Here is a 53249-nt window from a genome sequence, read left to right as displayed (position 1 = left end):
CCCCGGCCCGCGTCGGCGGCGACGGCTTCCTGGACGTAGAGCAGCCAGCCGTCCACCGGCCCGGGCCGGTGGAACCACATGGCGTGGTCGAGGCTCGCGGTGACCAGTCCGGGCCTGGCCCAGGGCAGGTCGAGCACCCGCAGTACGGGTTCGAGGATCGTGTAGTCGCAGACATACGCCAGGGCGGCCAGGTCCCGCTGGGCGTCGGTCAGTCCGTCGACCGGGCGGAGGGTGTCGAAGGGCTTGAGCCAGACCGCCTGGTGCGGAAGGCGTGCTCCCTCGACGGTGAGGTAGACCGGGCCGGGGACGTGCCGCATGTCGAAGCTCCGGCCGCCGGACCAGTACGCCTTGGACTCCTCGGTCATGGAGCCGCCACCGCGCTCGGCGAGGTACTCCGCGGAGCTGGGCAGGTCCTCCGGGTCGGGCACGTCCTCGCCGAAGTCGGTGTGGAAGGCCGCACCGGCCTCGCCCGCCGCGAATCCGGCCAGGCAGACGTACAGCGGCTTGCCGTTCTGGTAGCCGCGCACCTGCCGGGTGCTGTAGCCGCGGCCGTCGCGCACCACCTCCACCTCGTAGCGCACCTCGGCGCCGATGTCGGCGGGGCGCAGGAAGTAGCTGTGCATCGAGTGCGGCGACTTGCCGTCGGTCACCGACCGCATGGCCGCCGCCGCGGCCTGGGCCACCAGATCGCCGCCGTACGCCTTGGGCCAGGGGCAGGGCTGGGTGGTGGCGGTGAAGGCGAGGTCGAAGTGTTCGGGCTGGGTGGGCTTGAGGGTGATGGCGGCGGTGAAGACGGCGGAGGTGGGGGGCGTCGGGGTCATCGGCGGTCCAGCCAGTCGCGCAGTTCGGTGTCGGCGATGTCGGGCAGGTTGACCACGATGTTCTCCGGCGTCCGGGTGGTCATCCAGGTCAGCGGCTTGGTGCGGGAGAGATTGCACTCCACGTGGGGCATGAACGGTGGCACGAAGACCCAGTCGCCCTCCTCCATGTCGACGTAGTCCCGGAGCTCCTCGCCGAAGTAGATGCGGGCCCGGCCGGACAGGACGTAGCCGCCGGTCTCGGCCTCGCCGTGGTGATGGGTCACCGAGCGGTAGCCGGGTTCGTTGCTGACCTTGCCGAACCACAGGCGGGTGGCCGGGGTGTGCTGGATGCTCACGCCCGAGACACGGACGGCACCGCCCGAGTCGGCGGTGTCGGCGCTCTCGAGGCCGCCGCGCGTCACCACGGGGGCGACGATGCCGCTGGGCAGCCGGTACATCGAATTGTCGCCCTCGAGGCGGTACTTGCTCAGATCGGGCTCCATGGGGTCGGCTCCGTTCAGTCGGATGAGAAGAGGTGCCGCCTGGCAAGTCCGCTGATCGCGAGGCCCGCCACGGGGAGATTGCCGCCGGCGAGCCATCGTGGCGCCGACAGGACCAGAACTGATGTCTCGTATTTTTCACGGTCGTCATCTAAAGTCAATACACCTGCCCGGCCTTGGGACAGGACGGAACGCAACCGAGCCGGAGGCCCCATGACCCCCGCCCCCGTGAACCCGCCCGCTCTGCCGAAGCCCAGCGGCTACTCGCACGGAACACTCGCCGGAAACACGCTCCACCTGGGAGGGCAGACCGCCCTCGACGCCGACATGAAGATCGTTCCGGGGGGCATCGTCGCGCAGTTCCGGCAGGCGTTCGGCAATCTGCTCACCACGCTGCGCGAGGCCGGTGGCCGGCCCGAAGACCTGGTGAGTGTCACCCTCTACCTCACCGACATCCCCGACTACCAGGCCCACGGCAAGGAGATCGGCAAGGTCTGGCGCGAACTCGCCGGGCCCGTCTACCCGGCCATGGCGGGCATCGGCTGCACGGCGCTGTGGCAGCCCGAAGCCATGATCGAGATCCTCGGTGTGGCCGTGATACCCGAGGAACGACTCGTGGTGCCGCGCCCGTAGGAAAGGCATCGCTGCACCGCTTCGAGCGCGACATCCGCAGATCTTCCTGGACGACGGGGACCTGGTCGTCACCCGGGTCGGCGGGCTCGGCGAACCGCGCAACAGGGTGAGGCGGACCCGTCTCACGCGGCCTCGGCGGGAGCAGGTGATCATCTACGAGGCGCCAGGCGTTAGGGTGGCGGGACATGACGGCGCAGACGGCATCGGCCACCACGGCGACAGGCGAGCGGGAGTCCCGCCACGCCCCGCTCATCCTCACGCTCTTCGGCCTCTACGCCCGGGGCGAGCACAACTGGCTCTCGGTCGCCTCGCTGATCGGCCTGATGGGGGACCTCGGTGTGGAGAGCCGGGCCGTGCGGTCCTCGGTCTCCCGGATGAAACGCCGCGATGTGCTGCGCGGCGAGCGCCGCGAGGGCGTCGCCGGGTACTCGCTCGCCGACTCGACCCTGCAGACGCTCGCCGAGGGGGACGTACGCATCTTCCACCGGGCCAGGGCGTCCCGCGAGGATGGCTGGGTCCTCGTCGTGTTCTCCGTGCCCGAGTCCGAGCGCGAGAAGCGGCACGAACTGCGGACCGCCCTGACCCGGCTCGGCCTCGGCACCGTCGCGTCGGGCGTCTGGGTGGCCCCCGGACACCTGGCGGACGAGGCGCGGCGGACCCTGGAGCGCCGGGGCTTGTCCGGGTATGTCGACCTCTTCACCGGTGACCACTTCGCCTCCGGGGATCTGGGTGCGAAGGTCCGGTCGTGGTGGGACCTGGACGAACTCACCGCCATGTACGCGGATTTCCTGGACCGGTACCGCCCCGTCCTGGAGGCGGTGACACGGCGCGAGCCACAGCCGCTGGAGGCGTTCCGGACCTACGTGCCGATGCTGACCGCGTGGCGGCGCATGCCCTACCGCGACCCGGGACTGCCCCTGGAACTGCTGCCGCCGGAGTGGAACGGCGTGGCCGCCGGCGAACTGTTCGACCAACTCAACACCGCGCTGAGCACCCCCGCGGCAGCCCACGCCGCCGCGGTGCTCCACGGGCCGCGCTGACTCAAGGACGTCACAGGGCGAAGAACGATCGGGCCGTCGGTTTCCCTCAGCCGGCTCGCGCCCCTTCGTACAGGGCCGGGTCGTGGGCGCAGATGATCGTCAGGTCGGGGTCCGCGCGCCGGTGCAGCTCGCCGAGGCGGGCATGGTTGGCGCGGACCTGTTTCAGGTCGTACGCGACAGCCGCTTCCATGGCGCGGAGTGCCGCGGGCACGGGGGTGCGGCCGTCGAGGGTGCCGGGGTGGTAGAAGGCGTCGCCGGCGTGCAGGATCCAGCGGGTGCCGGTGTCGACCGCGACGCAGGCGTGGCCGCGGGTGTGGCCGGGGAGGGAGACCAGGACGATGCCGGGCGCGACGGAGTCGAGCTCCTTGGCGGCCGCGAACCCGCGCCACGCCTCGCCGTCCGGGCTGTGTTCGACGAGGCTCGGGCCGTGGGCCCACTGGGCGGGGCGGAAGCGGAGGCGTTCGCGCCAGGAGGGGGCGTGGATCGCGCCCCGTGCCTCGGCCGCGGTGACGTGGACGGTGGCGTGCGGAAAGTCGGCGAGGCCGCCGATGTGGTCGGCGTCGAAGTGGGTGAGGACGATGTGGCGGACGTCGTCGCGGTGGAAGCCGAGCCGTTCGACCTGGCGGGCGGCGGTTTCTTCGGGGTCCAGGACCGGTTTGATGTAGTGGCGGGCCGGACCCACGCGGCGGCCATGGGTGGCGATGTCCATGAGGCCGAAGCCGGAGTCGATCAGCACGAGCCCCTGTGCGTCCGTCTCGAGGAGGAGGACATGGCAGACCAGCCGCGGTCCGCCGCGCAGGTGCATGGTGCCGCAATTGAGGTGGTGGACCTTCACGACAGGTCCGCTTTCGGTGTGTTGACGAGGGCGGGGTGTGGGGCGCCGCCGGCTTCCTTGAGGAGTCCGCGCAGGCAGCGGACGGCCAGCGGCCAGTTGCGCGGGTTGCGCAGGTTCAGGCCGCCGATCAGCTGTTTCAGCAGCGTGAGGCTGTCGAAGTAGATCCGCTCGCAGACGAGGTTTTCGCCGCCGTTTCCGTCGTCGTCGAAGATGAAGTACGCGGTCATGCGCACGCGGAAGCGGTTGCCGGTGGGCGGGATCGCGCCCAGCGGACCGAGGTGCGTGCCCAGCAGCCAGAATTCCACGATCACGGCGTCGCCGCTGTGGCGCAGGGCGATGATCTCGTGGTCCTGGTCGGGGAAGGCGCGGCGGCTGTCGCGGTAGTAGCCGCGTACGGCCGTGTCGCCGTCGTGGACCGTCATGGTGGGGATCAGTTCGTAGCGCGGATGCGGGAACGTGGCCAGAACGTCGTCCCACTCCTGGCGGACCTCGTCGTGGAAGTGGTCCAGGACCAGCTTCTGGCGGGACGCGAGGATCTCGTCGTTGATCACGGTGGTCATGGGTGGGTCACTGCCTTGTGGGTGAAGGTGGGCCTGGTGCCGGGGTTGGTCCAGGCGGCGGTCAGCTCGCTGGAGGGGAAGAACTGCGGGAAGCGGGGGTCGGCCTGGGCGCGGTCGACGAGCGCCTTTTCGATGATGAGCGAGTTGTACTGCTCGGCGGTCGTCTCGATGGTGTTGGCGTTCAGCACGACCTCCTGCTGCCACGCGCGCGCCCAGCGGGCGATGCCGGGCATGCGGGAGTGCTCGGGGGTCAGGCACTCGGCGGCGATGGCGTTCTCGCTGGACGCCCAGATGCCGCTGGAGGTGTTCAGCAGGAGGGTCTGGTTGCCCAGCACGTGGCCGGGGGTCGAGATGACCGCGACACCCGGGCCGAGGAGCAACGAGCCGTCGACGGCGAGAAACGCTTCGGGCCGCACATCCCGATAGGCGTCGGGCTGGTACCAGGGCCGCTGAAGCGGGTGGAGCTCGGACATGGCCAGCAGTTCATGCCGCTGCACGATCACCTTGGCGTTGGGGAACACGGGCTCGACCGGACCGTCGCCGAGGTCCGGCTGGGGTGTGCTGGTGCCGATCCACCGGCGCAGGTCCTGGGTGTGCAGATGGTCGAAGAGGAGGTAGTCGACGTCCTCGGGCGCGATGCCGAGCCCGGCCAGATGCCCGAGGACGGTGCCGTGTTCGGTGACCATCAGGGACCGCACCGGGCCGGGCGTACGGCGGGCCAGCGCGGCGAAGTACGGGGTGTTGCGGCCGAGGTGGACATCGCTTGGCTCGAACAGGAGCACCCGCCGCCGCCCGTCGCTCTCGGTCCAGCGGATGACGAGCATGCGGTTGGTGATGGCGAGGAACGGGGCGATGGCCCGGGAGGCACGGAAGAGGCCGAACCTCGTCGGATAGGGCAGGGTCACCAGATCGCAGGTGGTGACGCTGTCCGGGGTACCGGTCGCCGCGAACTCGGTACGCAGCGCCTTCGCCCGCGTACGGGCCCACCCGAGCTGTGCGCCGTAGCCGCCGGGTATGTCCGCGAGTCCGTCGAGGGTGGTGATCGGGGTGCCGAGCGTGGGCATGTCGAGGACATCGGTGTCCTGCCAGGCGAGTTTCATCGATCGAGTCCTTCTTCCCTGGTCAGCTCGTGAGCCCAGTGCGATCGCGCACCGTGACACTTGCGCCGCAAGTCTGGTGGGCCGGAACGCTAGACTTGCGCCGCAAGTGATGTCAAGGGAAGGTGACGCATGACGGCGCGAGGAACCGGCCGTGGCAGGCGGCTCGGCCTGACCCGCGAAAAGGTGATCGCGGCAGCGGTGACGATGATCGACCGCGATGGCCCCGATGCCTTCTCCCTGCGCAAACTGGCCACGGAGCTCGACATCGAGAACATGTCGCTCTACAACCACGTACCGAACAAGGAGGCCCTTCTCGACGGCGTCGCCGAAGCGTTGCTGGCAGGCATCGTCTTTCCCGAGGAGGAGGGCGGAACATGGCAGAAGCGGATCCGGGCGCACGCCGCCGCCTTCCGCGCCGCCGCCAAGCAGCACCCGAAGGCGTTCCCCCTGGTGCTGACCCGGCCCACGCAGTCGCCCGCCGCCCTGGAGGCCATGCGCTCCACGCTGTCCTGCCTCGACGAACTCCGCCTCGCCCCCGAGGAGATGGTCCACGTCCTGCGCGGCTACACCGCCTTCATGGTCGGCTCGATCATGCGCGAACTGGGGTACGCCATCTATCTGGGCGCCATGGACAGCGACCAGATCCAGCAGCGCACCGAAGCCATCGCGGCATCCGGCGACCCGATTCTGACCGCGACCGCGCCCTATCTGGCTGACAGCGATCACGACGCGGAGTTCCAGTACGGCCTGGAGCTGATGATCTCCGGCCTGGCCGCCAAGGTCGGCGTTCCCTACGAGGCCCCGCCCCTCAACGCCCCGACGGGGGGATCGCGAGATCGGTGAGGGTCATCGTGAGCGGTCCATGAGTGGCGGCCATAGCCGCGCGTATCAGCTTGATGTGATGTGTCACGAGTCGGTATCCGTCTGGCAGTGGGGCGCCCACCTGGGGATGTGTGGCGACGCGGCTCGCTTAGAGTGCCGATCATGTCTCAGTCAAAGATCTTTGAGAACCTTGCTCAGCACCCTCAGACCACCCGGACGCCGTCCCGGCGAACGAAGAAGACCCTGATCGCGGCCGTCGGCATCGGCATGGCCGTCGCGTTGAGCGGATGCAACGAGGACACCGGCAGCGCCACGGACAAGGACACCGGCGCAGCGGAGTCGAAGGCGCCTTCCGCGGGGTCGTCCCCGTCCGCTGCCCCGGCGAGCCCCTCGGGCGATCAGCCGCTGTTCACGGGGTGGCAGACGCAGACCTCGCAGAAGCACCACTTCCGTTACGACGTGCCCGCCAAGGCCGAGAAGTGGAAGGTTCTCGACGAGGAGACGGCCCTCTCCTACACGGACAAGAACGGCCAGCCGATCGTCGTCATGACCGCGGCCGGCAACTATCGTGAGGGCGGCTGTACGTCGAGCCCCAACCCCAAGGCGTTCGGTGAGGCGGGCAAGGGACAGCTCGCCACCGTCGGCACCACGGGTGGCGGCAAGGACGGCACGCTCCAGGAGAACGCCCGCAACTGGGCGGGCAACTGGGGCTTCGCCGCGTACGGCGGTGCGGACCACAAGCCCAAGATCGAGGTCAGCGAGGCCAAGCCGTGGAAGCAGGGGGGCATTGACGGCTACACCGCGACCGCCCAGGTCACCGTCACCAACCGCCCCAGCGCATGCGTTCCGCCGAAGGCCGTCGTGCACAGCATCGCGCAGAAGCTCCCCGACGGGACGATGCACGGCTGGGTGATCTACGCGGACCAAGGAGTTCCGAAGGCGCTGACGGACGCCCAGATGAAGAAGATCATGAGCACCGTCCGGTCCACCGGCAGCTGACAAACGGCAGGCTGCCGGGCAGGGCGAGCCGTCAGGCCACGGAGCCGTACGGGGGTCGCCGGGTGTTCGGGTGCCGGACCCGGAAACGGGTCCGGCCGCGCCCGAGAGGGGTCCGGATGCGTCCAGGCGGTTCATGCGCCGGTCGTCGTCGGTCACCCTCGGCCGGGACGCCCCCGGATCGCGCCGTCCTCAGCGGTCAGTCCAGCTCCGCCTCCAGCCACCGCAGGACATCGGGGGTCACGGGGTCGGCGATGTCCCCGAACTCATCATGCTTCTCGAGGAACTTGGCCACGTACGAGCAGACGGGCACGATCCGCTTCCCGGAGTCGCTAACGTCGGCGAGTGCCCGCTGGACCAACAGCGCGGCCAGGCCCTGCCCGGCGAACGCGTCGCCGACCTCCGTGTGATGGAAGACGCGTTGCTCACCGCGGTCGCGGTACGCGGTCAGACCGGCGCGCTCGCCGTCGACCAGGATTTCGTACCGATGGCGGGCATCCACCCGCTCGACGATCGGACCGGCAGAAGACTGGCTCATGGGGTGCCTTTCGGATGGGGGCCAACGGGGCCAACGGGATCGATGGGGTCAGCGGCGCGGGGCCGCGCGGGGCGACGGTGGCATTCGGCAGGGCGGACGCGGGAAGGCGGTCCCCTGCGCCTCCCTCGACGCTACCGAAGCCCAGGCTCACTCGGTAACGCCGCCAAGGTCCTGGACACCATGGGGACGGAACAGGGTGGTCAGCGGCGGCGGTGGGACACGAGCCCCACCGCCGCGACGGCACCGCGCCGGTCAGGGAGCCGCGGGGCGCCCGATGGGGATGAGCTTCGGGAGGTGCCGCCTCCGTGGCGAGGGACCGGCTGCGGGGGCCTCTTCCGTGGCGGGCGGTGCTTCCGTGCCGATCCCGAGGGGGGTGTGCGGTTACCTACCCCCCACGGGTATATTGACGATCCGCTGGCAGAGAGCGTAGGTGGGAGCGATGACGGTGCGGAAGGTCCGGCTGGCCGGCACCCATGGTGGTGTGGCCCGCTGGCTTCGTGCCGCCGCCGTCGCTCTGCTCACGGTGATCGCCGTCCTGGTACACCACCAGGCGATCACGGTGATGACCTCTACTTCTCCGCATGCTTCACGCGCGATGGCCGCCATGGCCATGCCCATGGACACGACCGAGCACGACGCCCATGAGGGCGCCGCGTCAGCCACCCTCGACGATCCGGCGGCGGGCTCGGCGGCTCCGCGGCCGGTGCTCCAGGCCGATCCGGTCGTGTACGGGGGCGGGAAGATGGCCTGCGGCGGTGTGGGCGTGGAGCACTGTTCCGCCTTCAGCGTCGACACGCTGAAGCTCGCGGCGCCGCCCGCGATGTCGTACACCGAACGCGACACGGCCCCGCACGCAGCCGTTTCCCAGCGTGGTGCCTCCGGCACGGCGGAGCGCGCACCGCCCGACCTGCTCTCCGTCCTTTCTCGTTTGCGCATTTAGGCCGCGCCCCATGGCATCCCTGCCCCCGACGACGGGGCGAGGAGCCATGTCCGCATGTGACCTGAATGGCATATCGAGACAAGGACACCACCTCTGTGAACAGCATCAATCGCCGATCCGTCCTGCTGGCCGGCCTGGGAGTGGCCGGCGCCGGTGCGCTCGCCGCCTGCAACAGCGCCTCCGGCTCCGGCGGCGCCCCCGGTCTGGTCAGTCCCTCCGGCTCCGCGGTCACTCGCGTGGAGAAGAAGCGCTCGTCCACCGGCAAGGTGATGAAGCGAAGCCTGACCGCCACATCTGTCAGGCTCGACCTGGGCGGTGGCATCATGGCCAGGACCTGGGCCTTCGACGGACGGACCCCGGGTAAGGAGATCCGCCTCACGGCCGGGGACACCTTGGCCGCCGAGCTGACCAACCAGCTGCCGGACAAGACCACCACGTCCATCCACTGGCACGGCCTCGCCCTGCGCAACGACATGGACGGCGTGCCCCCGGCCACCCAACGGGCCGTCCGCGCCGGAGCGGCCTTCACCTACCGCTTCATCGCCGACGCACCCGGCACGTACTTCTTCCATCCCCACGTCGGCGTCCAGCTCGACCGCGGTCTGCACGCCCCGCTGATCGTCGAGGACCCGAAGGAACCGTTGTCCTATGACGATGAGTGGGTCGTCGTCCTCGACGACTGGCTCGATGGCGTCACCGGCACCCCGGATGAGGCATTCGCGGAGCTCAAGCAGGGCATGGGCGGGATGGACCACAGCGGTATGAGTGGTATGAGCGGTATGGGCGGCAGCAGCCCCAGCCCCGAAAGTTCGGGCGGCCACGATATGGGCGGCATGGACACGAGCTTCATGCTCATGGGTGCCGACAGCGAGCTCCTCGGTGGCGACGCGGGGGATGTGAAGTACCCGTACCACCTGGTCAACGGCAGGGTCCCGCAGGACCCGGACGTCTACACCGGTAAACCGGGCAAGCGGGTGCGGCTGCGGATCATCAACGCGGGCTCGGACACCGCGTACCGGGTGGCCCTGGGCGGCCACAAGCTGACCATCACCCACACCGACGGCTACCCCGTCGAGCACCGCCGGACCGACGCGCTGCTGATCGGCATGGGGGAGCGTTACGACGTCCTGGTCACCCTCGATGACGGTGTCTTCCCCCTGGTCGCGCTGGCCGAGGGGAAGAAGGCGAGCGGCATGGCGCTGATCCGCACCGGCTCGGGCGGCAAGCCGTCCCCGACCGTCCGCCCCGAGGAGCTGGACGGCATGATCACGAGCGCGTCCGAGCTGCGTGCCGCCGATGAGGTGCGGCTGGCGGCGAAGAGGGCGGACCGGGTCCACCGCATCGAGCTGACCGGCGGTATGGACACGTACAACTGGGCCATCAACGGCGAGAAGTTCGACATGAACAACCCGGATGCGAGTCCGCTGCGTGTCGAGGAAGGCCAGCGGGTGCGGCTGGACTTCGTCAACACCACCGACATGTGGCATCCCATGCATCTCCATGGCCACACCTACCAGCTCGGCAGCACGGGGCCGCGCAAGGACACCACCATCGTGCTGCCCAAGAAGAAGGTCTCCGTCGTCTTCGACGCGGACAACCCCGGCCAATGGCTGCTGCACTGCCACAACGCCTATCACGGCGAGGCGGGGATGATGGCCCTGGTGGCCTACACATCCTGATCGCACGCGCCTTACCCCGGGGACGGTTCCGCGAGAGGGCGGGTCCGTCCCTGGGGTCCATGCGAGGCAGGTGATCGGCGGCGCATCAGCGGCGCATCGGCAGCTCGTCGTTGTGGCCCTGAAGCGCTCCCTTCCCGTGAACACCGTTGCCCACCGAAACGTACTCAGCGCTATAGCAGTTAGCGGCCCACGGCGCGCCAATGAGCGCGCTGTACGGAGAGTCGGTGTACGACCGCGCGGGCCGCCGCGCTCGGACGTTCGGGAAGGTGAAAATGGGAACTCTGGCTCGGTTGGTCCGTGGCGGTGGTGTCCGAGCGCCTGCAGGGCGAAGGCCGTACGGTCGCGATGGTGGGCGACGGTGTCAACGACGCGGCCGCCCTCGCCACCGCAGACCTGGCCCTGGCCATGGGAACGGGCGCGGGCGCGGCGATCGAAGCGGCGACCTCGCCCTCGTCCGCGGTGACCTCCGGGTCGCCGCGGACGCGAGCCGGTTCTCCCGGAAAACCCTGGGCGTGCACAACCGGATGATCGCGGGCGCCGCGATGGCGTTCTCGCCGGTCTTCGCGGAGATCGTGCGTCAGCTCCAGGGGGGCACGAGACCCATCACGCCAGGAGGGCTCGCCAGCGGTCGGCCGACTCCATCGTGTCCAGGGTGACCCGCTCCAGGAACGCACCCGCCCTGGCCAGCCGCTGCCCCTCGGGCCTGTCGGGCCCAAGCGTCTCCGCCCCAGCCGTCGCGGCCCGCGCCGCCTCGAGCGTCTGCCGCGCGCTGATCATGACCGAGTGGTACCAGGCCCCGTCGTCGACCACGTAGATGTCGCGACGCCGCCGCGGATCGCGCTCGCGCCGGGCATAACCCGCCTGGACCAAGAAGTTCACGGCCACGGAGACGGAGGCCGGGCTGACCTTCAGCCTGCGGGTCAGCTCGGCCGCGGTGCGCCTGCCGTCCTCGGACAGCAACAGGTCGACGTGTACGCGCGCCGTCATCCTCGGCATTCCCGACCTGACCGCCAGTTCGATGATCTCCTCCTCCGCCGCGCCGCCCGGCGGCCCGGCCGCGCGCGGGGGTGCCGGCGTGTCACGCCGTGCCCGCTGGACCGTCGCCTGGTGCGCCTGCTGGGGCCGGTAGCCGCCGGGGCCGCCGTTGCGTGAGACCTCCCGGCTGATCGTCGAGGTCGGCCTCTCGAGCCGCCTGGCGATCTCGGCGTAGGAGAGTCCGTCGGCGAGTCCGGTCGCGATGCGCTGGCGGTCCTGCTGGGTCAACCGTCCTCCTGGCATGCCGCCAGTATTGCTTTCGTCGCCATTCATCGCAACGCGGCATTGCATTCGAGCCCAGCGTCATTGCATCAATTTGCCGTCATCTACCTGTGGAAACGCCTTTTGGTCGATTGACGCATTTCTGAACGCAACGTAGCTTTCGTGTCGCGCCAAACACGTACTATCGCGAAATGAGGAATGGCCATGGGTGAATCCGTCCACACCGTCACGACGCTGCCGACGACGCGTCGGCCCGGCTGCCCCTTCGACCCGCCGGCAGAGCTGATCGACGCCCGTCGGCACGGTCCCATCAGCCGCTTCACCCACCCCGGCGGAAAACCCGGCTGGCTGATCACCGGGTACGACCTGGTCAGGTCGGTCCTGGCCGACTCGCGGTTCAGCTCGCGCAAGGAGCTGATGAACGTGGTCGATTTCGAGATTCCTCCGGCGCCGCCCGGTGAGTTCCTGCTCATGGACGAGCCGCAGCACAGCCGCTACCGAAAACCGCTGGTGGGCAAGTTCACCGTGCGGCGGATGCGACTGCTCACCGAGCGCGTCGAGCAGATCACCGCCGACTGCCTGGATGCCATGGAGAAGGCCGGGCCGCCGGCGGATCTGGTGACCTCGTTCGCCAAGCCCATTCCCGCCATCATCATCTGTGAGCTGCTGGGGGTGCCGTACGAGGACCATGGCTCCTTCCAGGAGCAGATCGACAAGTTCATGAACGGGGAGACGAGCGACGAGGAGCTGATGGCGGCCTACACCGCGACCCAGGACTACCTCGCGCAGCTCGTGGCCGCCAAGCGCGCGAATCCCACCGACGACGTGCTCAGCGAACTCACCGACAGCGATCTGACCGATGAGGAGCTGAAGGGGATCGGCCTCATTCTGCTGGCGGCCGGGCTCGACACCACCGCGAACATGCTGTCCCTCGGCACCTTCGCGCTGCTGCGGAACCCGACGCAACTGGCCGCCCTGCGCGCCGATCCCGCGCTCACCGACGGGGCCGTGGAGGAGCTGCTGCGGTATCTGAGCGTCGCCAAGTCGTTCATGAGGACGGCGCTGGAGGACGTCGAGCTGGGTGGCCAGACCATCGAGGCCGGCACGACGGTCGTCCTGTCGTACCACACCGCCAACCACGACCCCGAGCGCTTCGCCGATCCCCACACGCTCGACATCCGCAGGCAGAGCGTCGGGCACCTGGCCTTCGGCCACGGCATCCACCAGTGCCTGGGCCAGCAATTGGCCCGCGTCGAGCTGCGGGTCGCGCTCCCCGCGCTGATTGAGCGCTTCCCCACGCTGCGTCTGGCCGTACCGGCTGAGGAGGTCGGCCTGCGCCCGGAGACCGCGGACATCTACGGGGTCAAGAGCCTCCCGGTCACCTGGGACGAGGAGGGGGCATGAGCACGATGTTCCTGCGCGTCGACCGTGAGCGCTGCATCGGCGCCGGGATGTGTGCTCTGACCGCCCCCGAGGTCTTCGACCAGGATCCCGACGACGGCCGCGTGCTCCTGCTGCACGCCGAGCCGCCCACCGCCCATCGCGCGGCCGCACAGACGGCCGCCGGTGTCTGCCCCTCCGGGGCGATCACCCTCCACGAGGCGGAATCCAGCGGCTCCTGACGCCTGGGCGACCGCACCGGGAGGAGAATTCGGCGCCGCGCGTCGGTGGGGCTCTCGCGCGTACGGCACGCCCCGGCGGCTGTCCGGTCTGTCAGGCGCCGACGGCTTCCAGCAGGAGATGGAGGTCGTGGGCGGCTTCGGCGGTGGACAGGGCAGCGGTGGCGAGGACCGTGGCTGTCGCGGCGGCGAGGAGGGGGTGGCGGCCGAAGGGGGGAGCGAGGAGGGCGGCGACGCGGCGGGGCACGGGCCCGGCGGCGGCGAGTGGGGTGCGGCGGCCGAGGATGGCCAGGGCGGCACCCGGGGTGCGGGCCGGGACGCGGTGGGCGGCGAGGGCCGCCTTGCCGACGGTGCGGGCGACCCGCTCGCGGTCGCCGGTGGCTCTGGCCGCGTTCTCGTCGGCCCACCGTTCGATGGTGTATGTCACGGCCGTGGCGAGGGGGCGTAGCAGGGGGTTGGCGGCGGCGCCGAGCTGGGTCAGGGCGACGAAGGCGTAATGATGCGCCGTCAGGTGGGCGCGTTCGTGGGCGAGCAGGATGCGGCGCTCGGTCTCGTCCAGGGTGTGCAGCATGCCGGTGGAGACGACGACGCGGCCGGGCAGGCCGGGGATCGCGAAGGCGTTGGGGGCCTCGTCATCGATGACGACCAGGCCGTCTTCGGCGGGCATGCAGGCCGCTTCCAGGGCGGCGGTGGCCAGGGTGTGGGCGCGCCGCCAGAGCATGCGGGCGGCCATGAGGACGGCGGCCCCGAGCAGCAGGCCGGCGATCAGGGCGACGGACAGTTCGTCGGGGTCGTCGCGCTGCGCGGCGTGGGCCGACCAGTGGCCGAGGCCGGCCAGCTGAGGGAAGCGGATCAGCCCGGTGATGGCCAGCAGACCCAGTGAGATGGTGGTCGCCGTGCCCAGCACGAGGGCCGAGGCGGTGAGCAGCCAGGTCGCCAGGCGGGGTTCGCATCGCTCCGCCAGGGGGCGTGCTCCGAGGGGGGCGAGCAGCGAGAGCAGCAGGGGGATGTAGACGGCGATGCGCATCTCGGCGGCCTCTTCCTACTGGTCGGGGTCGAGTCCTACTGGTCGGGGTCGAGCAGTTGGCGCAGCAGGTCCGCGTCGTCGGTGGACAGCTCGTCGGCGAAGCGGGCGAGGACGTCCTGGCGGTCGGCCCGCTCCTCGAGGACAGAGCGCATGCGGCGGGCGGCGAAGCCGGGGTCGTCGGTCACGGGGGCGTAGGCGTGGGCCCGGCCGCGCGGCGTGCGGGTGAGCAGTTGCTTGGTGTGCATGCGGGTGAGGATCGTCAACACGCTGTTGTAGGCCAGCCCGCTGCCGAGACGTTCGGTGACCTCGCGGGGGGTCAGCGCGCCGTCGGCCCGCTGGAGCAGTTCGAGGATCTCGGCCTCGCGTGCACCGTTGGGCCGCTTCGGGCCGTGTCCTGGCGTGCGGATGCCCATGGATTTGGCGTCCCTTCCCTCATCTCCTACACTCGTGTAGGACTCCTACACCGGTGTAATAGTCGCTGTCTCCCAAGTGTGCCATGCGCTCGTACCCGCCAGAGCTCTGGCCTGGGCGGCGCACGGCCGGAAAGGACCCGCGGTGCCTTTGGCCCTCGATCCGCTGGATGCCGCCGAACCGCTGACAGCGTTCGGCGCGGTGGGTGTCTTCCTGGTGCTGTTCGCCGAGACCGGGCCGCTGACCGGCTTCGCCCTGACCGGCTTCGCCCTGATCGGCCGCCGCGCCGGGCGGGCCTTGCTGGTCCGTACCCGTGGTCGGTCGGCCCCGGAAGCGCTCAGGTCCCGCCGGGCCCGCACCGCCGCGGAGCCGACCGTGGGGAGCGCCACGTGAAGATAACCTTCCTGATCCACAACGTGTACGCGATCGGCGGCACGATCCGCACCACGCTCAATCTCGCCGCCGCGCTCGCCGACCGGCACGAGGTGACGATCGTATCGATGCTCCGCCACCGCGCCCACCCGCGGTTCGTCATCGATCCACGGGTGACGGTGGTACCCCTGGTCGACCTACGGGAGAACAGCGCGGACGAGGGCGACCCGCTGCTGCACCGGCCGGCCGAGGTCTTCCCCACCGCCGAGAAGCGGTACAAGCAGTACAGCCGCCTCACCGACCAGCGGGCGCGGGAGTACCTGCCCGACTGCGACGCGGACGTGATCATCGGCACCCGGCCGGGCATCAACGTGTACCTGGCCCGCTTCGCCCCGCCCCGGGCGCTGCGCATCGCCCAGGAACACCTCACCCACGACACGCACACCAAGAAGTTGCGCGCCCAGCTCGCCCGGGACTACCGCGACCTGGACGCCGTGGTCACCACGACCGACGCCGACGCGGCCGTCTACCGGGCGAAGATGCGGCTGCCGGGGGTGCGGATCCTGGCCATCCCCAACGGCGTGCCCGACCCTGGCCTGCCGCCCACCGGCGGCGGCGCCCCCGTCATCGCAGCGGCCGGACGCCTGGTGCGCGCCAAGCGCTTCGACCTGCTCATCGAGGCATTCACCGAGGTCGCCGCCAAGCACCCCGACTGGTCGCTGCGCGTTTATGGCGCGGGCACCGACAAGGAACGGCTCCAGCGGCTGATCGAGGAGCAGGGCCTGAGCGGCCGGGCGGCGCTGATGGGCGCGGTGTCCCCGATCGAGGCCGAGTTCGCGAAGGCGTCGATCGTCGCCTCCGCCTCCGACGCGGAGTCCTTCGGCATGACGCTGGTCGAGGCGATGCGCTGTGGCATACCGGTGGTCGCCACCGACTGTCCGCTCGGCCCCGCCGAGATCATCAACGACGGCGTCGACGGCCGCCTGGTCCCCATGGGCGACCGGCAGGCGCTGGCCGCCGCGCTGAGCGACCTGATCACCGACGAGCCCGGCCGCCACCGCATGGGCGAGGCCGCCCGCGCCGCGGCCCGCCGCTTCGACCCGGCCCATGTGGCCCACGCCTACGAGGAACTGTTCGGCGACCTCGCCGCCACCCGTTCCGCCCGCGCCTGGCAGCGCCGCAAGGCCCGCTGGCGCAATCGTGCGGGCCGGGCCCTGCGCCGTCTGCGCCGCTGACCCCCGTCTCGCTGACCGCGGCCGCACCGCGCCCTTTTCCCAGCGGGCACGGCCCCTCTATCCACCACAGAAACGGATCCAGATGAGTGCCATCAGCATCGGCCAGGCGGCCATCCTCGGCATCGTCGAAGGCATCACGGAGTTCCTCCCCGTCTCCTCCACCGGCCACCTGAAGATCACCGAAGGGCTGATGGGCATCCCGGTCGACGACACCTCCGTGGTCGGCTTCACCGCCGTCATCCAGGTCGGCGCGATCGCCGCGGTGCTGGTGTACTTCTTCAAGGACATCGTGCGGATCGTCTCCGCCTGGGGCCGCGGACTCGCCCACCGCGAACAGCGGTACCACCACGACTACAAGTTCGCCTGGTGGGTCATCTACGCCACCATCCCGATCGTGATCGTGGGCCTGGCCGCGAAACCGCTCATCGAGGGATCGCTCGCATCCCTGTGGGTGGTCGCCGGCTCCCTCGTCGTCGGGTCCGGCGTGATGTGGGTGGCCGACCAGATGGGCCGCCACAAGCGCGGCGAGGACGACACGGGCTTCAAGGACGCCATGCTGGTCGGCTGCTCGCAGATCCTCGCGCTGCTCTTCCCCGGCTTCTCACGCTCCGGCGCCACCATGTCCACCGCGCTCATCCTCGACCTGGACCGGGTGGCCGCCACCCGCCTGTCCTTCTTCCTCGGCATCCCGGCGCTGACCGGCGCGGGCCTGTACGAGCTGAAGGACGCCGTCGGCGCCGGGGTCGGCGCCGCCCCCCTCGTGGTGGGCACCGCTGTCTCGTTCGTGGTCGCCTACGCCTCGATCGCCTGGCTGCTGAAGTTCGTCGCCAAGCACTCCTTCAACGCCTTCGTCGTCTACCGCGTCGCTATCGGCCTGCTGCTGTTCGGCCTGCTGGGTACCGGGGTGCTCACCGCATGATCGCTGTGCGTACGGTCATCCGCCCGCCACGCCGGGTACCGTGGCCGGCGCTGGTCGCCCTCGCCTACGCGGCGGCCCAACTCGCCCTGGTGGTACCGCATCTGGGGCTGGGCTGGGACGAAACGGTGTACCTCTCCCAGGTCGACCCGCACCGGCCGGCGGCGTACTTCAGCGCCCCTCGCTCGCGTGGCATCAGCCTTCTGGCCGCCCCCGTGCTCGCCGTCACCGACTCCACCACCGTGCTCCGGGGCGTCCTGGCGCTGCTGTCCGCCGCCGCCCTGTACGCGGCGTACCGCGTCTGGCAGCCGCTGCTCGGCCCCGGGCGGACCGCCCTGGCCGCGCTGCTGTTCGCCGGTCTGTGGACCACCGTGCTCTACGGGCCGCAGGCCATGCCCAACCTGTGGGTGGCGCTGTCCGCGGTGGCGGCCGTCGGCTGGTTCCTGCGCGCCGCACACCCCGCTGCGGGGCGGCGGACCCTGCTCGGCCTGGGCGCCATGGTGGCGGCCGCCACCTGCTTCCGCTTCTCCGACGGCATCTGGCTCGCCCTGCCCCTGCTCGCGGCGTGCGCGATCGTCCCGGCTTGGCGGCGCCCGGCGCCCGCGCTCGCCGTGGTCGGCGGGTTCGCCGTGGGCGGCGCCGAGTGGGTCGCGGAGGCGTACGCGCGCTGGGGCGGGGTCGGCGCCCGGCTGCACCTCTCCAGCACCACCGAGGGCGGCATGGGCGTGCGCTGGGCGGGCGGCATGGCATGGCGCAGCCTCAATGGCCCCCTGCTCTGTCGCCCCTGCCACGTCCCGCTCACCCATCCCGAGCTCACCCTGTGGTGGCTGGCCCTGCCCGTCCTCACCCTCACCGCCTGCGCCCTGGCCTGGCGCGCCCGGCGCGACGCGGTCGTCTTGCTCCCCATCGCCTGCGCCGCCACGCTGAGCATCCCCTACCTGCTGCTCATCGACTACTCCGCGCCGCGCTTCCTGCTGCCCGTCTACGCCCTGCTCTCCCTTCCGCTCGCCGCCCTGGCCGCACACTCGGCGCAGGCCATCCGCCCGCCCCGGGCCCGCGCCCTGGCCGCCGGGCTGGCGGCCGCGCTGCTCGCCCTGCACCTGTCCGCGCAGTACGAGGTCCTCGACCACAACACGGCCGACGCCCGCGCCACCGCCGACCGCTACCGCACCGCCGCCCACGACCTGCGCCGCCTCGGGCTCACCCCGCCCTGCCTCGTCAGCGGCAAACACGCCCCGCCCATCGGCTACGACGCCGGCTGCGCCTCGGCCAACGTCGGCGGCAACAACCGCGACTCCACCGCACACGCCCTGCTGCACCGCGCCGCCCGCGAACCCGCCGTCGTCCTCGCCAGGACCCGCTCCGGCCCTCCCCACTACGCCCGCACCTGGACCCCCCACCGCCTGCCGGGCACCGGACTCACCGCCTATGTCCACAGCCGAAGGGCAGCCCATCGCCAGCCGAAGGGCAGCCCATCGCCCTGAACGCCTCCGGGCGCGGTCCACAGGACGCCGCTCGCTTCCAGGCCCTGTTCACCGCGGCCCGGTCCGCGGGCTCTTCCTCCAACTCGGCCCGAGACCGAGACGTGACGGGAAAGGGACCCCGATGGCCGCGCCCATGACGTTGCACAGAGTGCTGCTATGGATACCGTGAGTATGTGATCGCATTGCGGGTCCGTCCCGCGTTCACCGGGTGTCCCGGCCGTGCTGCCCTGCTGCTCGGCCTTGTTGTGCTGATGGCGGTCCATCTCGCGGGCGCGGTGCACGGTGCCGCCTTCGAGGGGCCGCATGTCCGCCTCGCCGCCGTCGAGACCTCCCACACCGCGCGACACACCGCGCCCGCCGGCGGGCATCAGCACGAGCACGAGGCACACGGGCACATCGATCATGCCGTCGACCGGCCCCGGGGGTCCACGCACCCTGACGATCTGGGCACCGGCCCCGCCGATGACGGGCTGGAGCTGTTCCCCACCCTGTTGGCGAGGCCCGCGGCGTACCCGGCGAGCCGCTCCGCGGGGGCCGCCGCCCCACATGGGCGGTCCACTCTCGCGCTCCACTGCGTCTGGCGGGTGTAGGCGCTGCCCGCACGTCCTGACCGGGCCGCGCCTTCGATACGTCTCACAGGCGGCGGTCCGTGGTGAGGCGTGCCCGCATGCCCCTCGACCCGACTGCGCCGTGCCCCGCCCCGACGCGGGGCGCGTAGGAGCTGTACGACCATGGATCTCCCCCTGCTCGAACTCTTCTTCCCCGGGGTGCACACCACCGCCCCGGCGATCGCCGGACGCCCGGCCCAGCTCGTGGGCAACACCCCGGTGCTGTGGATCGACGAGCCGTTCGCCCCGCCCGGGCGCGGCTTCTTCGCCAAGCTGGAGGGCGCCAACCCCGGCGGCATCAAGGACCGGCCCGGTCTGTACATGGTGCGCGAGGCCCGGCGCCGTGGCGAGCTCGCGCCCGGTGCCCCCGTCGTCGAATCCTCCAGCGGCACCCTCGGCCTCGGCCTGGCGCTGGCCGGGCTGACCTACGGTCACCCGGTCACCGTCGTCTCGGACCCCGGTATGGAACCGCCCGTGGTGCGGCTGCTCACCTCCCTCGGCGCCCGGGTCGAACAGGTGGCCGCCCCGCACCCCGAAGGCGGCTGGCAGCAGGCCCGCCGAGAGAAGGTCGGCGAACTGCTGGACCGGGCCCCGGGCGCCTACTGCCCGGACCAGTACCACAACCCCGACAACGTCGCCGCCTACCGCCCGCTGGCCACCGAGCTGATCGCCCAACTGGACCGTATCGACGTCCTGGTGGCCGCCGTGGGTACCGGCGGACACTCCGCCGGTACCGCCGCCGTGCTGCGCGAGTTCTTCCCCGGCCTGACGGTGATCGGGGTGGACGCGGTCGGGTCGACCATCTTCGGCCAGCCCGCGGGGGCGCGGCTGATGCGGGGGCTCGGCTCCAGCATCTACCCGACCAACGTCGACTACACGGCCTTCGCCGAGGTCCACTGGGTGGGCCCGGCCGAAGCGGTGTGGGCCTGCCGCCGACTGGCCCGCCGTCACCGCGTCTCCGGAGGCTGGAGCGTGGGCGCGGTGGCACTGGTCGCGGGCTGGGCGGCGCGCATGGTGCCCGCCGGTGCCCGGATCGTGGCCATCTTCCCCGACGGACCGCACCGCTATCTGGAGACCGTGTACAACGACGCCTGGTGCCGCGAGCACGACCTGCTGGACCACGCGCCGCCCACCGAACCGGACGAGATCACCGAGCCGGATGAGCGTGTGGTCACCCGCTGGACCCGCTGCACCCGGGTCCGGGACCCGCTCGGCCGGGACCGTGCTCCCCTCGACGACCGGGCCGGGGCGGGTGCGCGATGAAGGGGCTGCGGGTCCAGGTGGCCTCGGCACCCTGGCCGACGCTTACGGCTGCAAACCGATGATCCTGGCCGGATGCGCCCTGCGCACGGTGGCGTTCGCCCTGCTCGGACTGGTCGACACGCTGCCCGCGCTGATCGTGGCCTCCGCCGCCACCGGCCTGGCCGGAGCCCTGTTCAACCCGGCGGTGCGCGCCTATCTGGCCGCCGAGGCGGGCGAGGAACGGCGGGTCGAGGCGTTCGCTGCCTTCAATGTCTTCTACCAGGCGGGCATCCTGGTCGGCCCCTTGGCCGGGCTGGCCCTGCTGAGCTGGGACTTCCGCGCGGTGTGCGCGGCGTCCGCGGCCATCTTCGGCCTCCTCGCCCTGCTTCAGGCCCGTGCCCTGCCCGCCCGTCCACTGGCCGGTCGCGGTACGGAACCGGCGTGGCGGGCGGTGGCCGACGACTGGCGCGCCATCGCGGCCAACCGGCCCTTCCTGCTGTTCGCCGCCGCGATGACCGGCTCGTATGTGCTGGCCTTCCAGGTCTACCTCGCCCTCCCGCTCAGAGCCCGGGAACTCTTCGGCACCCATACGGGGTCGGTCACCGGCGCGGTCTTCGCCGTCTCGGCCCTCGCGGCGCTCTCCGGGCAACTGAAGCTCACCGCCTGGGCCCAGCGGAACCTTCCCGGACCACGAGCCATTGTCTATGGACTGGCCCTGATGGGATCCGCCTTCGTACCGCCGCTGTTCGTACCCGACGGCGGCAGGACCGGACTGGTCGCGGGGGTCGCCGGCCTCACCGTGTGCGCGGCACTGCTGGCCTGGGGCGGGGCGCTGCTCTACCCGTTCGAGATGGACACCATCGTCCGCCTCGCGGGCGACCGGCTGGTCGCCACCTACTACGGCGCCTACAACACGGCCTCCGGTATCGCCATCTCGCTGGGCAACCTCGCCGTCGGCGCCCTCTTCGACACCGGTGTGCCATGGCTGCCGTGGGCGGCCATGGCAGCCACCGGTCTGGGGTGCGCGGCCGCGGTGGCGGGCCTGCACCGCTCCGGTCGCCTCGCCCCGGGCCCGGCCCCCGTGCCGGTACCGGGCTGACGGCGCCGGGCCGGACGGTGGGCTCGCGCGATCCGGACCCACCGCCCGGCCCGGGCGGCGACTCACGGACCTCAGCGGGCCGGTGTCCGTGGTCCCCTGTCCGGCCCCCCGCAGCCTTCCTCCCCGACACCGCGCACCTCGCCGCCCCGGGAGGCTGACGGCCCTACGCGTGGTCCCGGGCGCTCCGCCAGGCCGCGTCGCGCAGCAGGCGCAGGCCGTTGAGGCCGACGACGACGGTGGAGCCCTCGTGACCGGCGACACCAAGCGGAAGCGGCAGGGTGCCCACCAGGTCCCAGATGACCAAGCCGGTGATGAACACCCCGGCGATCACCAGGTTCTGCACGACCAGGCGGCGGGCGCGACGGGAGAGGGAGATGGCGGTGGGGATGGTGGCCAACTCGTCCCGGACGACGACGGCGTCGGCGGTCTCCAGGGCGAGGTCGGAGCCCGCTCGTCCCATGGCGACGGCCGTATGGGCGGCGGCCAGGGCGGGCGCGTCATTCACGCCGTCGCCGACGACCAGCACCTTGCGGCCCGCGCCCTCCAGCTCCTTGACCGCCGTGACCTTGTCCTGGGGCAGCAGTCCGGCGCGGACATCGGTGATGCCGACCTCGGCCGCCAGAAGGCGGGCGGCGCGCGGGTTGTCCCCGGTGAGCAGCACCGGGGCGGTGCCCGCCAGCGTGGTGAGCGCGGCGACGGTGGTGGTGGCGTCCTCGCGCAGGCGGTCGGCGATGCCGAGCACCCCGACCGCCGAGCCGTCGACCTCCACCAGGACCGCGGTGCGGCCGGCCTCTTCCAGCCGCGTCGCCAACGCGGTGGCGGGGTGGTCGGGGCGCGGTTCCCGCAGGCGGCCGGGGCTGCCCACCGCGACGGTGCGTCCGTCGACCGTCGCGGTCACGCCCGTCCCCGGGGTCGAGGCGAAGTCCCAGGCCGCCGGAAGCTCCAGACCACGCTTCCGGGCGGCATCGGCGACGGCCCGGGCCAGCGGGTGCTCGCTGGGGTGCTCGGCCGCCGCCGCCAGGGCCAGCAGGGCCTCCTCGGTCAGGCCCGAGTGGCTGAGCGGGCACACGTCGGTGACTCGAGGGGTCCCCTCGGTCAGAGTGCCCGTCTTGTCGAGGGCCACGGCGTCGACCTGGCCGAGCCGCTCCATGACCACGGCGGACTTGATGAGCACACCGTGGCGCCCGGCGTTGGCGATGGCGGACAGCAGGGGTGGCATGGTAGCCAGCACCACGGCGCACGGAGAGGCGACGATCATGAAGGTCATCGCCCGCAGCAGGGTCGGCTGCAGCGCCGCGCCGAGGAGCAGCGGCACCGCGAACAGTGCCAGGGTGGCGGCCACCATGCCCAGCGAATAGCGCTGTTCCACCTTCTCGATGAACAGCTGGGTGGGGGCCTTCGTCTCCGAGGCTTCCTCCACCATCCGCACGATCCGGGCGATCACCGAGTCCGACGGGTCGCGCTCGACCCGTACGGTCAGCGCGCCGGTGCCGTTGAGCGTGCCGGCGAACACTTCGTCACCGGCCGCCTTGGCCACCGGCAGCGGTTCCCCGGTGATCGTGGCCTGGTCGACCTCGCTCGCGCCCCCCTGTACCCGGCCGTCCGCGCCGACCCGCTCCCCGGGACGTACGAGGACCACATCGCCCACCGCCAGCCGCTCGGTGGGCACGGTCTCCTCGGCCCCGTCCTCGCACAGCCGGGTGGCGGTGGCCGGGGCGAGGTCGAGCAGACCGCGCACCGAGTCCGCGGTCCGCGCGGTGGCGATGGCCTCCAGCGCCCCTGAGGTGGCGAAGATGACGATCAGCAGCGCCCCGTCCAGCACCTGCCCGAGCGCGGCCGCGCCGAGCGCGGCGACCACCATCAGCAGGTCGACGTCCAGGGTCCTGACCTTGAGGGCCTGCAATCCGGCCCATCCCGGCTCCCAGCCGCCGGTGATGTAGGTGAGGGCGTAGAGGGGCCCCCACGCCCATGCCGGTGCGCCGAGCAGCTGGAGCGGCAGCGCGATCAGGAACAGCACCAGAGCGGCCGCCGCCCAGCGGGCCTCGGGCAGGGCGAAGATCCGCGTCCGGCGCCTGGGCGCCACCGGATCACGGACCGCCCCGGGCGGCGTAACCGTGCGGGTGAGGGTCGATGACATGGCAGTCGGCGTCCTTCGGGGGAGGCGGCAATGGGCTCGGCTCCTCCACAGTACAGGACTAGATGAACAGATCTTCATGTGTTCCTGAACGGGCCGGTAGGCTGGACACATGGGTCATGGAGCCGCACCCGCCGCTGACAACGCCGTGCCGCGCGCCCGCCTGGACGCCGGCAGCGCCCCGAGAGTCGCCGCCACACTGCAGGCGCTGGCGACGCCATCCCGCCTGCTGATCCTGGCCCGGCTGCGGGAGGGGCCCTTGCCGGCCACCGAACTGGCCGCCGCGGTCGGGATGGAGCAGTCCGCGTGCTCCCACCAGCTGAGGCTGCTACGCAACCTCGGCCTGGTCGTGGGCACCCGCGATGGCCGCTCGGTGGTGTACTCGCTGTACGACAACCATGTCGCCGAACTGCTGGACCAGGCCCTCTACCACGTTGAACACCTGCGGCTGGGGCTGAGCGACGCGTCGGCCGAGTCGGCCGGGGACGTGGACGAGATATCCGCACCGCTCTGAGAGCTGCCCGCGGCGCTCGCGGCGCCGTACCCGCGCGCTGCGGCGCTACGGCTACGACGGGGGTTGTCGGTGGCCTCTGCCACACTCCGTGGATGAGCGCCGATTCACTCGAACTTCACCAGGCCACCTGCCCCGACGATGTCGATCCCCGGCTCCGGCAGGCCCTGCTCAACTGTTGGGTCGACGTCACCAACGCCGGCGGGGCGGCCGGTTTTCCCTTTCCGCCCATCGACGCCCAGCAGGCGGCCCCCGCCCTTGACGCCATCATCGCCAACCTGGCCCCGGACACCTGCCGCCTGATCCTGGCCATGGAGGACGGGGAGTTGGCGGGCTGGCTGAACATGCGCCGTGACACCTTCGCCCTCATCGCGCACTGGGGAACGCTGCACCACGTCCAGACCCACCCCCGCGTCCGCGCACGCGGTATCGGCATCGCGCTGATGGAACGGGCCCGCCAGGTCGCCCGGGACGAGATGCGCCTGGAACACCTGCACCTGGCCGCACGTGGCGGAGTGGGGCTGGAAAGGTTCTACGGACGGCTCGGCTGGAAGGAGATCGGCCGCTGGCCCGACGCCCTCCGCCTCGCCCCCGGGGACGACCGTGACGAGATCCTCATGGTCCTCCAGCCCCTGTGAACCCCGGCCCGCCTTCATCGACAAGCCCTGGCGGACCGGCCTGTGCGATGACCTCCGAGGCCATGGGAAACGCGCTGTCGGTCACGAGGCCGCGCCGGTCAGGGCGAGGAATTCGCTGCGCGAGCGGGCGTCGGAACGCAGCAGCCCGAGCAGGGTGGAGGTCATGGTGCTCGATCCGGTGGCCTGGACGCCGCGCAGGGTCATACAGGAGTGCTCGGCCTCGATCACCACACCGACGCCCTTGGGCTCCAGATGGGTCTGAAGCCAGTCGGCGACCTGCTTGGTCAGGCGTTCCTGGACCTGCGGTCGGCAGGCGAAGTGCTCGACGACACGGGCCAGCTTCGACAGGCCCAGGATGCGGCCGCCGGGCAGATAGCCGACGTGCGCGGTGCCGACGAACGGCAGCAGATGGTGTTCGCACACCGACCGGACGGGGATGCGGCGGGCCAGGACGAGTTCGTCGTAGCCCTCGTCGTTGGGGAAGGTGGTCAGGTCGAAGGGGCGCGGGCTGAACAGTTCCGCGTACGCGCGGGCCATCCGGCCCGGTGTGCCGCGCAGACTCTCCGATGAGGTGGAGATGCCCAGGGCGTTGAGGAACTGGCCGGCCGCGGCTTCCGCGGCGGCCAGGTCGATGTCGCCGGACTCGTGGACCACCCGGAGGGCGGGGCCCGCGGGTGCCGGCTCCTCCTGGGCGTGCGGGCGTATCCGGGCGGTGGCGTGGGGCACGAGTTCGGTCATGTCAGCTGCCACCGATGTCCAGAGCCGTGAGCAGGACGAGGACGTTGTCCATGGGAACTCCCGAGATGAGCATGTCGAAGGCAGCCGGACGCCCCTGGCTCCCAAACGAGTTTCGCCAATGAATCTTGGTCTTATTGAGGTGGCGCGTCAAGCCGCGCAGTGCAGGGAGCCCTAAGAGTGCTTGTGCCTATGTGAGTGGGAGTTATCGTGCTCTGGTGGCTTCTGACTCGACTCCGCCTGTCGACGCGGTCAATACCGCCATCGACTCCGTCAGCGTCCTGAGCGAGGACTCGCGGCGGCGCATGTTCGTCTTCATCCGGCGTGCCGGCCGTGCCGTCACCCGTGACGAGGCCGCCGCGAGCGTCGGCATCTCCCGCAAGCTGGCCGCCTTCCACCTCGACAAGCTCGTCGATGCCGGCCTGCTGCACGCCCGCTATGAAACGCCCGGCGGGATGCGGAAGGTCGGCAGACGGCCGAAGGTGTACGAACCCACCGACGCACAGATCACGGTCAGCATCCCCGAGCGGCGCCATGAACTCTTGGCGGACCTTCTCCTGGACGCCGTCCTCACCGAGGGGGCCGGCGAAAACGCCGCGCAGGCGGCGGTGCGGGCCGCCGAGCAGCGCGGCCGGTGGATGGGCGAGACCGCGCGGGACGAGACCCGTCCGGGCCGCCTGGGCCCCGAGCGCGGGCTGACCGTCTGTGAGCGCCTACTGGATGAGTACGGCTACGAACCCGTCCGGGAAGCCCCCACCGAGCTCCGGCTGCGCAACTGCCCGTTCCACCCGCTGACGGCGAAGGCCCCCGACCTGGTGTGCGGCATGAACCATGCCTTCCTCGCCGGTTACCTCAATGGCCTCGAGGTCAACGGGGTCCGGGCCGTGCTGGCTCCCGAGCCCGGGGAATGCTGTGTGCGGCTGGGCCCCAGCGACACCGATCGTGATGACCGGATGGCCCGCGATCGCTGATTCGCGCCGCTCTGCCGGTCGCCGCACCGTCGCCGAAGGGCGGCCCACTGGCCCGTCGATGGACAGCGGGGCCGGGCGGCATCCGCGCTGAGCCTTGTCAGGGCACCTCCGGCCCGCGGTACTCGCTCATCGCGTCGATGAGCCAGCGCGCCAGATAGTCGGCGAACGAGGACCGCGGGAGGAGGCGGTACGTCGGCGCGTCGTCGAGCTGCCAGAGCAGCACCGGGACGGGGCCCACCGTGGTCGACACCGCCCGGCCGGGGCCGAAGGCCCGGGGGTGCAGGTCCAGCCGGCAGCCCTTTTCCAGTACCTGGCGGGCGGCCGGGCCGCTCAGCTCCAGCGTGGTGCGGTTCGCCGAGACGTCCACGACCGAGCCCGGGTCTCCCGCGAGCGCCTGCCGCAACTCGGCGGTGTCGACGGGCGCTTCGGACAGCACGAGCCACTCGTCGGGGCCGAGCCAGGCGACCGTGTGGCGGGCGGACGCGGTGGTGTGGCCGCACTCTCGCGGGAGTGGCGCCCCCAGGGTCTTCTCCACGCGGTCGGCCGCTTCCGAAGCGGGGTCGAGGCGCAGGTTCACCATGGTGAGGAACGGCCGCTCGGTCAGCGTGACGCCGCGGGCGCCGGTGACGGTGGCCGCGCGCAACCGGTCCGCCAGATGTGCCAGGGGGCTGGTGCGCGGGCCCACCGGGCTCGCGTCGATCAGCTCAGCCATCTCGCTTGGTCCCTTCGGGGTCGTAGAGCACGGGTTCGGTGACCTGGACGGGGACGAGGTCGTCGCCGACGGGGGCGAGCAGCGTGTCCCCGACGCGGTCCCGCCCGGCGGCGACCAGGGCGAGGGCGAACGGACGGCCCAGCGCCTGGCTGTGGTAGCTGGAGGTGACATGGCCGAGCATCGGCACCGGCCCGGCCTCGGGGGTGACGGGCACGTTGGGCGCGATGAGCTGGGTGCCCTCGGGCAGCCGGGTGCTGCGATCGCTCGGAAGCAGGCCGACCAGCTGCTTGCGGTCGGTGCGGGAGGTGTCGGGGCGGGAGTACGAGCGCTTGCCGATGAAGTCCTTCTGCTTCGAGACCACCCAGGACATGCCGGCGTCGTGTGGGGTGACGGTGCCGTCGGTGTCCTGGCCGACGATGATGTAGCCCTTCTCGGCCCGCAGGACGTGCATGGTCTCGGTGCCGTACGGGGTGATGTCGTACGGCCGGCCCACCGCGTACACCTCCTCCCAGACCGCCAGGCCGTACCACGCCGAGACGTTGATCTCGTAGGCCAGTTCGCCGGAGAAGGAGATCCGGCAGATGCGGGCCGGGATTCCGGAGGCCAGGGTGGTCTCGCGGAAGGCCATGAAGGGGAACGCCTCGTTCGACACGTCGACTTCGGGGGCGAGATGGGCGACGACCTCGCGCGAGTGCGGCCCGACGACGGCGATCGTCGCCCACTGCTCGGTCACCGAGGTGCAGTGGACGTCGAGCTCGGGCCACTCGGTCTGCAGCCACTCCTCCAGCCAGTCCAGGACTCCGGCGGCGCCGCCGGTCGTGGTGGTCATGAAGTAGCGGTTCTCCTCGAGGCGCAGCGTCACGCCGTCGTCGAAGATCATGCCGTCGGGCTTGCACATCACGCCGTAGCGGGCCATGCCGGGCCTCAGCTTCTTGAAGCCGTTAGTGTAGACGCGCCCCAGGAACTCCCCGGCGTCCCTGCCCCAGATCTCGATCTTGCCGAGGGTGGAGGCGTCCAAGAAGGCCACCCCCTCACGGGCGGCGCGGCACTCACGGGCCACGGCCGAGTCCATGTCCTCACCCGGCCGGGGGTAGTACCAGGGGCGCTTCCACTGCCCGACGTCCTCGAACACCGCCCCGTGAGCGACATGCCAGCTATGGATGGAGGTCATGCGCTCCGGGTCGAACAGCTCACCGCGCTCCCGCCCGGCCAGGGCGGCGAAGGCCACCGGCGCGTACGGCGCCCGGTAGGCCGTGGTGCCGATCTCCCCGGGTGACGCGCCCGCGCCGAGGACCTCGGCGATGACACCGATCGCGTTGACGCCGGAGGTCTTGCCCTGGTCGTTCGCCGTGCCGAGCGAGGTGTAGCGCTTGACGTGCTCGACACCGCGCAAGCCCGAGCCGGTGGACCGCCGGACGTCGGCGACGGTGACATCGCGCTGGAGGTCGACGAAGTGGGTGTCCCAGCCGCCGGGCTCGCCTTGGGGGGCGGGCACCAGCCACAGCGCGCGCATCGGGCCGCCCCCGGCCCGCGCCTCGTCCGGCGACGGCAGGGGGACCGGGAACCCGGCGTCCGTCGCCGCCCGTGCACCGGCCCGCGCCCCTTCGGCCAGACAGCCGTCGAGGTCGTACGTCCCACGGGCCGCGCCGACGACCCGCTGGTCCCGCACGGTGCCGTCGGGGACGAAGGCGACCAGGTCCTCGTCCCAGCGCAGCGTGCCCTGGCGCTGGCTGTGCAGGTGCACCACCGGGCTCCAGCCGCCCGAGACGGCGAGCAGGTCGCAGCCGAACGACTCCGGCGGGCCGGTGAGTCGACCGCCCTCGTCGAGGGCCTGGACGGTGACGCCGGTGAGCCGGTCGCCGCCCGCGGTGCCGACCACCGCGCTGCCCGTCAGCACCCGCACCCCGGTCGCCGTCGCGACCTCGGCGGCCCGGCGGGACAGCCCGGCGCGCGCGTCCACGACGGCGGCGATGTCGATCCCGGCGGCGTGGAGATCGGCGACCGTGTCATAGGCGCTGTCGTTGGTCGTGCTCACCACCGCCCGCGAGCCCGGAGCCACGGCGTACCGGTTGAGGTACGAGCGCACGGCCGCCGCGAGCATCACCCCGGGCCGGTCGTTCCCGGCGAAGACCAGCGGACGCTCGTGGGCGCCGGTCGCCAGGACCACCTGGCGGGCCCGGATGTGCCACAGCCGCTGGCGTGAGACGCCCTCGGAGGGGGTGGGCGCGTCGGCTCCGAGGTGATCGGTGCGCCGCTGCACGGCCAGCACATAGTTGTCGTCGTAAGCGCCGAACGCCGTGGTGCGGTGCAGGACGACGGCCTCCGGGGCGGCGTCGAGCGCCGCGCGGACCTCGGCGACCCACCCGAGGGCGGTCTGCCCGCCGACCCTCTCGGCGCGCCCGGAGAGCAGCGAGCCGCCGGGCTCGGGCTGGTCGTCGAGGAGGATCACGCGGGCGCCGGAGCCCGCGGCAGCGGCGGCGGCCGCGAGCCCGGCCGGTCCGGCGCCGATGACCAGGACATCGGTGTGGACGTACTTCTTGTCGTAGACGGCGGGGTCGGGGGTCGGGTCGAGCCACCCCATCCCGGACAGCGTGGTGGCGGACAGCCCGTCGTAGAGCTCCACGGTCGTCGCCGGAAGCATGCCCTCCGAGCACGAACCGTCGAGCTGCACCAAGGCGTTGGGCTCCTCGACACCCGCCGCGACGATGCCGCGCGGGCGTCCGCGGTAGATGGACGGGGCGACCTCGACGACCCCGTTCGCCAGCATCGCCGACGCCACGGTGTCCCCGGGGTGCCCGGTCAGCTCCCGCCCGTCGACGGTGAACCGCAGCAGGGTGCCGCGATCGATACGGCCTCCTTGCCGGAGCCGACAGTGCTGGTCGGGCCGGCGGGGCTGGTCGGTCATCGGTTTCCTCCGGCCTGGGGCAGTTCGGGGCGGGGCGCGTCGAGCCGATAGGAGGTCAGCACCTCGTAGCTGACGGTGTCGCGCAGGACGTTGAACCAGCGGCGGCAGCCGGTGCTGTGCATCCACCGCTCGGCGAAGGGGCCCTTGGGGTTGTCCCGGTAGAAGAGGTACGCGGCCCACTGCTCGTCGTCGAGGTCGGCGGGGCGCTCGGGGTAGGGGACATGGGCCTGTCCCCCGTAGTGGTACTCGGCCTCGTCGCGAGGACCGCACCATGGGCAGGTGATCAGCAGCACGGTGTCCTTCTCTCAGCGGGCTCTCGGCGGGCTCTCAGTGGCCGCTCGGCCGGTTCTCAGTGGGCCACGGCCGCGGCGCCGTGTTCGTCGATCAACGCGCCCGTCGCGAAGCGTTCGAGGGCGAAGGGGGCGTTCAGCGGATGCGGCTCGCCCGTGGCGATGGTGTGCGCGAAGGTCCAGCCGGCGGCCGGGGTGGCCTTGAACCCGCCCGTACCCCAGCCGCAGTTGACGTAGAGGTTCTCGACGGGGGTGGTGCCGATGACGGGGGAGGCGTCCGGGGTGACGTCGACGATGCCGCCCCAGGTCCGCAGCACATGCGCGCGGGCGAAGACGGGGAACAGCTCGACGGCGGCGGCCATCTGCTGCTCGATGACGTGGAAGGAGCCGCGCTGCCCGTAGCCGTTGTACGCGTCGACGCCCGCGCCCAACACCAGCTCGCCCTTGTGCGCCTGGGAGACGTAGACGTGCACATGGTTGGACATCACCACGGTCGGGTGGACCGGCTCGTGCAGTTCGGAGACCAGCGCCTGGAGCGGATGGGACTGCACCGGCAGCCGGAAACCGGCCAGTTCGGCCAGCACACTGCTGTGCCCGGCGGCCGCGAGGCCGACCCGGCCGGCGCGGATGCGGCCACGGCTGGTCTCGACGCCCACCACCCGGTCGCCGTCCTTGAGGAAGCCGGTGACCTCGCACCCCTGGATCAGGTCCACACCCATGGCGTCGGCCCGGCGCGCCAGCGCCCACGCGACGTGGTCGTGCTTGGCGATACCGGCCCGCGGCTGGAAGGTGGCGCCGAGGACCGGATACCGGGTGCGGGGCGAGACATTGAGGATGGGGCAGACCTCGGCGACCTCGTCCGGCGCCAGCCACTGGGCGTCCACGCCGCCCAGGCGGTTGGCGCCCACCCGGCGCACGCCCTCGCGGACGTCCTGCGGGGTGTGCGCGAGGTTGAGGACGCCGCGCTGGCTGAACAGGAAGTCGTACTCCAGCTCCTCCGGCAGCCCCTCCCACAGCTTGAGCGCGTGTTCGTAGATCGCCGCGCTCTCGTCCCACAGGTAGTTGGAGCGGATGATGGTGGTGTTGCGCGCCATGTTGCCGCCGGCCAGCCAGCCCTTCTCCAGGACGGCCACGTTGGTGATGCCGTGGTTCTGGGCGAGGTAGTAGGCGGTGGCCAGGCCGTGGCCGCCCGCGCCGACGATGACGACGTCGTACGAGGAGCGCGGCTCGGGGTTGCGCCAGAGGAAGTCCGGGTGCTCCGGCAGCGGCTGGGCGGTCATGCCGCGTCTCCGTTCGGGCGGGGGTAGAGGGGGAAGGCGGACGCGAGCTTCTCGACCCGGTCGCGCAGCAGGCCCGCGCGCTCGTCGTCGAGCCGCTCGTCCTTCAGGGCCTGGGCGATGATGTCGGCGACCTCCCGGAACTCCGTCTCGCCGAAGCCGCGGGTGGCCAGGGCCGGAGTGCCGATCCGCAGGCCCGAGGAGACCATCGGCGGGCGGGGGTCGAAGGGCACCGCGTTGCGGTTGACGGTGATGCCGACGCGGTGCAACCGGTCCTCGGCCTGCTGCCCGTCGAGCGTGGAATTCCGCAGGTCGACGAGGACCAGGTGGACTTCGGTGCCGCCGGTGAGCACCGTGATCCCGGCCTCGGCCACATCGTCGGCCAGCAGCCGTCCGGCGAGGATGCGGGCGCCGTCCAGGGTGCGCCGCTGGCGCTCCGTGAACTCCTCGCCCGCCGCCACCTTGAAGGCCACGGCCTTCGCCGCGATGACATGCTCCAGCGGGCCGCCCTGCTGGCCCGGGAAGACCGCGGAGTTGATCTTCTTGGCCAGGTCGGCACGGCTGAGGATCACCCCGCCGCGCGGGCCGCCGAGGGTCTTGTGCGTGGTGGTCGTCACGACGTCGGCGTACGGCACCGGGTTCGGGTGGAGGCCCGCGGCCACCAGCCCGGCGAAGTGCGCCATGTCCACCATCAGATACGCGCCGGCCTCGTCCGCGATCCGCCGGAACGCGGCGAAGTCCAGCCGGCGGGGGTAGGCCGACCAGCCCGCGACGATCATCTTGGGGCGGTGTGCGAGCGCGAGCCGCTCGACCTCGTCCATGTCGATGCGCAGATCGGACTCGCGCACGTGGTACGGCACGACGTTGTACAGCCTGCCGGAGAAGTTGATCTTCATGCCGTGGGTCAGATGGCCGCCGTGCGCGAGGTCGAGGCCGAGGATGGTGTCGCCGGGGGAGAGCAGGGCGAACATCGCGGCGGCGTTGGCCTGGGCGCCGGAGTGCGGCTGGACGTTGGCGGCCTCGGCGCCGAAGAGCTCCTTCACCCGGTCGATGGCGATCTGCTCGACCACGTCGACGTACTCACAGCCGCCGTAGTAGCGGCGGCCGGGGTAGCCCTCGGCGTACTTGTTGGTCAGGACCGAGCCCTGGGCTTCCATGACCGCCGCCGGGGCGAAGTTCTCCGAGGCGATCATCTCGAGCGTGGACTGCTGGCGGTGCAGCTCGGCCTCCACCGCGGCGGCGACGTCCGGGTCGAGTTCGCTGAGCGGAAGGGCGAGCGGGGAGGCGAATGTGCTGGTCGACGGGTTGATTGCCATCTGTGCACCATCCTGGGAGCCAACTAATGGGCAACTGATATATCAGCCTCTGCGGTAAGGTATGAGAGCTCGCGAGACAGGTCAAGGGGGTATTCATGCAGCAGGTGGCGACCGAACCTGCGGGCGAGGAGCTCTCCCTCGCCGAGCGCGCCTACCGCGCCATCCGCGACCGGCTCGTCATGCTCGAGATCCGCCCGGGCGCGCCGATCAACGAGGATCAGCTGGCGCAGTCCCTCGGCGTCGGACGCACACCGGTGCGCGAGGCGCTCAAGCGGCTCCAGTACGAGCGCCTGATCGCGACCTACCCCCGGCGCGGCACCTTCGCCACCGACGTCAACATCACCGACCTGGCCCATATCTCCGAGGTGCGCCAGGAGTTGGAGCCCCTGGCCGCCGCCCTGGCCGCCCGGCGCGCCACGGCAGCGGACCGTGCGACCCTGACGGCCGCCCTACGGGAGCTGGACGGCGCGGATTCACCTCGGCGCGACGCCGCCGAGCTGATGCGCCTGGACCTCCAGGTCCACCGCGCCATCTACGCGGCCACGCACAACCCGTACCTGGAGGACACGCTCGTCCGCCACGACAACCTGGCGACCCGCATCTGGTGCCTGTTCATCGACCGTCTGTCCGACATGGCCGGCCACGTCGGAGAGCACGGGCCGTTGATCGAGGCGGTCGTCGCCGGAGACCCCGACAAGGCGGCACAGCTCGCCCACAGTCACGTCGAGGGCTTCGAACGGGCCATTCGCGCCGCCATCTGAGCGGGGTCCGACCGTCGCTGTCTGGGACGGGAGGATCCGGCGGTTGCCATCAGGGATGGGATCCGACGGTCGCCATCAGGGACTTGATCCGACGGTCGCCATCGCGGACCATGCCCACCACGGGGTCGGTGGTGATGGGGGCGCCGGGCGGAGCGTCGGCGGATGTGATCCGGGTCGCCATGGGGCCCACGGGGTGACCGGGTGCACGCGCCTCGGCGCGGTCGCCTTCGACTGAGCGTGTAGCCCGCGAAGCCGGAGTCCGACACACCGATAGCCTTGGCCGCTATGACGCGCGCTTGGATCCTGCCGATACTCCTCGTGCTCTGCGGCTCAGCCCTCGCCACCGGGCTGATCTCCAGCGGAAACCCCGGCGCAGCCGTAGCGCTCCTGCTGGTGTTCGTACTGCTCGCAGGCGTGAACTCGCCCCTGATCTTCCCGAGGTCGATCAGCGCACCGGAGGCACAACGACGCAGCGCGGCAGACGGCCGGCCAGTCGTCTTCTGGCGGCCGGGCTGCGCGTACTGCCTCCGCATGCGCGTCCGGCTGGGCCGCAGCGCCGGCCAGGCGCACTGGGTCAACATCTGGCGTGACCCGGCTGGAGCGGCGGCGGTGAGGGCGGCCAACGACGGCAACGAGACCGTACCGACCGTCGTCGTGGCAGGTCAGTCCCACACCAACCCCGACCCCGCATGGGTACGCGAACAGCTCTCCCGTTCGAGGTGACCGGGAGCGGTGCCCTAACGCAGAGGCTTCCATAAGGCAATGGGTCTGCTGCCGTTCCCGGCCGCGGTCAGCCCTGGGGTGGGTGATCAGGCGGCCGCGGACCATGCCGTGGCGGAGCCCAGCGCGGAGAGTGGCCGTCGCGGTGGTCTAGGGAAGCTCACGGCGGACCAGCGCCTGGCTGAACGGCTCCCCGGTGGTTCGGGCGTATGCCAGCCGTTCGCGTACCGCGTGGAGTGTGCGTGGGCGGTATCCGGGACCTCCGCAGCAACTCTTGTGGAAACGCACGCCTGCGTGGAGCAGCACGGAAAGTACCCTCCACCCCGCCTTGTCCCGCCGGCGAGGGGCAGCGAAGGCGGACCCGACGTGGATCATCGGCTTTGCGCAGCGCGGACACAGCCGGTCGTGGTCACCGTGGTAGGGCTGCTTGTACGAGGCCCGGCATGGCAGACACACGTACGAGGTCTTCGCGGGAGGCATACGCTCAGGCTAAGTGCCACGTCACCGTCGGGCGAAAGGTTTTCCGCAGGCAGCGCCCGCTGCCGTCGTGAGTGTGACGTCTCGCGGCGAGGAACTGTCAGGGGCTGCTCGCGGAGTGGTGCTCGGCCCAGCCGGTGGCGGTCACCACCTCGCGCGCGATATCTGTGACGGCACGCCCATCCGTCACCACCCGTACGGTATCCGCGGCGGCCCGCTGGTTCAGCAGCCGTGCCTTGCGAGCACTGCCTTCCAGTTCCTGCTCCAGCTCCGAGCCGAGTTCCCGGCGCACCAGCCGCTCTCGGACGGTGGCATCGGAGGCGGTGAGCAGAACCCGTATGATCCGTGTCCCCGTTCCCATAGCGCGCTCGAACATTCCCGTGGACTCGGGCAGCACACTCACGGTGTTGGTGTAGATCAGCCGGCGGTAGCCGCGGCGGGCGAAGTTCGCCCACACGGCCGTCAGGTTGCTTTCGGTGATTTCCGAGCGGTGGGGATCTCCCTCCGGGGCCGGATGGACCTGCCCCATGAAGTCGCCATCGATGACCGCGTGCGAGACGGCTGCGGCCCGCAGTACGGCCGATACCTCCCACCCCACCGTCGTCTTGCCGACTCCGGCCCGCCCTCCGATGAGCAGTACTTCCGCGTGATCCATAGGGGCAGCCTGCCAGCACTCATCTGTCCGGGGCGACCCGATAAAATGTGCGCCGCGGTCGTCGGGCATGGGCCCTCCAGCTCGCTCCCACGGGCGCGGAGAGGACGACGGGCGGCGAGGAGCGGCGTGGTGGTTGCGGGCGACTCACGTACACACCAGCGCACTGCATGGCAGGGGCGGCAGGATTCGAACCTGCGGCGCGCGGGTTTGGAGTCCGCTGCTCTGGCCGGGCTGAGCTACGCCCCTTTGACGCGGCCAGTCTGGCACCTACCGACCGTGACGGGCTACAGGATTTCCGAGCGGCCGGGTGGTGGATGACGACCAGTCCGCCGGTGGCCGGGCGATCCGGGCCGTAGAGAGGCCAGGAGGGCGCCCGCCCCCCTCGCGAGGCGACGGGACCGGGGGGCGGTTATGGTTCCATCACCCCGGCGCCACTACCGGACGCGCCGGCAGGAATCCAGACCGGGGAATGCGCTCGGGCGGTATCGCGCCGCTTGGTCGACCGCGGAAGTGGGAAAGGCACATCACGATGACGAGCGGTGACATCGGTGACAGCGGTGACACCGCGGCACTCGAGGACCCGGTGGGCGAGTCGCTGCGCGGCCGCCACGCAGGTCTCGGGCGCCGACTCGGCCGGGCCGCCACCTACCTGCCGGGAGTCGCGACCTTCTCGGCGGTACCCGCCGACGCGGACGCGGCGGACTGGGCCGGCCTCGCGCGGCTCCTCGGTCGAGACGCGTTCGCCGACATGTTCAGTTGCCAGGCGCCCCCTCCTCCGGACTGGAAGCAGGTCTTCGTCCTCGAAGGCCGGCAGATGATCTGGCCCGGCAGCAGCCGCCCCGGCCAGGCTCATGCCGCGACCGGCACCGACGTGGTCGAACTGGGCGCGGCCGATGTGCCCCAGATGCTCGACCTGGTCGCACAGACCCGACCGGGACCGTTCTGGCCGCGCACCCGCGAACTCGGCACCTACCTCGGCATCCGCGACGGCGGCAGACTGGTGGCCATGGCGGGCGAACGGCTCCGGCCCCCGGGATGGACCGAGGTCAGCGCCGTCTGCACGGCCCCCGAGGCACGCGGGCGAGGCCACGCCGCCCGCCTGGTCAGTGCTCTCGTCGCCCGCATCCTGGCTCGGAACGAACGCCCCTTCCTCCACGTGGCCGAGACGAACACCGGCGCGATGGCGCTCTACGAACGGCTCGGCTTCGCGAGCCGGAAGCACGTGACCTTTCGCGGCTTCCGCACTCCGTGATGGCATCACTACCTGGATCGCGCGCAAGCATCGGTCCGCGCCTCCGCCAGGCGCCGCGGTCATTCAGCCGTCGCGCTGGACCGCCGCCGCGGTGATGGGACTTTGCGCGCTCCCCTCCACCGCGAACGCGGCGCGGGGGCCGATCAGCGGTGCCAGCGCGATGTCCGCTTCCGCGTCTGCAACGTGCACGACGGCATCATCGATGGCTGCGGCCGGGTCCAGCAACCGCATAACTCCCGGAACCTGAGGGGCGGTTCGCCGAGCACGTGAAGGACATGGCAAGGCGGGCCCCGCATCGCGCTGCTGTGCCGATGCGGGGTCTGGCAGGTGTTTCCGCGTGGGGGAGGGGCGGATGTTCATGCACACGCTGTTGCGTCCGACGCCCGCCTCTCTCCGCTGGGAAAGCCATGAACGTGTCAGGAACGCGTCGGCGCGGCCCACTTGTCCAGACCAGTCTGGCCGCAGTCCTCCTCGCCGCATCGACCGGGCTGACAGCGTCGGCGAAGCCGCGGCAGGCCGATCCGCTCCAACAGCAGGTCAGTCACGGCGCGCCCCGGAGCCACTTTCCTGGTCCACGATTAGGGTCGGCGATCCTCGTTCGCCTCCGTGAGCTCGGTCTGCACCAGGGCACGCTGGGGATGGCGTTTGCCGAGGGTGGTCTAGAACGGCATGTGGCCTCGGGCTCGCCGCCCGGCGGAGCCGCTGCGGCCGACTGCCTTGGAACTGCTGCGGAAGGGTTTGCTGAGGATCCGTCCCAGGAGGCCGGGGGCTTTGCCGCCGGCGCGTGATCCGGCGCCCAGGGTGCGTTGGGTGCCGCGTTCAGGGTGCCGGGACAGGCGTGGGACCAGAAAGGCCAGCACGGCCAGAACGGCACAGATGCCAAGAATGCCGAAGATCATGGCGAAGTGCTCCTAGTGTGAGGTGTGCCTGCCGGGTACCCCGCGGGTCCGGCAGCATGCCGCAGCGCTCGGTCCGGCCGCACCTGGTGTGCGTGGCCGCGCCGAGGCCGAGGGGGTTACGACGTGACCGTGCCACCGGAGTGCTGATCGTTGTTTTCTGGTTCTCGCGATGGGTGGCTGAGTTGTTCGCGTAGGTAGGCCCAGATCACGGAGATCAGTGCGGCGACCGGTACGGCCAGCAGACTGCCCACGATTCCGGCCAGGCTGCTGCCCAGCGTGACCGCCAGCAGGATGACCGTGGCGTGGAGGCCGAGGCCACGGCTTTGGATCATGGGCTGGAACACATTGCCCTCCAACTGCTGCACCACGACGATGATGGCCAGCGCGATCAGAGCGTCGGTCAGGCCGTTGGACACCAGCGCGATGAGCACCGCGACCGCGCCTGCGAACAGGGCTCCCACGATGGGGACGAACGCGGAGATGAAGGTCAGGACCGCCAGGGGCAGTACCAGTGGTACTCCCAAGGCCCACAGCCCGAGTCCGATGAGGATGGCGTCGAGCAGGCCGACCAGCGCCTGGGAGCGCACGAAGGCGCCGAGGGTGTCCCAGCCGCGTGCGGCCACGGCGGGGATATCGGTGGCGAGCCGGCCGGGCAGCTGGCGGGTGAGCCAGGGCAGGAACCGTGGGCCGTCCTTGAGGAAGAAGAACATCAGCAACAGCGCCAGGACGGTGGTGATCAGGCCGTCGACTACGGTGCTCACCCCGGTGACGACGGTGGTGACGATGCTGCCGGTGCTGCTCTGGAGCCGGGCGGCCGCGCTGTCCGAGGCCCTTGCGATCTGGGCGTCGCCGATGTTCAGCGGTGGACCGGCGGCCCATTGACGTACCTGGTGGATGCCTTGGGTGACACCGTCGGTCAGTTCGCCGGACTGGGAGGCCACCGGTACGGCGATCAGCGCCACGATGCCTGTTGCGACCAGGAGGAACAGCACGGTCACGACCGAGGCGGCCAGCGCGGGAGGCCACCCGCGCCCGCGCAAAAAGCGGGCCGGGGGCCAGGTCAGGGTCGTGAGGAGCAGGCTGAGGACAAGTGGCCAGAGAACCGGCCACATCCGGCCCAGGGTCCACAGGACCACCGCCGCCATGGCGAGGACGACAAGCAGCTCAAGGGAGATTCGCGCTGATAGGCGCAGCGCGGCGCGGGTTCTCGTCGGATTCAACGTGGCAGGCATGGGCCCACCGGTACCCCGTTCGTGCCGTGCTATCGCGGCTGTCCAGAAGCCCGGCCCGGGGTCGCCGGTGCAAGGGCACAGGATGGGGAGGCCAGGGCCGCTGTTTGGGCCGGGTGCGGCCGGGGGCCCTGGGTGGTGGCGTCAGGCGCGGGGTTTGTGGGCGAATACCCATCGGTTGCCCGCTAGTGCGTCGTTGTGTTCGGGGTGTGGGCCGCGTCCGTGTTGGCGGGTGTAGTCGAAGGGGGTGTGGACGGTTGTGGTCCAGCCCTTGCCCGCGAGATTGCCTGCGGAGTCGGGTCGTGGTTCTCGGTTGAACAGGTTGAGCAGGTCGATGCCGATCTGCTGTTTCGTCGCGGTGTAGAGAGGGCTGTCGCGGTATTCGAGCAAGTCTTTGTCGAGTTTGACCTCGAACGCCAGCGTGCTTCCTCCCGCGCTCAGCCGGTCCACCGTGTGGATGAGGTTCGTTTCGGAGGTGTTGGGCAGGTAGAACAGCAGCCCTTCGGCCAGCCAGGCGCTTGGCGCGGCGGTGTCGAAGCCGGCCTCGGTCAGCGCTGCGGCCCAGTCGGCGCGCAGGTCGACCGGGATCGGTACGCGGGCTGCCTTCGGGGTGGTCGGCAGTCCGCCGAGCACCTTGTGCTTGAACGCCAGCACGCCTTCCCTGTCGATCTCGAAGACCACACAGCCGGGAGGCCAGTCGAGTCGGAACGCCCGCGAATCCAACCCCGCCCCGAGCAGGACCACTTGGCGGACTCCTCGCGCGCGCACCGACTGGAGGAGGAAGTCGTCGAGGACCCTGGTCCGCAGGCCGAAGTAGCGGGCGAAGCGTCCCCACAGGGGGTTCGCGTCTCCGTCCGCGACCTGGTGTATGCGCACCGGCCATTCCGCGGAGGCCGGTGCGGCGTGGACGAAGTGTTCTGCGTAGATGTCTTGTGCCAGGCTGTCGTGGCGGTGGGTCTCGATCGCCCGGGCTGCGGCGACCATGAGAGCGGTCACACCGATTCCCCCTTCCACACCTTCCACACCAGTGTTGTACCGCGCTGTGTCGGCCATGTGTCCTCCCTTGGCGCGAGTAGAGACCACGAACAGCAACGAATGCGCAAGCCTGGCTCACCGGTCGTTCCCCGCAGGGATCAGGACGGGTTTGACCACGCGGCCCGCGTCGCAGTCGCGTTCGGCTTGGTTGATGTCAGTGAGGGGGTAGGTGCGGATCAGCTGGTCGAAGGGAAACCGCCCGGCCTGCCAGAGCCTGGTCAGCCGCGGGATCAGCAGCCCCGGCACCGCGTCCCCCTCGCAGATGTGGGAGATCCTCCGGCCCCGGTCCAGGGTTCCAGGTTCGAGTGGCAGGGCGGTGTGGAGCCGTGCCACCAGACCGAGGTGGCCGGTCGGACGCAAGGCCCTGAGGGCGTTGTTGATCAGCTCGGCGGAGCCTGTGGTGTCCAGCGCGTAGTCTGTGCCGCCGTCCGTCAGTTGCTGGATGCGGTCGGGCAGGCCGAGCAGGTCGGCCGATGTGGCGTGCAGCGGGATCGCGTGGAGCCGCTCGGCGAGGGCCAGCCGCTCGGGGTGCCGGTCGACGGCCACGGTCACCGCTCCGGCGGCGGTGGCGGCCATCACCGCGGCCAGGCCCACCGCTCCGGCGCCGTAGACCGCGATGGTGTCGCCGGGGCCGATACCGAAGGAGTGGAAGATTGCTCCGGCGCCGGTGAGGAAGCCGCAGCCGAGCGGTCCGAGGAGTTCGATGGGCAGTGTGGGATCGACCCGGACGGCGTTGCGGGCCGGGACCATCGCGTATTCGGCGAAGGAGGACTGGCCGAACCAGCGGGGGGCCAATGCGCTTCCGGTCGCGTCGGTGAACCGCGCCGCGTGTTCCTCGCGTCCTCCGAAGAGGTTGAGCGTGGGGAAGGAGTCGCAGTAGGCGGGGGCCGCGCCCATGCAGCTCCGGCAGTGTCCGCAGGAGTCGAAGCTCAGAACGACGTGGTCGCCGGCGCTCAGGCCGGTGTCGGGGCCGCCTGTCTCCACCACGATCCCGGCCCCCTCGTGGCCCAGCACCGCCGGCAGCGGTGAGCGGCCGGCCGAGTGCCGGACCGCGAGATCGGTCCGGCACATCCCGCAGCCCGCGATCTTCACCAGGATCTCGTCGTCGCGCGGCCCCGCGTGCAGCATCACCTCCTCGAGGGTGAACCGGCTCTCGTAGGAGCGCAGTACCGCCGCGGCGAACCTCATCCGTCACCCCTCAACCGGACGGTGCACGACGAACGGGCTGAGGTTCTCATACAGCCGGGCGAGCGAGGCCGTCGCGGCCCGCGCGACGGCCCGTCCGGTGGGGATCGAGCCGGTGACGGTCACGTGGCGGACCCCCGGATGGGAGGCGAGGCGGGCGCCGAGGGGTTCGCGGCCGGTGACGATGGTCAGGACACCCCGCTCACCGCGTACCGGCCGGCCGTCTGTGATCGGCTGGGTTCCGGGGTCCAGCTCGGCGAAGTAGCGCAGGCGGGCCGCCGCGCGGGCGACCTCCGCGTACGACTCGGCCAGGGGTTTGCCCTGTTCACGGGTGAGCAGTGGGGCGAGGTCGGCCCCGGCCGCTTCCACGGCGTCGGCTGCCGCGAGCAGCGCGGTGGTACGGGCGGCGGGGTCGGCGCGCCAGCCGCGCCATGCCTGGTGTGCCCGGCCGACGACGGCGTCCAGCTCGTCCGGCTGCTGGTCGGCGGCCTCGTCGAAGGCATCGCCGGTGGCCGGATCGAGGACGGCGAAGCACCCGCCACGGGCCCCGGGCGTGCGAGGGGGCGGGCTGGTCGGCATACCGGCGGTCAGCCCGCGGTGGCGACGGAGGCTGCGTGGTCCCGGGCGTGCCGGTCCATCTCCGCCCGGAAGGCGGCCACCAGTTGCGGCTGGATCCTTCCGGCGTCGCGGTCGCCTCCCTCGCAGACCGCGCCGCGCACCCCCACGATGTCGGTGCCGATGCGGGTGAGCGCGCCGAGGTCCGCGGCTTTGACGCTGCCCGCGAGGGCGGCGAGCAGACCGGCCCCGTGGGCCTGCCGGACGAACTCCGCGCAGACGTCGGGCGGAACATGGTCGAACAGCCGTGTCCCGTCCTTGACCGCGGTGTCGAGCATGGCCGCATCACAGCCGGAGCGGCGGGCGATGTCGGGCAGCGCGAGCGGGTTGACGCAGCCGATCCGGTGGGCGTCGGCGTAGCCGGAGGCGACGACGAACGCGTCCGGCTGATAGTCCTTCACTGCCCGGACCACCCCGCGCATGACATCGATGGCCTGTTCGGGCGTCGTGCATCCGTAGAGGCCGACCTTGATGTAGGTGGCTCCGGAGACCGCCGCGCCCAGTGCCGCCTGGGCCACTGTGCCGGGCTTGTAGGGGACGTCTCCCACGGTGGCGGAGACCGGCTTGTCCGCCGGGACCGCGTCGCGGATCTGCCGGATCACCCAGGGAAAGTTCGCGCCGAGCGAGCCCTCGTCGGGTTTCTTGACATCGACGATGTCGAGGTGTTCCGCCGCCTTCGCGCAGGCGAGGGCCTCCTCGACGCTGTCCGGGGAGATGAGAAGCAACAACGTGGATTCCTTCCACCGCATGCCACGTGCCCGGGGGCAGGTATGCGGAGTCGTGTGGATCACGTGCGGTCCGCTCATCATTGCCGCGTCCCGTGCCCATGGGCAGGGCGCGCAGAGTCCGGACGGGGCATTGCCATGACGTTCCGCGCCCCCAGTGCGCCGTCTGCGCCGGTCCGAATCAGCCGCACGCAGGTGCACCCGTTGCCGGGGACACCGATACTCACAGGCCCTGTCCGGAGCGGCACACCGACGCGGCGATCGAGACTATGCACTCTGCGCTGATTGCCGAATGATCAGGTCGGTCAGCAGGGCCAGCGGAGGCCAGCTGTCGCGACCCCGGCGGGCGACGGCGAAGGCGCGCAGGACAACGTCCGGCGCGGTAAGCGGCACCAGATGGACACCGGGCAACGTGGAGGTGCGCATCGGCAGCAGCCCTACGCCCATTCCTGCCGCGATCATGCCCTGTACGAGGTCGAGGTTGTCCGCCTGGTGAGTGAGGTGGGGGGTGAAGCCGGCCATGGAGGCGAGTGTCCGAATGACGGTCTCGTCACCGGTGTTGCGCGAGTTGCCGATCCAGTCCGCCGTGCGGAACCAGCGGAAGACCTCAGGGGCGTCCGGTGCTGAGGGACGGGCGACGTGGTCAGGAATGCCCAGACCCCAGGGAGCGGTCCACAGTGGGGTGATGACGACCGCCGGGTCGGGCTCGGCCGGTGCCAGGTTGTAGTCGTAGGTGAGCGCGAGGTCAGCCTCGTCGTTCGCCAGCAGATGGAGGGCTTCGGCGGGTTCGTGCTCGCGGACCAGGATGCTGAGCTGAGGATGGCTTGCGGACAAATTGCTGATGATGGGCAGCAGTTGGGCTCGGATGGCCGTGGCGAAGCCTGCCACGCGCACCGTGCCGGTCGGCGGGGCGTCGGGACTCAGGTCCCGCTGTGCGGCCTCGACTGCCGCGAGGATCGTCACGGCGTGTTCCGCCAGACGGCGGCCCGCCGACGTGAGCCTGACCCTGCGCCCGTACGGCTCGATCAGCGTTGTGCCCATGTCCTGGGCCAAAGCGGCGATCTGTTGAGAAACCGTCGAGGTGGTGGTGCCGGTGGCCTCGGCCACCGCGCGCATCGAGCCTCGCCGGGCCAACTCGGCCAGCATCTGCAGGCGACGTGTTTCCATCCCCTCATTGTCCATGAATCCCGAACGAATCATTCGGGATCGACACGTGGACGTGAACAGTGTCGAGGATCTCTACTGGAGTCCATGAACGCTCCCGAACCGCCTGAGGCTTTTCCTTCCCATCCCTCGCGCCATGTCGGCGCCGGGGCCGGTTTGCTCATGGCCGCCACCTCGATGTGTACCGTGCAACTCGGATCGGCTCTGACGGTTCCGTTGTTCGGACAGCTCGGCGCGCTGGGGACGGCAGGGCTGCGCCTGGGCTGGGCCGGGCTGATTCTGCTGGTCGCCATCCGCCCCCGGCCTCGTGATTTCACCTCCCGGGACCTCTTTGCCTGCATGGTTCTCGGTCTCGTGACCGCCGGAATGATGGTCTTCTTCATGCTGGCGATCGCCCGTCTCCCGCTGGGGACCGCAAGCGCGCTGGAATTCTTGGGACCGCTCACCGTCTCCCTCTTCGGGCCGAGGAAAGGACGCCTCGTCTGGGCGGCCGCGGCGGCGACGGGCGTCGTGCTGCTGACCGAGCCCTGGCATGGCGGCGCCGACCTCGTGGGGGTGGGGAGTGCGCTGCTCGCCGCGGGGTGCTGGGCCGCGTACATTCTGCTGACCCAACGGGTCGGTGATCGTGTCACCGGCCTGAGAGGACTGGCTGTCTCCATGCCGGTCGCCGCGGTGGTGGGGCTGGCCGTCGCCGCCCCGGACCTCGCCGAACGCCTCACCTGGTCACCGCTGTGGACCATGCTGGTTCTGGCGGTGCTCAGCCCCGTCATCCCGTTCGCTCTCGAGTTTCTCGCCCTGCGTCACCTGACCACGTCCGCGTTCGGCACGCTGATGAGCCTCGAGCCCGCCATCGCCCTCATGGTCGGTCTGCTCGTTCTCGGCCAGCGCCCCGGGGCCGCTGCGACACTTGGCCTGGTTCTCGTGGTCGTGGCCAGCGTCGGTGCCACCCGCGCCGGTGTCCGGCCCGCGGCATCCTCTCAAGAGGCACCAGCTTGCCGGTATGAGACCGGCCCGGAGCCCGTACGACGTGACCAGGACCAGGCTGCCCTGTGCCAAGGCAGCCGGCCACGGTGACACGACGGGCACGGCAAGCCGCCCAGGTAGCTGGATGAGACGAGCCCTTGGAGGCCCCGCCAGTCCGGCCGGCGGGGCCTCCCAGGGCTCAGATCATGAGCAGCAGCCGCGTGTGCGGTACCAGCTTCCGGTTCACGCTGGTGCTCTGCACGAATATCGTGAAGTCGTCGTTGCGGTCCGGATTGACGCGAACTTCCGTGTCCGGCAGCCCGAGCAGGGATCGCGCCTCCGGCCCCGTGTACACCCGGTCCGTCTTCTTCTCCAGCACCGCGATCTGTTTCCGCGCCTGGATTTTCTCCGACTTACTCAGCTGATAGAACGCACAACCGGTACGGAAGGTGTGCCCGCATTCGATGACCCATTCCCGGATCGCCGCTTCGCGAGCCACCGGAATCAGCTGGTATTCCGACGGGTCCACCGGGGTGAGGCCGGCTGCCTTGATGGTGTCCTTGTTGACCGCTTCCGCACCCGTGGAAAACACCGCGCGCGATCCCCGGATGCCCTGGGCTCGGCCCACCATAAAGTTCTCGGTGGCCTGCTGGATGACCTGCGCTGCCTCCTCCAGACCCTGTGTGCTCGTGGCATCCCAGATGGCGATGTTGTCCCTCGGGAAACCGCACTGCATGGCCTCGCGCTTGCCCATCTGGTCCGGCACGAGGACGGCCAGTGTCCAGTTGTCCTCCTGCGTCTCCATCATCTTGGCCACGGCCTGCACCAGTTCACGCGGGTTCTTGGTAGGGGCATCCGGGCAGCGATGACTCGCGTTCTCCTGGCCGTCCGTCAGGACGAACGTCAGGAAACTGTGGTCGCCGTACAGTTGAGCAGTCTGCGCAAGCTCCCGCTGCGACTTCAGTGTGGCCGCCAGCAGAGCCGTCATTCCACCGACCCGGTAAAGCTGCTTCAGGGACGGCATCCGCAGCACGTCCTTGTCATAGATGACGCACTCCACCTTGTCGGCGAATACGTACACCGTGACGCGGGTTTCCTGGTCCAGTTCCTTCGACCGGCGGGCCAGATAAGCGATCTGCTGGTCGGCGACTTCGATGACCTTGCCGCTCAAGTGTGACATGGACGAACTGGCATCCAGCACGAGAGCAACGTGATTGATGTAGTTCTGGTTTCCGGACATGACCGCTCCCCCTTTTTCCCTGTCGATGCTCCTACCTTCTCACCCACCACTGACAATCGAGACGGGGGAAACGCTCGTCGGTCTTCGGGTCGACGGTATGGCGCAGCGTCCCGAGTCGGGATCCGATGCTGGAGCGGGTCAGTGGGCGAATCGGTGCCCTGGACAGGGCATGGCGCAGGTGCTCAGGAGGTGCTCAGCAGGCGCTCGGTGGAGACGTGGTCACGGCGTGATCACGATCTTGCCGTGGACGTGGCGTCCGGCTTGCAGTGCCACGGCGTCACGGATCCGCTTCAGCGGGAAGGTCGCGGCGATGGGCACGGTGATCCGGCCGGCGAGGATCGCATCGGTGATCCGCTTCAGGCCGCCCGGTCCGGCGTTGCTGCCTCCAGTCGCGCGTACGCCGCCGGGAGGGTTCGGACCCGCGGCGATCGTGGAGATCCGCTCAGGCGGTATGCCGAGCGCGAGCGCGGTCTCGGCCGTCTCGGTGCCGAACAGATCCGTCGCGGCGGTCACGCCGTCGGGAGCCAGCGTCCGCACCCGGTCCGCGAGTCCCGGACCGTACGCCACGGGCTCGGCGCCCAACTGCCGCAGGAACTCGAACGTGCTCTGCGAGGCGGTCCCGATCACTCTGGCGCCGGCGAGTTTCGCGAGCTGTACGGCGAACACGCCCACACCGCCGGCGGCACCGCCGACCAGGACGGTGTCACCGGACCGCAGTCCGATCGCCTCCAGGGCGGCGACGGCGGTCAGGCCGGCCACCGGGAGCGTGGCCGCCACCTCGTCGCTGATGCCGTCCGGTGTGTGAAACAGCGCGTCGGGTGCCTGAGCCGGAGTCTTGTCGGCTGCCTGAGCCGGAGTCTTCATGACCAGGAAGTCGGCGGCGGCCTTCGCCATCGCGCCTCCGTAGACGCGATCACCCACGGCGAAGCCGTCGACGCCGGCTCCGGCCTCGTCGATGACACCGGCGAAGTCGAACCCGAAGCCCGACGGCACGGTGACGCCGAACATCGCCGCTGTCTCGGGGTTCGAGGAGATGATCCAGTCCATCGGATTCAGGCCGGCGGCTGTTACGCGGACACGCACCTCGCCCGGGCCGGCGTGCGGCTCCGGAGCGTCTCGCAGTTCCAGGACCTCGGGGCCTCCGAACGTCTCATAGACGACGGCTCGACTCATGGGTGGACCTCCAGCGGGGCAGACGAACGAGTGATAGGACTTGGTCCCATCACTGTACATGAGTGACGGGACCAAGTGCCGTACACTGCCGTCATGGCCCGCTGGCAACCCAACGCACCAGAGCGACTCGCTGTCGCCGCCCTCGAACTGTTCGAGGAGCGGGGCTATGAGGACACGACAGTGATCGAGATCGCGGAGCGCGCGGGACTGACGAAGAGCACCTTCTTCCGGCACTTCCAGGACAAGCGGGAAGTGCTCTTCGGAGGGGGCACGATGACCGGACTGCTCGCCGAAGGGATCGCCGAGGCTCCGGCGACCGCCACGCCGTTCGAGGCGGTGGGTCATGCTCTGGACGCGGTCGGGAGGGAAGCTTTCCACCCCGCTCGCCGCGAATGGAGCGCCCGCAGGCGGGCAGTGATCGCCGCCAACCCGGAACTGCGGGAACGCGAGGCGCTGAAGGGCCTCGCTCTCACCGCATCGATGACCGACGCGCTCAAGCGGCGCGGCATTCCCGAACTGACCTCGTGCGTGGCCGCGGAACTGGGCGCGCTCGCGTTGACAATCGCCTATGAGCGCTGGAGCGACACGACCAACGCCGACGACTTCGGCGACATCGCCCGCCGAGCCCTCAGTGATGTGCGGGCAGCCAGTGCCTTGTGCTGACGCGGACAGAGCTGGTGCGGTGAACGGGGACGCTTCCGATGCCCGGCGTGCGCTGTGGCGCTGCCGCGCGGAGGCGACTGCTCATCGGAACAGGTCCAGGTTGTCGGTGGCCCAGTCGCGGAACGGGCGGCCGGGGCGGCCGGTCAGCCGCTCGGTGGAGCGTGTCGCTTCGTGGTGCTCGGTGGGCAGCGCGGCCCAGTAGTCCAGGACGGAGTCGACCAGCGGTGCGGGCACGTGGCCGCGCAAGTGTGCGGCTGCCTGGTGACGGGTGGGTTCGTACAGTTCGATCAGGCGGTTGAGCAGCTCTCCCAGTGTCCGGGCCTGGTCGCGGAAGCTGAGGACTTCCGGGCCGCCGAGGCTGATGGTCTCACCGTCCAGTCGGTCGCTGGTGAGGGCCAGTTCGGCGACGTCGGCGATGTCCTCGGGATGGATGACGTCGAGCTGGGCGTCCGGATGGGCCTGCGCGACCGGTCGGCCGGCGCGGACGGCGTCCGCCCAGTGCCGCGCCATGGTGGCGAACCCGCCCGGGCGCAGCACGGTCGCTGTCAGCGGTGTGGCCCGTAGCGCCCGTTCCACCCGCAGGTGGTGGCGGGCCAGCGCGTTGTGCTCCGCGTCGGGGAGGGCCGCCGAGTCCGATGAGAGCAGTACCACCCGCTGTACGCCGGCCGGGATCGCGGCACTCAGGAGTGCGTCGATTCCGGCCGGTTCGGCGTAGAGGAAGATGTCGGTGACTCCGGCCAGCGCGGGGGCGAAAGTCGTCGGGTCCGCGAGATCGAGGGGGACGGCGGGTACGCCGGCGGGCAGGTCGAGTTTTTCCGGGGCGCGGCTGGCCGCCCGGACCCTGTGCCCGGATTCGTGCAGACGGCGGAGCAGGCCGGCGCCGATGCCGCCGCGGGCCCCGGTGATCAAAAGGGTCATGTGTTCCACTCCTGGTGATGGCTGGGATGCGGCCCGCGAACGGTGCCGGCCACCAGCCTGCGGCGACTTCACCATCGAGTCCAACGAAGATTGCCGATCACATCCATCGGCCCCTGGTATAAATGCGGGAGTGGAACTACGTCAGCTGGAGTGCTTCGTCGCGGTCGCGGAGGAACGCAGCTTCACCCGCGCCGCAGCCCGGTTGCACATCGTGCAGTCCACCGTGTCGGCCACGATCGCCGCTCTGGAGAAGGAACTGGCCTCCCCGCTGCTGGTGCGCACGACCCGGCGGGTCGGCCTTACCGACGCCGGGCTCGAACTTCTTCCCAAGGCCCGAGCGGCGCTCGACGCGGTCCGGGACGCGCGCGACGCCGTCCACGCCGTCCAGGGCGGACTGCGCGGCACCCTGCGCATCGGAACCATGAGCTCACTCGGGCTGATCGATCTGGCCGCCCTGCTGGGCCGTTTCCACCGCGATCACCCCGAGGTGTCCTTGCGCTTGGCGACGGCGGCGTCCTGCGGGGGATCGCCGGAACTCATCACGGCGCTGGCCGAAGGCCGGCTCGACCTGGCCTTCGTCTCGATCCCCGGGCAGTCCCCGGCCACCGTACGACTGCGCCACCTGACCTCGATACCGCTCGATCTCGTGGTTCCACGAGAACACCCCCTGGCCGGCTGCGGCTCAGTGACGCTCTCGGACCTGGCCGACGAGCCCTTCATCGACTTCCCATCCGGGTACGGGAACCGGGCCGTGACCGACCGCGCCTTCACCACCGCCGGACTTCGACGGCACGTGACCATCGAGATCACCGACATCGCCGCTGGTGTGGACTTCGTCCGCAACCGCCTCGGCCTGGCGCTGCTGCCTCGCGGTGCCGTCACCCCCGACGACGAACTCACCACCCTCGGTATCGCCGGTGCCGACCTGGACTGGCCCATCTCACTCGCCACCCCGACGGAACGCACCCTCTCCGCAGCGGCGCGCGCGTTCGAGCAGCTCGTTGAGCGCCATCTCGCGGCGCGCTCCTGAAACCCCCGCACCCACCGCGCCTCGCTCGCGATCGACTACCGACAGCCCACCGCGTCGCCACTCCCCGGCGGTCTCAGCCGGACACCGCGCGCAGCGCCCCGGACCGGCGGCCCGTCAGCCGGTCCAGCGCGGCGGCGGAGGCGTCGTCGGCGGGGATGTGCACCACCAGGCGCTGATCGTCGTCGGCGGGCAGCTCCAGCGTCTCGTACGCCAGGCGGAGCTCCCCCTCCTCGGGGTGAACCAGACGCAGGACGCCGTTCGCCCTCGGCAGACCGGGCAGGGTCGTCACCCGCTCGGCGAAGTCCGGACCGGCGGTCACGGTCAGCTCGTCGGCGACCGCCGCGATGTGGGGGTCCGCGCGGAACGGCCCCTGCTTGAGTGCGGCCACCTGGTCATCGGCGACCCGGTCCCAGTCGGGGTAGGCGGTGCGTGCCCGCGCGTCGGTGAAGACGTAACGGACGAGGCTGGGCGGGCCGCCGTCCGCTCCGTGGGCATCGAGGAGCCCCAGCGGCCGGGTGAGCCGCTCGTACGCCTCCGTCCAGGCCAGGAGCTCGCCCAGCCCGTTGCGCAGAACGGCCGGGGCGGGTTCGAGACGGTTCAGCAGCGCCCGCACAGTGGGCCGCACCGTACGGCCGGGCACCGCCTCGCCCCGGCAGGTGAACCCGCCCTCGGCCCCCTTGGAGAGCCGGTGCAGATGGACCCGCTCGCTCGCGGTCAGCCGCAGCGCGTCGGCGAGCGCCGAGAGCACGGGCGCGGACGGTCTGCGGTCGCGCCCCTGCTCCAGCCGGGTCACGTATTCCACGCTGACCCCCGCGAGCGTGGCCAGCTCGGCCCGGCGCAGCCCCGGCGTCCGGCGGCGCGGCCCGGTGGGCAGCCCCACGTCGGCGGGGGCTACGGCCTCGCGGCGGCTGCGGAGGAAGAGACCCAGCTCCTTGTCGCTCACGTGGTGAACGTAACAGCCGCGCCGGTCCGGATCGTGGCCCTGCCGCTACCAGTCTCGGCCCGGCCTTCCTGGCACCCGGTGGCCCCGGCAGATTCGAAGGCGATCCAACGGACCCCAGCACAAGGAAAGGTGCTGCATAGCCATGCCCACTGAGCCCCAGAACGGTAGCCCCCTCAACCTCGTTGTGATCATCGGCAGTGTCCGGGAGGGCCGCTTCGGCCCGGTGGTCGCGAAGTGGTTCGCGGAACGGGCCGAGGAGTACGGCCGCTTCACGGTGAACCTCGTCGATCTCGCCGACACGACCCTGCCACTGGCCCTCCCGGCGGTGCCGCCGGCCCTCGAACCCCGTATGGCCCGCCCTGCCGGGATGGCGGACCTGACCCGGCGGCTCGAGGAGGCCGACGCGGTGGTCGTGGTGACGCCCGACTACAACCGCAGCTTCCCCGCCTCCCTGAAGGCCGCGATCGACTGGCACTACACGGAGTGGGAGGCCAAGCCGATCGGCTTCGTCGGCTACAGCGGAGCCAGCGGCGGCCTGCTCGCCATCGAGCAGCTCCGCCAGGTCTTCGCCGAACTCCAGGCCCACACGGTGCGCAACGTCGTGACGTTCCCCCGCTACTACGAGCTCTTCGGCCCGGAGGGCGAGCTACGGGACCCGCAGGGCCCGAACGGCGCAGCGAAGGCGATGCTCGACGAGTTGCTGTGGTGGGGTGAACTCCTCCACAAGGCGCGTCGCACCCGGGCCGAGACCGCCTGAGCGGCCGCGCGCTGAGCTCAACCGTCCGGGCACCGCTCACCGAGCCGAGGTGCCTTCGCCCGGTGCCGCCTCCGTCGGCCCGGGCCGGCAGTCGCCGCTGGGCTCGCCCCTCCCGCCGAGGTCCGGGGGCGCTGGAGGTCACGTGAACCGGGTGAGAATGCTCGATCAATTCAGTTTCGACACCTGATAGTGGGCGATGTGCCACTGGCCGGCGACGCGCCTGAGGACCACGCTGAGGGTGACGCCGAGGGGCGGCCGGTCGGTGAACGAGAAGTCGACGCCCAGGTAGCCGAGCAGGACGTCCTCGGCCAACTGCCGTGTCTCCAGCACCTGGTAGTCCGCCGTCAAGCCGAGAGGCTGGGAATCGTAGTACTCGGCGACCCCCTGACGGCCGACCGAGTAGGGATGAAGCCCCTGGAAGATGACGTCCTCGGTGAAATATGAGGCGACTCGCCGCGGTTCGTGTGCATCGACCGCGGACTTCCATCGGTCCATGACGCCCCGCAGGATCGCTTCCTGCGCTGCTGTGCTGTTCATCAGGGTTCTCCTCTCAGCCGCCGGGGGGCACCCGGGCGGCGGGCTTTGCCTTGCTCGCCGAACATGTCCGCTGCCTGGACGCGGTATCGCGCGGGTGGCGGATCGAACGTTGCTCCCTGCGGCGGCCACGGCCGCCGCGGGGAGCATGTGGCACGGGGACCGGATCAGGCGGCGCAGCCGGTCGGGCCCGGGTCGTTGGGGTGGGGCTGTACGGCGGTGACCACCGCGGTCATCCAGGGCCACAGGGGCAGGGTGCAGAGGACCTTCTCACGTAGATCCGCCTCGTCGTCGGCGCGCCACACTCCGATGCTGCGGAGCTCGCCCACCGGGCGCCACAGCCGGACCAAATGGCCCGCGGAGGCGAGCTCCTTCGCCCGGACGGCCTCGTCGGCGCGGCGCCGGCCGACCTCGGCGGGGTCGGTGCCCTCGGGCACCGTCGTGGTGAGCTCGACCAGGAACTCGTTCATGGTCATTTCCTCTCTCGGCCGGCGCCGGGGCGGGACGGTCAGTACCTGGCGCCGACAGGGGCGGGGATGGCGTTGAGGTCGGCGACGTCGCGGACCTTGGCCTCGATGTCGAGGTTGGCCCGCAGGTTGTCCTGCTGGAAGCGCGGCAGACGCCGCCGCTGGTCGTTGTGCGGCAGCTCGTCGAAGGAGGTGAAGCGGCCGGCGAGGAAGCCGCGGCCCAGAGGCGAGTACGGCAGGAGGCCGGTGCCGTGCTGCGTGCAGTAGGGCAGGACCTCGGCCTGGACGCCCAGGCCGATCATGCCGACCTTTGGTCCGTGGGCACCCAGGGCGGTGGTACGCATGCCGGTTTCTGCCTTCGTGTCGAATCGGGGGGTCCGTGACCGGAACTGTAAATTGGGCGACCGGTCGACTATGTGACCCTAGGCGGCTGGGCAGGGGAATCAAAGTACAAGGGGGGCTTGAGCCGGGACTTGCTTCCTCGCTCCTGGTAGCCATGGCCTCCCAGCGCACGTCGGCGCGGCGGTGGCCGCGATCGGTGGGGCGCGCCCGGGTTTCAGCTGCGGCGGCGAGGCGGCAGAACCTGCCCGGAGCGCCGCGCCAGTTGGCCGTGACCGATTCTCTCGCGTCCCCGGGGACGTA

The 53249-nt window shown here is 70.9% G+C and carries 57 protein-coding genes, 1 tRNA gene and 3 pseudogenes (1 of these 61 cut by a window edge); 26 read left to right on the top strand and 35 right to left on the bottom strand.

The genetic code is table 11. From position 1 onward, the window contains the following. A protein-coding gene (locus ACZ6TD_RS03335) for an acyl-CoA thioesterase (RefSeq protein WP_471350145.1) crosses the window boundary here: on the bottom strand, positions 1-821 show its 5' portion. 82 nt of this gene lie to the left of the window's left edge; 821 of the gene's 903 nt are visible here — the first part of the coding sequence; it begins with the start codon at positions 819-821; the stop codon falls past the left edge of the window. Then, positions 818-1303, bottom strand: a complete 486-nt coding sequence (locus ACZ6TD_RS03330) for a cupin domain-containing protein (RefSeq protein ID WP_471350143.1) — start codon at positions 1301-1303, stop codon at positions 818-820. Before ACZ6TD_RS03330 ends, ACZ6TD_RS03335 begins: the two co-directional genes overlap by 4 nt. Before the next feature lie 210 nt (positions 1304-1513). Between ACZ6TD_RS03330 and ACZ6TD_RS03325 the strand changes: the two genes are divergently transcribed. Together ACZ6TD_RS03325 and ACZ6TD_RS03320 are read left to right on the top strand one after the other, a co-directional pair. Next, on the top strand, positions 1514-1933 hold the full coding sequence (locus ACZ6TD_RS03325; RefSeq protein ID WP_471350141.1) for a RidA family protein: 420 nt from the start codon (positions 1514-1516) through the stop codon (positions 1931-1933). A 185-nt stretch (positions 1934-2118) separates the two neighbouring features. Continuing rightward, complete coding sequence (locus tag ACZ6TD_RS03320) at positions 2119-2973, top strand: PaaX family transcriptional regulator (protein ID WP_471350139.1); 855 nt, start codon at positions 2119-2121, stop codon at positions 2971-2973. Positions 2974-3019: 46 nt separating this feature from the next. On the opposite strand, the gene ACZ6TD_RS03315 is transcribed toward ACZ6TD_RS03320, so the two are convergent. Genes ACZ6TD_RS03315 through ACZ6TD_RS03305 form a run of 3 tightly spaced genes read right to left on the bottom strand, consistent with a single transcriptional unit; the run spans position 3020 to position 5468 of the window. Beyond that, entirely contained in the window at positions 3020-3808 is a 789-nt protein-coding gene (locus tag ACZ6TD_RS03315) for an MBL fold metallo-hydrolase (RefSeq protein WP_471350137.1), read from the bottom strand. After that, positions 3805-4368 (bottom strand): ester cyclase, encoded by a 564-nt coding sequence (locus tag ACZ6TD_RS03310; protein WP_471350134.1) that lies wholly within the window; start codon positions 4366-4368, stop codon positions 3805-3807. Before ACZ6TD_RS03310 ends, ACZ6TD_RS03315 begins: the two co-directional genes overlap by 4 nt. Further along, on the bottom strand, positions 4365-5468 hold the full coding sequence (locus ACZ6TD_RS03305; RefSeq protein WP_471350131.1) for an MBL fold metallo-hydrolase: 1104 nt from the start codon (positions 5466-5468) through the stop codon (positions 4365-4367). Before ACZ6TD_RS03305 ends, ACZ6TD_RS03310 begins: the two co-directional genes overlap by 4 nt. Before the next feature lie 129 nt (positions 5469-5597). On the opposite strand from ACZ6TD_RS03305, the gene ACZ6TD_RS03300 reads away from it, so the two are divergent. Together ACZ6TD_RS03300 and ACZ6TD_RS03295 are read left to right on the top strand one after the other, a co-directional pair. Then, the gene (locus ACZ6TD_RS03300) at positions 5598-6311 is read left to right on the top strand and encodes a TetR/AcrR family transcriptional regulator C-terminal domain-containing protein (RefSeq protein WP_471350127.1); all 714 of its coding nucleotides are present in this window, start codon (positions 5598-5600) and stop codon (positions 6309-6311) included. Positions 6312-6452: 141 nt separating this feature from the next. Next, entirely contained in the window at positions 6453-7289 is an 837-nt protein-coding gene (locus ACZ6TD_RS03295; protein ID WP_471350124.1) for a DUF8017 domain-containing protein, read from the top strand. A 196-nt stretch (positions 7290-7485) separates the two neighbouring features. Here the strand turns inward: ACZ6TD_RS03295 and ACZ6TD_RS03290 are convergent, their stop codons facing one another. Next, positions 7486-7824: a GNAT family N-acetyltransferase gene (locus ACZ6TD_RS03290; protein WP_471350122.1), complete on the bottom strand. Its 339-nt coding sequence runs from the start codon at positions 7822-7824 to the stop codon at positions 7486-7488. Positions 7825-8263: 439 nt separating this feature from the next. Here ACZ6TD_RS03290 and ACZ6TD_RS03285 point away from each other — a divergent pair, with 439 nt between their 5' ends. The 3 genes and pseudogenes from ACZ6TD_RS03285 to ACZ6TD_RS03275 form a co-directional block, all read left to right on the top strand. Beyond that, positions 8264-8764 (top strand): hypothetical protein, encoded by a 501-nt coding sequence (locus ACZ6TD_RS03285; RefSeq protein WP_471350117.1) that lies wholly within the window; start codon positions 8264-8266, stop codon positions 8762-8764. Between the two features lie 95 nt (positions 8765-8859). After that, complete coding sequence (locus tag ACZ6TD_RS03280) at positions 8860-10443, top strand: multicopper oxidase family protein (protein ID WP_471350115.1); 1584 nt, start codon at positions 8860-8862, stop codon at positions 10441-10443. A 306-nt stretch (positions 10444-10749) separates the two neighbouring features. Next, positions 10750-11099, top strand: a pseudogene (locus ACZ6TD_RS03275) (hypothetical protein); the annotation flags it as partial. Here the strand turns inward: ACZ6TD_RS03275 and ACZ6TD_RS03270 are convergent. Then, positions 11047-11721 (bottom strand): helix-turn-helix domain-containing protein, encoded by a 675-nt coding sequence (locus ACZ6TD_RS03270; RefSeq protein WP_471350112.1) that lies wholly within the window; start codon positions 11719-11721, stop codon positions 11047-11049. The pseudogene ACZ6TD_RS03275 and the gene ACZ6TD_RS03270 sit on opposite strands and share 53 nt — an antisense overlap. Positions 11722-11904: 183 nt before the next feature. Here ACZ6TD_RS03270 and ACZ6TD_RS03265 point away from each other — a divergent pair, with 183 nt between their 5' ends. Continuing rightward, positions 11905-13104 carry a cytochrome P450 gene (locus ACZ6TD_RS03265; RefSeq protein ID WP_471350108.1) on the top strand — a complete coding sequence of 400 codons (1200 nt, stop codon included), beginning with the start codon at positions 11905-11907 and terminating at the stop codon, positions 13102-13104. Between the two features lie 5 nt (positions 13105-13109). Then, positions 13110-13322 (top strand): ferredoxin, encoded by a 213-nt coding sequence (locus ACZ6TD_RS03260; RefSeq protein WP_471358805.1) that lies wholly within the window; start codon positions 13110-13112, stop codon positions 13320-13322. Positions 13323-13413: 91 nt separating this feature from the next. On the opposite strand, the gene ACZ6TD_RS03255 is transcribed toward ACZ6TD_RS03260, so the two are convergent. Further along, complete coding sequence (locus ACZ6TD_RS03255; protein ID WP_471350102.1) at positions 13414-14346, bottom strand: M56 family metallopeptidase; 933 nt, start codon at positions 14344-14346, stop codon at positions 13414-13416. A 35-nt stretch (positions 14347-14381) separates the two neighbouring features. Further along, positions 14382-14759 (bottom strand): BlaI/MecI/CopY family transcriptional regulator, encoded by a 378-nt coding sequence (locus ACZ6TD_RS03250; protein ID WP_471350098.1) that lies wholly within the window; start codon positions 14757-14759, stop codon positions 14382-14384. A gap of 142 nt (positions 14760-14901) precedes the next feature. Here ACZ6TD_RS03250 and ACZ6TD_RS03245 point away from each other — a divergent pair, with 142 nt between their 5' ends. The 7 genes from ACZ6TD_RS03245 (at position 14902) to ACZ6TD_RS03215 (ending at position 21713) form a co-directional block, all read left to right on the top strand. After that, a complete protein-coding gene (locus tag ACZ6TD_RS03245) occupies positions 14902-15150 on the top strand; it encodes a hypothetical protein (protein WP_471350095.1) in 249 nt (82 codons plus the stop codon). Continuing rightward, positions 15147-16364, top strand: coding sequence for a glycosyltransferase family 4 protein (locus tag ACZ6TD_RS03240; protein WP_471350091.1), 1218 nt, complete (start codon positions 15147-15149; stop codon positions 16362-16364). The genes ACZ6TD_RS03245 and ACZ6TD_RS03240 overlap by 4 nt, the downstream gene beginning before the upstream one ends. Before the next feature lie 82 nt (positions 16365-16446). After that, positions 16447-17283: an undecaprenyl-diphosphate phosphatase gene (locus ACZ6TD_RS03235; protein WP_471350087.1), complete on the top strand. Its 837-nt coding sequence runs from the start codon at positions 16447-16449 to the stop codon at positions 17281-17283. Next, positions 17280-18764, top strand: coding sequence for a hypothetical protein (locus tag ACZ6TD_RS03230; RefSeq protein ID WP_471350085.1), 1485 nt, complete (start codon positions 17280-17282; stop codon positions 18762-18764). Before ACZ6TD_RS03235 ends, ACZ6TD_RS03230 begins: the two co-directional genes overlap by 4 nt. Positions 18765-18937: 173 nt before the next feature. Next, a complete protein-coding gene (locus ACZ6TD_RS03225) occupies positions 18938-19354 on the top strand; it encodes a hypothetical protein (RefSeq protein WP_471350081.1) in 417 nt (138 codons plus the stop codon). Between the two features lie 141 nt (positions 19355-19495). After that, a complete protein-coding gene (locus tag ACZ6TD_RS03220; RefSeq protein ID WP_471350079.1) occupies positions 19496-20635 on the top strand; it encodes a PLP-dependent cysteine synthase family protein in 1140 nt (379 codons plus the stop codon). Between the two features lie 58 nt (positions 20636-20693). Next, positions 20694-21713 carry an MFS transporter gene (locus ACZ6TD_RS03215; protein WP_471350074.1) on the top strand — a complete coding sequence of 340 codons (1020 nt, stop codon included), beginning with the start codon at positions 20694-20696 and terminating at the stop codon, positions 21711-21713. A gap of 163 nt (positions 21714-21876) precedes the next feature. Here ACZ6TD_RS03215 and ACZ6TD_RS03210 read toward each other — a convergent pair whose 3' ends face one another. Next, positions 21877-23850, bottom strand: a complete 1974-nt coding sequence (locus tag ACZ6TD_RS03210; protein ID WP_471350072.1) for a heavy metal translocating P-type ATPase — start codon at positions 23848-23850, stop codon at positions 21877-21879. Between the two features lie 109 nt (positions 23851-23959). On the opposite strand from ACZ6TD_RS03210, the gene ACZ6TD_RS03205 reads away from it, so the two are divergent. Together ACZ6TD_RS03205 and ACZ6TD_RS03200 are read left to right on the top strand one after the other, a co-directional pair. Next, a complete protein-coding gene (locus ACZ6TD_RS03205) occupies positions 23960-24361 on the top strand; it encodes an ArsR/SmtB family transcription factor (protein WP_471350068.1) in 402 nt (133 codons plus the stop codon). A gap of 92 nt (positions 24362-24453) precedes the next feature. Then, on the top strand, positions 24454-24996 hold the full coding sequence (locus tag ACZ6TD_RS03200) for a GNAT family N-acetyltransferase (RefSeq protein WP_471350065.1): 543 nt from the start codon (positions 24454-24456) through the stop codon (positions 24994-24996). 81 nt (positions 24997-25077) lie between these two features. On the opposite strand, the gene folE is transcribed toward ACZ6TD_RS03200, so the two are convergent. Beyond that, entirely contained in the window at positions 25078-25734 is a 657-nt protein-coding gene (gene folE / locus ACZ6TD_RS03195) for a GTP cyclohydrolase I FolE (RefSeq protein WP_471350062.1), read from the bottom strand. Between the two features lie 215 nt (positions 25735-25949). On the opposite strand from folE, the gene ACZ6TD_RS03190 reads away from it, so the two are divergent. Then, positions 25950-26702, top strand: a complete 753-nt coding sequence (locus ACZ6TD_RS03190; protein WP_471350059.1) for a helix-turn-helix transcriptional regulator — start codon at positions 25950-25952, stop codon at positions 26700-26702. A 97-nt stretch (positions 26703-26799) separates the two neighbouring features. Here the strand turns inward: ACZ6TD_RS03190 and ACZ6TD_RS03185 are convergent, their stop codons facing one another. From ACZ6TD_RS03185 to glyA, 5 genes are read right to left on the bottom strand one after another with little or no spacing between them, the layout of a single operon-like run. Beyond that, the gene (locus ACZ6TD_RS03185; protein ID WP_471350054.1) at positions 26800-27414 is read right to left on the bottom strand and encodes a sarcosine oxidase subunit gamma; all 615 of its coding nucleotides are present in this window, start codon (positions 27412-27414) and stop codon (positions 26800-26802) included. Further along, positions 27407-30319 carry a sarcosine oxidase subunit alpha family protein gene (locus ACZ6TD_RS03180; RefSeq protein WP_471350051.1) on the bottom strand — a complete coding sequence of 971 codons (2913 nt, stop codon included), beginning with the start codon at positions 30317-30319 and terminating at the stop codon, positions 27407-27409. Before ACZ6TD_RS03180 ends, ACZ6TD_RS03185 begins: the two co-directional genes overlap by 8 nt. Beyond that, complete coding sequence (locus ACZ6TD_RS03175) at positions 30316-30612, bottom strand: sarcosine oxidase subunit delta (RefSeq protein WP_471350047.1); 297 nt, start codon at positions 30610-30612, stop codon at positions 30316-30318. Before ACZ6TD_RS03175 ends, ACZ6TD_RS03180 begins: the two co-directional genes overlap by 4 nt. Positions 30613-30668: 56 nt before the next feature. Then, positions 30669-31889, bottom strand: a complete 1221-nt coding sequence (locus ACZ6TD_RS03170; RefSeq protein WP_471350043.1) for a sarcosine oxidase subunit beta family protein — start codon at positions 31887-31889, stop codon at positions 30669-30671. Continuing rightward, positions 31886-33202, bottom strand: a complete 1317-nt coding sequence (gene glyA / locus ACZ6TD_RS03165) for a serine hydroxymethyltransferase (protein WP_471350040.1) — start codon at positions 33200-33202, stop codon at positions 31886-31888. The genes ACZ6TD_RS03170 and glyA overlap by 4 nt, the downstream gene beginning before the upstream one ends. 95 nt (positions 33203-33297) lie before the next feature. Between glyA and ACZ6TD_RS03160 the strand changes: the two genes are divergently transcribed. Next, on the top strand, positions 33298-33963 hold the full coding sequence (locus ACZ6TD_RS03160; RefSeq protein ID WP_471350037.1) for a GntR family transcriptional regulator: 666 nt from the start codon (positions 33298-33300) through the stop codon (positions 33961-33963). A 49-nt stretch (positions 33964-34012) separates the two neighbouring features. On the opposite strand, the gene ACZ6TD_RS03155 is transcribed toward ACZ6TD_RS03160, so the two are convergent. After that, positions 34013-34144: a hypothetical protein gene (locus ACZ6TD_RS03155; RefSeq protein WP_471350032.1), complete on the bottom strand. Its 132-nt coding sequence runs from the start codon at positions 34142-34144 to the stop codon at positions 34013-34015. Positions 34145-34248: 104 nt separating this feature from the next. Between ACZ6TD_RS03155 and ACZ6TD_RS03150 the strand changes: the two genes are divergently transcribed. Further along, entirely contained in the window at positions 34249-34686 is a 438-nt protein-coding gene (locus ACZ6TD_RS03150) for a glutaredoxin domain-containing protein (protein ID WP_471350030.1), read from the top strand. A 147-nt stretch (positions 34687-34833) separates the two neighbouring features. Here ACZ6TD_RS03150 and ACZ6TD_RS03145 read toward each other — a convergent pair whose 3' ends face one another. The 3 genes from ACZ6TD_RS03145 to ACZ6TD_RS03135 form a co-directional block, all read right to left on the bottom strand. After that, positions 34834-35163, bottom strand: coding sequence for a deoxyxylulose-5-phosphate synthase (locus ACZ6TD_RS03145; RefSeq protein ID WP_471350026.1), 330 nt, complete (start codon positions 35161-35163; stop codon positions 34834-34836). Positions 35164-35260: 97 nt separating this feature from the next. Further along, positions 35261-35815 carry an AAA family ATPase gene (locus tag ACZ6TD_RS03140; RefSeq protein WP_471350021.1) on the bottom strand — a complete coding sequence of 185 codons (555 nt, stop codon included), beginning with the start codon at positions 35813-35815 and terminating at the stop codon, positions 35261-35263. A 168-nt stretch (positions 35816-35983) separates the two neighbouring features. Further along, a tRNA-Trp gene (locus ACZ6TD_RS03135) sits at positions 35984-36061 on the bottom strand. A 283-nt stretch (positions 36062-36344) separates the two neighbouring features. Between ACZ6TD_RS03135 and ACZ6TD_RS03130 the strand changes: the two genes are divergently transcribed. Next, a complete protein-coding gene (locus ACZ6TD_RS03130) occupies positions 36345-37067 on the top strand; it encodes a GNAT family N-acetyltransferase (protein WP_471350019.1) in 723 nt (240 codons plus the stop codon). Between the two features lie 63 nt (positions 37068-37130). Here the strand turns inward: ACZ6TD_RS03130 and ACZ6TD_RS03125 are convergent, their stop codons facing one another. The 8 genes and pseudogenes from ACZ6TD_RS03125 to ACZ6TD_RS03090 all read right to left on the bottom strand — a co-directional run bounded on the left by ACZ6TD_RS03125 (position 37131) and on the right by ACZ6TD_RS03090 (position 43937). After that, on the bottom strand, positions 37131-37256 hold the full coding sequence (locus ACZ6TD_RS03125; protein ID WP_471350017.1) for a hypothetical protein: 126 nt from the start codon (positions 37254-37256) through the stop codon (positions 37131-37133). A gap of 470 nt (positions 37257-37726) precedes the next feature. Beyond that, complete coding sequence (locus ACZ6TD_RS03120; protein WP_471350013.1) at positions 37727-37966, bottom strand: DUF6411 family protein; 240 nt, start codon at positions 37964-37966, stop codon at positions 37727-37729. A gap of 116 nt (positions 37967-38082) precedes the next feature. Further along, positions 38083-39198, bottom strand: a complete 1116-nt coding sequence (locus tag ACZ6TD_RS03115) for an AI-2E family transporter (RefSeq protein ID WP_471350010.1) — start codon at positions 39196-39198, stop codon at positions 38083-38085. Positions 39199-39339: 141 nt separating this feature from the next. Next, positions 39340-40248, bottom strand: coding sequence for a class I SAM-dependent methyltransferase (locus ACZ6TD_RS03110; RefSeq protein WP_471350007.1), 909 nt, complete (start codon positions 40246-40248; stop codon positions 39340-39342). 57 nt (positions 40249-40305) lie between these two features. Further along, positions 40306-41418: an NAD(P)-dependent alcohol dehydrogenase gene (locus tag ACZ6TD_RS03105; protein ID WP_471350004.1), complete on the bottom strand. Its 1113-nt coding sequence runs from the start codon at positions 41416-41418 to the stop codon at positions 40306-40308. 51 nt (positions 41419-41469) lie between these two features. Then, positions 41470-41994: pseudogene (locus ACZ6TD_RS03100) on the bottom strand (aldehyde dehydrogenase family protein); the annotation flags it as partial. 8 nt (positions 41995-42002) lie between these two features. Then, a complete protein-coding gene (locus ACZ6TD_RS03095; protein ID WP_471350001.1) occupies positions 42003-42779 on the bottom strand; it encodes a (5-formylfuran-3-yl)methyl phosphate synthase in 777 nt (258 codons plus the stop codon). A 243-nt stretch (positions 42780-43022) separates the two neighbouring features. Continuing rightward, complete coding sequence (locus ACZ6TD_RS03090) at positions 43023-43937, bottom strand: LysR family transcriptional regulator (protein WP_471349999.1); 915 nt, start codon at positions 43935-43937, stop codon at positions 43023-43025. A 69-nt stretch (positions 43938-44006) separates the two neighbouring features. Here ACZ6TD_RS03090 and ACZ6TD_RS03085 point away from each other — a divergent pair, with 69 nt between their 5' ends. Then, positions 44007-44993: an EamA family transporter gene (locus ACZ6TD_RS03085; RefSeq protein ID WP_471349995.1), complete on the top strand. Its 987-nt coding sequence runs from the start codon at positions 44007-44009 to the stop codon at positions 44991-44993. A gap of 88 nt (positions 44994-45081) precedes the next feature. On the opposite strand, the gene ACZ6TD_RS03080 is transcribed toward ACZ6TD_RS03085, so the two are convergent. Next, the gene (locus ACZ6TD_RS03080) at positions 45082-46122 is read right to left on the bottom strand and encodes a vWA domain-containing protein (protein WP_471349993.1); all 1041 of its coding nucleotides are present in this window, start codon (positions 46120-46122) and stop codon (positions 45082-45084) included. A gap of 219 nt (positions 46123-46341) precedes the next feature. Beyond that, entirely contained in the window at positions 46342-47295 is a 954-nt protein-coding gene (locus ACZ6TD_RS03075) for an NADP-dependent oxidoreductase (protein ID WP_471349990.1), read from the bottom strand. Positions 47296-47388: 93 nt separating this feature from the next. Between ACZ6TD_RS03075 and ACZ6TD_RS03070 the strand changes: the two genes are divergently transcribed. Then, the gene (locus ACZ6TD_RS03070; protein ID WP_471349988.1) at positions 47389-47958 is read left to right on the top strand and encodes a TetR/AcrR family transcriptional regulator; all 570 of its coding nucleotides are present in this window, start codon (positions 47389-47391) and stop codon (positions 47956-47958) included. Positions 47959-48039: 81 nt separating this feature from the next. Here ACZ6TD_RS03070 and ACZ6TD_RS03065 read toward each other — a convergent pair whose 3' ends face one another. Beyond that, entirely contained in the window at positions 48040-48876 is an 837-nt protein-coding gene (locus tag ACZ6TD_RS03065) for an SDR family oxidoreductase (protein ID WP_471349986.1), read from the bottom strand. Positions 48877-49006: 130 nt separating this feature from the next. Between ACZ6TD_RS03065 and ACZ6TD_RS03060 the strand changes: the two genes are divergently transcribed. Beyond that, positions 49007-49906, top strand: a complete 900-nt coding sequence (locus ACZ6TD_RS03060) for a LysR family transcriptional regulator (RefSeq protein ID WP_471349985.1) — start codon at positions 49007-49009, stop codon at positions 49904-49906. A gap of 73 nt (positions 49907-49979) precedes the next feature. Here ACZ6TD_RS03060 and ACZ6TD_RS03055 read toward each other — a convergent pair whose 3' ends face one another. Further along, complete coding sequence (locus ACZ6TD_RS03055; protein ID WP_471349982.1) at positions 49980-50849, bottom strand: helix-turn-helix domain-containing protein; 870 nt, start codon at positions 50847-50849, stop codon at positions 49980-49982. A gap of 142 nt (positions 50850-50991) precedes the next feature. Between ACZ6TD_RS03055 and ACZ6TD_RS03050 the strand changes: the two genes are divergently transcribed. Beyond that, complete coding sequence (locus ACZ6TD_RS03050; RefSeq protein WP_471349979.1) at positions 50992-51606, top strand: NADPH-dependent FMN reductase; 615 nt, start codon at positions 50992-50994, stop codon at positions 51604-51606. Between the two features lie 165 nt (positions 51607-51771). Here ACZ6TD_RS03050 and ACZ6TD_RS03045 read toward each other — a convergent pair whose 3' ends face one another. The 3 genes and pseudogenes from ACZ6TD_RS03045 to ACZ6TD_RS03035 all read right to left on the bottom strand — a co-directional run. Beyond that, a complete protein-coding gene (locus ACZ6TD_RS03045) occupies positions 51772-52143 on the bottom strand; it encodes a YybH family protein (RefSeq protein WP_471349977.1) in 372 nt (123 codons plus the stop codon). 164 nt (positions 52144-52307) lie between these two features. After that, positions 52308-52610, bottom strand: coding sequence for a muconolactone Delta-isomerase family protein (locus ACZ6TD_RS03040; protein ID WP_471349974.1), 303 nt, complete (start codon positions 52608-52610; stop codon positions 52308-52310). A gap of 80 nt (positions 52611-52690) precedes the next feature. Next, positions 52691-52894, bottom strand: a pseudogene (locus ACZ6TD_RS03035) (aldo/keto reductase); the annotation flags it as partial. Positions 52895-53249 lie beyond the last annotated feature (355 nt).

The sequence above is a fragment of the Streptomyces yongxingensis genome (assembly GCF_055597465.1).
Note: the sequence above shows the minus strand (reverse complement) of the source record. Positions and strands in the feature narration are given on the sequence as shown.

Bases quoted from the DNA above. Each gene is read 5' to 3' on its own strand.
- ACZ6TD_RS03330 (WP_471350143.1), bottom strand. From the start codon at position 1,303: ATGGAGCCCGATCTGAGCAAGTACCGCCTCGAGGGCGACAATTCGATG.
- ACZ6TD_RS03325 (WP_471350141.1), top strand. From the start codon at position 1,514: ATGACCCCCGCCCCCGTGAACCCGCCCGCTCTGCCGAAGCCCAGCGGC.
- ACZ6TD_RS03320 (WP_471350139.1), top strand. From the start codon at position 2,119: ATGACGGCGCAGACGGCATCGGCCACCACGGCGACAGGCGAGCGGGAG.
- ACZ6TD_RS03310 (WP_471350134.1), bottom strand. From the start codon at position 4,368: ATGACCACCGTGATCAACGACGAGATCCTCGCGTCCCGCCAGAAGCTG.
- ACZ6TD_RS03305 (WP_471350131.1), bottom strand. From the start codon at position 5,468: ATGAAACTCGCCTGGCAGGACACCGATGTCCTCGACATGCCCACGCTC.
- ACZ6TD_RS03300 (WP_471350127.1), top strand. From the start codon at position 5,598: ATGACGGCGCGAGGAACCGGCCGTGGCAGGCGGCTCGGCCTGACCCGC.
- ACZ6TD_RS03295 (WP_471350124.1), top strand. From the start codon at position 6,453: ATGTCTCAGTCAAAGATCTTTGAGAACCTTGCTCAGCACCCTCAGACC.
- ACZ6TD_RS03290 (WP_471350122.1), bottom strand. From the start codon at position 7,824: ATGAGCCAGTCTTCTGCCGGTCCGATCGTCGAGCGGGTGGATGCCCGC.
- ACZ6TD_RS03285 (WP_471350117.1), top strand. From the start codon at position 8,264: ATGACGGTGCGGAAGGTCCGGCTGGCCGGCACCCATGGTGGTGTGGCC.
- ACZ6TD_RS03270 (WP_471350112.1), bottom strand. From the start codon at position 11,721: ATGCCAGGAGGACGGTTGACCCAGCAGGACCGCCAGCGCATCGCGACC.
- ACZ6TD_RS03265 (WP_471350108.1), top strand. From the start codon at position 11,905: ATGGGTGAATCCGTCCACACCGTCACGACGCTGCCGACGACGCGTCGG.
- ACZ6TD_RS03260 (WP_471358805.1), top strand. From the start codon at position 13,110: ATGTTCCTGCGCGTCGACCGTGAGCGCTGCATCGGCGCCGGGATGTGT.
- ACZ6TD_RS03255 (WP_471350102.1), bottom strand. From the start codon at position 14,346: ATGCGCATCGCCGTCTACATCCCCCTGCTGCTCTCGCTGCTCGCCCCC.
- ACZ6TD_RS03250 (WP_471350098.1), bottom strand. From the start codon at position 14,759: ATGGGCATCCGCACGCCAGGACACGGCCCGAAGCGGCCCAACGGTGCA.
- ACZ6TD_RS03235 (WP_471350087.1), top strand. From the start codon at position 16,447: ATGAGTGCCATCAGCATCGGCCAGGCGGCCATCCTCGGCATCGTCGAA.
- ACZ6TD_RS03230 (WP_471350085.1), top strand. From the start codon at position 17,280: ATGATCGCTGTGCGTACGGTCATCCGCCCGCCACGCCGGGTACCGTGG.
- ACZ6TD_RS03220 (WP_471350079.1), top strand. From the start codon at position 19,496: ATGGATCTCCCCCTGCTCGAACTCTTCTTCCCCGGGGTGCACACCACC.
- ACZ6TD_RS03215 (WP_471350074.1), top strand. From the start codon at position 20,694: ATGATCCTGGCCGGATGCGCCCTGCGCACGGTGGCGTTCGCCCTGCTC.
- ACZ6TD_RS03210 (WP_471350072.1), bottom strand. From the start codon at position 23,850: ATGTCATCGACCCTCACCCGCACGGTTACGCCGCCCGGGGCGGTCCGT.
- ACZ6TD_RS03205 (WP_471350068.1), top strand. From the start codon at position 23,960: ATGGGTCATGGAGCCGCACCCGCCGCTGACAACGCCGTGCCGCGCGCC.
- ACZ6TD_RS03200 (WP_471350065.1), top strand. From the start codon at position 24,454: ATGAGCGCCGATTCACTCGAACTTCACCAGGCCACCTGCCCCGACGAT.
- folE (WP_471350062.1), bottom strand. From the start codon at position 25,734: ATGACCGAACTCGTGCCCCACGCCACCGCCCGGATACGCCCGCACGCC.
- ACZ6TD_RS03185 (WP_471350054.1), bottom strand. From the start codon at position 27,414: ATGGCTGAGCTGATCGACGCGAGCCCGGTGGGCCCGCGCACCAGCCCC.
- ACZ6TD_RS03180 (WP_471350051.1), bottom strand. From the start codon at position 30,319: ATGACCGACCAGCCCCGCCGGCCCGACCAGCACTGTCGGCTCCGGCAA.
- ACZ6TD_RS03170 (WP_471350043.1), bottom strand. From the start codon at position 31,889: ATGACCGCCCAGCCGCTGCCGGAGCACCCGGACTTCCTCTGGCGCAAC.
- glyA (WP_471350040.1), bottom strand. From the start codon at position 33,202: ATGGCAATCAACCCGTCGACCAGCACATTCGCCTCCCCGCTCGCCCTT.
- ACZ6TD_RS03160 (WP_471350037.1), top strand. From the start codon at position 33,298: ATGCAGCAGGTGGCGACCGAACCTGCGGGCGAGGAGCTCTCCCTCGCC.
- ACZ6TD_RS03155 (WP_471350032.1), bottom strand. From the start codon at position 34,144: ATGGCGACCCGGATCACATCCGCCGACGCTCCGCCCGGCGCCCCCATC.
- ACZ6TD_RS03150 (WP_471350030.1), top strand. From the start codon at position 34,249: ATGACGCGCGCTTGGATCCTGCCGATACTCCTCGTGCTCTGCGGCTCA.
- ACZ6TD_RS03145 (WP_471350026.1), bottom strand. From the start codon at position 35,163: ATGCCTCCCGCGAAGACCTCGTACGTGTGTCTGCCATGCCGGGCCTCG.
- ACZ6TD_RS03140 (WP_471350021.1), bottom strand. From the start codon at position 35,815: ATGGATCACGCGGAAGTACTGCTCATCGGAGGGCGGGCCGGAGTCGGC.
- ACZ6TD_RS03130 (WP_471350019.1), top strand. From the start codon at position 36,345: ATGACGAGCGGTGACATCGGTGACAGCGGTGACACCGCGGCACTCGAG.
- ACZ6TD_RS03120 (WP_471350013.1), bottom strand. From the start codon at position 37,966: ATGATCTTCGGCATTCTTGGCATCTGTGCCGTTCTGGCCGTGCTGGCC.
- ACZ6TD_RS03115 (WP_471350010.1), bottom strand. From the start codon at position 39,198: ATGCCTGCCACGTTGAATCCGACGAGAACCCGCGCCGCGCTGCGCCTA.
- ACZ6TD_RS03110 (WP_471350007.1), bottom strand. From the start codon at position 40,248: ATGGCCGACACAGCGCGGTACAACACTGGTGTGGAAGGTGTGGAAGGG.
- ACZ6TD_RS03105 (WP_471350004.1), bottom strand. From the start codon at position 41,418: ATGAGGTTCGCCGCGGCGGTACTGCGCTCCTACGAGAGCCGGTTCACC.
- ACZ6TD_RS03095 (WP_471350001.1), bottom strand. From the start codon at position 42,779: ATGCGGTGGAAGGAATCCACGTTGTTGCTTCTCATCTCCCCGGACAGC.
- ACZ6TD_RS03090 (WP_471349999.1), bottom strand. From the start codon at position 43,937: ATGGACAATGAGGGGATGGAAACACGTCGCCTGCAGATGCTGGCCGAG.
- ACZ6TD_RS03085 (WP_471349995.1), top strand. From the start codon at position 44,007: ATGAACGCTCCCGAACCGCCTGAGGCTTTTCCTTCCCATCCCTCGCGC.
- ACZ6TD_RS03080 (WP_471349993.1), bottom strand. From the start codon at position 46,122: ATGTCCGGAAACCAGAACTACATCAATCACGTTGCTCTCGTGCTGGAT.
- ACZ6TD_RS03075 (WP_471349990.1), bottom strand. From the start codon at position 47,295: ATGAGTCGAGCCGTCGTCTATGAGACGTTCGGAGGCCCCGAGGTCCTG.
- ACZ6TD_RS03070 (WP_471349988.1), top strand. From the start codon at position 47,389: ATGGCCCGCTGGCAACCCAACGCACCAGAGCGACTCGCTGTCGCCGCC.
- ACZ6TD_RS03065 (WP_471349986.1), bottom strand. From the start codon at position 48,876: ATGACCCTTTTGATCACCGGGGCCCGCGGCGGCATCGGCGCCGGCCTG.
- ACZ6TD_RS03050 (WP_471349979.1), top strand. From the start codon at position 50,992: ATGCCCACTGAGCCCCAGAACGGTAGCCCCCTCAACCTCGTTGTGATC.
- ACZ6TD_RS03045 (WP_471349977.1), bottom strand. From the start codon at position 52,143: ATGAACAGCACAGCAGCGCAGGAAGCGATCCTGCGGGGCGTCATGGAC.
- ACZ6TD_RS03040 (WP_471349974.1), bottom strand. From the start codon at position 52,610: ATGAACGAGTTCCTGGTCGAGCTCACCACGACGGTGCCCGAGGGCACC.